The organism is Streptomyces yatensis, from assembly GCF_018069625.1.
Taxonomy (GTDB): Bacteria; Actinomycetota; Actinomycetes; order Streptomycetales; family Streptomycetaceae; genus Streptomyces; species Streptomyces yatensis.
This window is the reverse complement of sequence record NZ_CP072941.1, coordinates 9,621,248-9,678,918: the sequence shown is the minus strand read 5'-3', so window position 1 is coordinate 9,678,918 and position 57,671 is coordinate 9,621,248. Positions and strand designations below refer to the sequence as shown.

Genomic DNA, 57,671 nt, shown 5'->3' with positions numbered 1-57,671 from the left:
ACCAGCAGTACGGCGATCACCGCGAGCCCCAGGGAGGCGCTGTAGTACAGCAGCAGGGCGAGGTTCATCGCGCCCACGGTGCCGGCCTGGAGGACCGTGGGGGCGATCCCGGACAGCACTCTGCGCATGGTGCTGATGCCCATCGCCGCGCTGGCCAGCTCTCCGGTGGAGCGCTGGGCGAAGAAGGTGGTGGGCAGCCGCAGCAGCCGGTCCCACACCGCGGGCTGGAGGGTGGACTCCAGCCGCCCCTCGAGACGCAGCAGGGTCAGGTTCTGCAGCAGCATGAAGGCGGCCGCGACGACGCTGGAGACGATCAGGGCCAGGGAGATCTGGACGATGGGGCTCTTCTCGGCGCGGGGCACGAAGCCGCCCAGCACCTGGCCGGTGGCGAGCGGCACCAGCGCGCCGAGCGCCACCGTCACCAGCCCGGCGATCAGGAGGTTGCGGACGTCCCCCGCGGCGCCGCGCACGCTGAAGCGCATCAGCCGCCACATCGTCATCGGCCGGTCGGGCAGCGGACGGTAGAACATCACGGCCCGCGGCTCGAACTCCTCCGCGTTGCCCCCGCCGACGCGGATCCGCAGGCCGGAGGCGGGGTTGACCGCCTCGTACCGGCCGCGCCGCCACAGCAGCGCCACCGGGGCCCCGGACTTGGCGCGGTAGCCCACCAGCGGTCCGGCGTCCTCCCGCCACCAGCCGTCCTCCAGCCGGACGGCGCGGGTGCGGATCCGGGCGTGGGCGGCGATGCGCTCCACCGGGTCCGTGCGGTCGTCGGTGGTGCGGCCGCGCGGCGGTTCGGGCAGGGTGATCCCGGCGGCCTCGGCCACCCGGCGGCACACCGCGTGCACGGCGTCGTCGGTGCTCTCCTCCGACCGCCGCTCCCGTCGCTGCCCTCCGATGGAGGCGATCAGCGCCTGGTCGGCGCGGGTGCGCACGGCCTCACCGGCCCGGATGCCGGCCGCGGTGCGGTCCGCGTGGGCCCGCTCCATGGTCTCGATCCAGCGGTCCACGGCGGTGCCGAGGCGGTACTGCTGATTGACCATCCGCTGCCACAGCGCGCCGTCGATCAGCAGGTCACCGGCGGCCTGGGCGCTGTACTCGGCGCCGTAGCGCACACTGCCGGGCGGCACCGGCAGCCAGAGCAGGTCCTCGTCGGCCGCCTCCGCCTCGGGCGCGGCCCCGCCGTCCAGCGGGGCCTGGAAGAGGACACCGAGGCTGCGGCTCACCCCGAGCGCCACGGCGTGCTCCAGCGGGGTGGGCGGGGTGTCCTGGAATCCGCCGCCCCCGTACGTGCCGTACGGGTCGTGGCCTTGGGCCGTGCCGTACGTGTCGTACGCCTCCGGGCGGTAGAGCTCGCGCAGCGGGATGCGGCGCACCAGGCAGTCCTGCGAGGGCCGGCCCAGCAGGGTGTGGCGTGGTCCCTCGACCGGGCCCGGGAGCGCGGCGCCCGTCTCCAGCCGGCCGAGGAAGTGCCACTGCCCCTCCTCGGCGGCGTCGACCGCGAACAGGTCCAGGGCACCGCCGACGACGAGCCAGAGCACCTGCGGGCCCTCCAGCGGGAGGCTGCGCAGCCCGGCGCAGTCGACGGGCGCGCCGAGGGCGCCCAGCGCCTGGACCACCGCGTCGCCGCCGTCCGCGGCCACCGCCGCGGCCGGGTGAACGGACGCCATGTCAGTGCTCCTTCATCAGCTCGGCGTACGGGCCTCCGGCGGCGGCGAGGTCCTCGTGCCGTCCGCGTTCGACGACCGTGCCGCGGTTCAGGACGAGGATCTCGTCGCTGTCCCGCACGGTGCTGAGCCGGTGGGCGATCACCACACACGCACAGCCGCGGCGGCGCAGGTTGTCCATGACGATCTGCTCGGTGCGCGCGTCCAGGGCGCTGGTGACCTCGTCCAGGACCAGCACGCTGGGGCGGCGCACCAGGGCGCGGGCGATCTCCAGCCGCTGCCGCTGGCCGCCGGAGAAGTTGCGGCCGTCCTGCTCCACCCGGCAGTGGATCCCCTCGGGGCGCCGGGTGATCACATCGTCGTAGAGCGCCGCGTCCCGCAGGGCTTCGACCACCGCCTCGTCCGGGATGGACGGGTCCCACAGCGCCACGTTGTCCCGCACCGTGCCCTCGAACAGGAAGACGTCCTGGTCGACGAAGGAGACGGAGGCGGCCAGCGCACCGCGGGGGATGTCCTCCAGGCGCTGTCCGTCAATGCGGATGACCCCCTCCCAGGGGGCGTAGAGGCCGGAGACGAGCCGGGAGACGGTGGACTTGCCGCTGCCGGAGGCGCCGACCAGCGCCACCTGGCGGCCGGGGCCGACGGACAGCGAGAAGTCGCGCAGCAGCGGTTCGTCCAGCGGGCTGTAGCCGAAGGTGATGTTCTCCAGGGTCACCTGCCCGGTCAGCCGGCGGGTGTCCTCGCGCGGCTCGTCGCGGGTGTAGAGGGAGTCCACCGGGAAGTTCTCCACGTCCTTGAGCCGGGTCACATCGGCGGAGAAGTCCTGGATGCGTCCGGCCACTCCGTTGAGCCGGGTGATGGGCGCGGTGAAGCGGGTCACCAGCGCCTGGAAGGCCACCAGCAGACCGATGGAGATATGGCCCTCGACGGCCCGCAGCCCGCCGATCCAGAGGATGAGGGCGCTGTTGAGCGTGGCGAGGGTGGGGGCGACGACGGCCAGTACGGCGCTCGGGACACCGAGGCGCTGCTGCTCGTCCAGGGTGATGGCGTGCTGTCCGGCCCAGCGGCGGAAGTAGCCGGCCTCCCCGCCGGTGGCCTTCACCGTCTCGATGAGCTGGAGACCGGTGTACGAGGTGGTGGTCAGCCGCGCGGTGTCGGCCCGCAGCTTCTGGGTCCTGGTGGCCCGCAACCGCACCACCACCCGTATCGCCACCACGTTGAGCAGCGCCAACCCGACGCCGACACCGGTGAGTTGGGGGTCGTAGGTCCACAGCAGAAAGGCGTAGAGCACCACGACGATCCCGTCGACGGCCGCGGCGGCCAGATCGCGGGCGAGGGTTTCGGCGACGGTGTCGTTGGAGCGCAGCCGCTGGACCAGGTCGGCCGGGCTGCGCTGGGCGAAGAAGGTGACGGGCAGCCGCAGCAGATGCCGCAGGAACCGTGCGCTGCTGAGGGTGGAGGAGATGATGCGTCCGCGCAGCAGATTCGCCTGCTGGACGCCGGTCAGTACGGCGGTGAGCACCACCGCCACGGCCATGGACGCGAACAGCGGCTCCAGCGTCGAGTCCTGGCCGCCGATCAGGAAGGTGTCGATGAAGGTGCGGCTGAGCGCCGGGACCGCGGCCCCCACCGCCACCAGCAGCAGGCTGGCCAGCAGCGACGCCAGCAGGGTGCCGGTGGTGCCGCGCATGCGCGGCGGCAGGGCGCCCAGCACCCCGGGACGGCGCCCGCCCCGGCGGAAGGACTCCTCGGGTTCGAGGACCAGGACCACACCGGTGAAGCTGGTGTCGAACTCCTCGACGGGGACGAAACGCCGCCCCTTGTCGGGGTCGTTGATGTGGACGCCGCGTTTGCCGAACCGCCGCCCCATCCCGTCGTAGACGACGTAGTGGTTGAACTCCCAGAACAGGATCGCCGGGGCCTTCACCTCCGCGAGGGCCTCGGGCTCCATCTGCATGCCCTTGGCGCGCAGACCGTAGCTCCGGGCGGCCTTGAGCAGATTGCTGGCGCGCGATCCGTCCCGGGAGACACCGCAGGCGATCCGCAGTTCCTCCAGCGGGACATGGCGCCCGTAGTGGGCAAGCACCATGGCGAGCGACGCCGCACCGCACTCCAGGGCCTCCATCTGGAGCACGGTGGGGGTGCGCACGGTCCGGCGCCGGGTCTTCCTCGGCCCGGCCCCGCCGCGTGGCGCGCGGCGCCGTCCCCGGGCCGGCTGGGGGCGGCGCGCTCCGCTGCTTCCGGCGGGTGCGGGCCGGGGTGGTCCGCCCTGGTTCGTCGCGGTCACGGGAGCAGCCAATCGCTGGGATGTTGGTCGGCCAGGTGGACGGTGCCGCTGGTCAAGGTCATGGAGCCGAGGGCGAACGGCGGGCCCTCGGGGGACGACCAGCGGTAGCCGGAGCGGGTGCCTTTGGTGCGTTGGAGGCTCACCTGGACGGCGACCGGCGGGCCATGCTTGGAGAACTCCTCGCCGAGTTGCCCGCTGCCGAGGTAGGAGCCGATCTGCTGGCTCGACTGGGCGGTCCGGCCGACGGCCCGCACTTCACCGCGGAGCACACCGTAGGTCTGCGTCGGCGCGGACTGCACACTGAGGTCGACCGACGCGCCCGGCCGCACCGAGGCCGCCCGGTCCGAGGGGACGTACAGGGTGGCGACCAGGGGATCGTCGGAGTGGCCGACCCGCTCCACGGAGGCGACGTTGGCGCCGGTGTTCAGCACGGAGCCGATCGAGGCGGTGAGGGTGGTGAGCCGGCCGCCCGCGATGGTGCGCACGACCTCGGTGCCATCGGCGGTGCGGACCTTCAGCAGCGGTGCGCCCGCCCGGAGGGTGCTGCCCTCCTGGGCGAGGACGGAGGTCACCTGGCCGGCGATCGGGCTCTGCAGCACATAGCTGCCCTGGCCGTGGGTGAGGATCCCGTCGGCATCGAGGGTGTTGGAGACGGTGCCGGTGACGGCCCATACGGCGGCACCGGCCATGACCGCCATCGTGACCGCCAGTGCCAGCCATCCCTGGGGACGGGCGTAGCGCACCGGCAGGTCGATGTCCTCTGCCGACTGCAGCTTGGAGAGGGCCTGCTGGCGGAACTGCACGAAAGTCTTTCCTCAGCCGCGAAGGGAGTGATCAAAGGGGGCCGCGGACCGCCGAGTGCCCCGGACCAGGCAGGCCCGGGGCACAGGGGAGCGGTAGATCAGCCTCAGAGGGTGCCGACGACCCCACCGACGATGCCGGTGGTGTTCAGGCCGGTGAGGCCGTCAACCGTGCCGGTGACGGTGCCGAGGGCGCCGGCCACCGGGCCGGCGACGGTGCCGAGGACGTCGCCCACGGGGCTGGCGATCCCGCCCGCCACGTTGTCCAGCTCGGCGTCGGAGATCTCCTGGGTCGCGACCTTGGGCGCGTTGTTCATTGTTGCGTCTCCCTTGGGTGAACGTCTCGTTGAGCTTGCAACAGCGCACGGGAACCGAGGGGAATCAGCTCCCGCGGCATGGACACGGGATACCCGGAGAACACCGGGCTCCGTGAAATGCCTGAGCGCGGAAGGGATGTAACCACGGGGCCCGCCGCGCGGCGAATCAACCACGGTCCGGAATCGGGCATTCCGCCACTTTCCGATCACACGACGGACACACTCACACACAGCAGCGACGCCCTTCCTTCACAGAAAGGCCACCGACCTCACGTGACATCGCATCCCTCGGACGATGCGACGCGCGTCATTTCGGGTCGGACCGCCGGCGCCGGGGCCGAGGTGGCGCATGAGCCGGGCGGCACACATGGCGTCTGTGTAACAGGTGTGCCGATCAGTTGAAGACCGGGCGAACAAGGCCGCATGCGAGGGCGGGATGGCATGGGAATACGACATGTGCGACTTCAGTCCGCCCGGCCCTCCTCCGGCACCACCTCGCCGTCCGGCACCGGTCCGGGCGCGGTGCCGTCGCCGAACGGACGCCCGCCCAGCTCCTCACGGTGATGCGGGGTCAGCCAGCCGGAGAGGTCGGGGCCGAGCGGAACGATGCCGGTGGGGTTGATGTTGGTGTGCACCCGGTAGTAGTGGCGCTTGATGTGGTCGAAGTCGACGGTGTCCCCGAAACCCGGTGTCTGGAAGAGGTCACGGACGTAGGCCCACAGCACCGGATCCTCGCTGAGCTTGTTGCGGTTGCACTTGAAGTGGCCGTGGTAGACGGCGTCGAAGCGGACCAGCGTGGTGAACAGCCGGATATCGGCCTCGGTGATGGTCTCGCCGACCAGATAGCGGCGCGTGGACAGCCGCTCGGACAGCTCGTCGAGGCGGGCGAAGAGACGTCGGTACGCGTCGTCGTAGGTGTCCTGGCGCTCGGCGAAGCCCGCCCGGTACACACCGTTGTTCACATCGCGGTAGACCCCCTCCGCCACCTCGTCGATCTCCTCGCGGTGCTCCTCGGGGTACAGGTCCGGGGCGCCCTCGCGCTGGAGGGCGGTCCATTCGGTGGCGAGGTCCAGGGTGATCCGGTGGAAGTCGTTGGTGACCAGCACTCCACTGGGGACGTCCACGACCGCGGGCACGCTCACCCCGCCCGGATATCCGGTCTCGCGGGCGTCGTACGCCTCACTGAGGAAGCCGATGCCCAGCACCGGGTCCCGGTCCCCCGGGTCCAGGGTGAAGCGCCAGCTGCGCTCGTCCTGGATGGGATCGGTGATGGCCAGCGAGAGGGCCGCCTCCAGACCGAGCAGCCGCCGTGAGATCAGCGCCCGGCTCGCCCACGGGCAGGCCCGGCTGACCACCAGCCGATAGCGCCCGGCCTCCACCGGCCAGCCGTTCCGGCCGTCGGCGGTGATCCGGTCGGCGAAGTGCGGCCCGGATCGGCGGAATTCCTTGCGCTCGCTGCGTGTCTCCTGGTCAGCGGTGTTCAACGGGACCACCTACCACCTTCCGAAGCGGGAACCGTCGTGAACGGTCCGTGTCACGGGTCGTCCTCCGAGGCGTGTGCGCCACGGATGACACCTACTCGGTTCCACGCCCCGGGAAGGGGTATTCCTCACGGATCGGACAGGGTGGCGCTACGGGGGCGCGGGCGCACCAGCGTTCAAGACCGGAAGCCGGGCCACGGGCCAGGGTCGGGGCATGCCTGCGAACAGGGGCTGGAAGAGCCCGTATCTCCTGCTCACCATCACCATGCTGCTGTGGGGCAGCGCCTTCTCCAGCTCCAAGTCGGTGGTCGCCCAGATGCCGCACACCGTGGCGGCGCTGCTGCGCTTCGGCGGCGGGGCCGTCGCCCTGCTGGCGGCCGTGGCGCTCTTCGGCAGATCAGGCGCCCCGGCTTCCGCACGCGGCGGCGGGCGGGCCGCGCTCGCGGGCCTGCTGGGGGTGTTCGCCTACAACGGCTTCTTCTTCTGGGGGCTGTCGCTGGCGCCCTCGCTCGACGCGGGAATCCTCATCCCCGTTCTGAGCCCGGTGCTCACCAGCGCCTTTCTCCTGGTCACCGGCCGTGACCGGCCCACCGGGGGACGGCTGGCGGGGCTCACGCTCGGGCTCGCCGGGGCGGTGGTGTTCTTCTTCGGCGCGGGCGGCAGCGCGCACGGCGGCGCCACCCGGCTGACGGGCGATCTGCTCTATCTGCTCAGCGCGGTGTGCTGGGCCGCGTACACGCTCATCGGGCCGCGGGTGCTGGCCGGTGTCGATCCGCTGCGCGCCACGACCTACGCCACGTGTGCGGGGGCAGTGCTGTTGGGGGCACTCGCCGCACCCGATCTCGGCGAGACGCACTGGAGTGAGCTGCCGGCCGGCCTCTGGCTGAACGTGGTGTTCCTCGCCATCGGTCCGGCCGCCGTCGCCAATCTCCTCTACTACCGGGGAGTGGGCGCGGTGGGTCCGGCGTCCGCGTCCCTGATGATGTTCATGGTCCCGGTGATCAACACCGGGTGCGCCATGCTCTTCCTGGGCGAGTCCTTCGGCTCTCTGCAGGCGGTGGGCGCCCTGGTGCTGCTCTCGGGTGCGGTGCTCGCCGTCACCCGGGGACGTGGTACGGCACGCCCCCGAGTCGGCGCCGCGCCCACCGCGGGAAAGAAGCCCTCGGAGCTGTGAGCACCGTACGGCGCCGGGCTGCATCACTCCCCTCGCGGTGATACAGACCGGCGTCACGCTGGGAGGCGGAGCTCCCGTTCCCGCGCTGCGCGGCAGAAGTGACGGTAAAGCGGACCACCGGGGCGGGCAACGGTGCACGGTGCGCATCGTGCACCCGTGATATGTGCACGGTGCGCAGTCAGTCCACCGGCTGGAGCCCGGTGATGTGCAGGGCGTGCACCAGGTCGTGGATCCCGGAGCCGGTGGTGAGCAGATCACGGCTGAGCAGGTGTTCGGCGGCCCGCAGATGGGCCCTGACGGTGTTCCGGCTGAGACCGAGCCGGCGGGCGGTCCGCTGGGCGTCGGTGTTCGCGTCGATCCAGGCGCACAGGGTGGCGTGCAGATCGCGGCCACGGGTGTTTTCACGGCTGCTTTGGAGGGGGCGGAGGAATTCCCGCGCCCAGGCGTGTGCGGGCTCGGTGCGCAACAGCTCGTCCAGGGTGGGCTCCGGCCGCCCGCGCTCGGTGCCGAGACCGGCGTCCGGCGGCCCGCCGGTCAGGCAGAAGGCCAGGTCGAGGGCGGCTCGGGTGCGTACGTCGCCCAGGTCCAGGCCGAGGGTCGTCTCCACCCGGCCGAGGTGGTGGGAGACGGTGTTGCGGCTGATGTCCAGCAGCCGGGCCACCGCGGACCGGGGGAAGGTGACGGCGAGCCGGGTGATGTCGAGGGTGGCCCTCGGGGTGGACCCCAGTGGCCGCAGCAGGGCACGGGCCCAGGCGCCCGCCTCGGTGCGGGGCAGCAGCGGCACCAGCGGTGTCCGGCCGAGATAGGCGGCCATCCGCTCGGGCGTATGGCGCGCCGCGGCCAGGGCGTGCACGGCCTGCCCGTACGCCTCGGCCGTCGCGCCGAGCGGATACGGGCTGCTGATGCCCAGCGCGTAGTGCGGGTTGTCCCGCACCAGGCGGCGCAGCAGCGTGCCCTGGCCCTCAGCCACTTCGGGGCCGTCGCCGGAATCGTGGATGGCCTCACCATCCGCCTCATCGGCGGACTCGTTGCCGGACCCGTCGGCGACGAGACAGATGAGGTGTTCCTTGAAGGCCGGGCAGTGCACCATCAGACCCGTACCGTGGTAGCCCGATCCGTCCTGATAGGTCTGCGCCAGCCGGTCCCGGTCCTCCGGAGGGCAGTGCAGCAGATAGACGCGCAGCCGTTCGGCGTCCAGCAGCGCGGGGACGGCGCCGGTGGTCATCCGGCGGGCCAGTGTGAGGTCTCCCGCCAGCAGGGCGCTGAACACGGCGAACCGCAGCTGCCGCGCCTTGTACTGATAGCCGCGGAAGGTGGTGTCCGCGTCCTGCGCCCGGTCCAGGAGCGCGATGAGGCTCCCGGCGTGCGAGACCAGCGACGCCGCTTCGCGGCTGGGCGCCAAGGTACCGGCCACCACCAGGACGGGGCGTGGCGCGCGCGGGCCGAGCGCCTCCAAGCGCACCTGAAAGGCGCCGCTCTCGGTGACCGCCGCGGCCATCCGGCCACCGGCCAGCCGGGACAGCGCCGGCTCGAGCGAGGGCAGGATCTGGCGTGGGAAGCGCGCGGTGGCGGTCTCGACCGCGCCCTGGCTCCCGACCAGCGCGACTTCGGCGTCGATCTGCCGGCCCAGCCAGTCGAGGACCGCCCGCGGATCCGCCCCGGTACCCCGGCTCATCTGCCGCCGCACCTCGTGCAGCAATGCGTCCAGCCGCCCGGTGTGCGCCCGTGCCTCCACAGCAGTGCTCCTCCCCACCCCCCGCGATGTCGCCATGCCGCGCGGACCGATCGGCGGTCCGCGCACCCGCCGTACTTTATGACCGGTTCACAGGAGCTCGTGAAGTGCCGTGGACATCGGGCCGGTTCCGCGGCGCGGGGCTGCCGGACGGGGAGGTGTCCACGCAGGCCAGGGCGCTGTACGGGGGGCGTGGCGGGGCTGTTAGGTTGACGTGCCCAATTGAACGGGGAAAGGGAGATCACGTGCGCAAGGCAGTGCACATGGCGATCACTTCGGTCATCGTCGGTCTGGCCGTCAGCGGCTGCGGAGACGGTGACGACGGGAAGAAGGAATCGAAGCCGAGCGGCGAAGCCACCCAGTCCGCCCAGCAGTCACCGAGTTCGGGCCCGGCGGCCCAGGGCACGATCATCGAGCGTTCGGCCGGGTCCTGGAAGTCCATCGTGGCGGCGAAGTCCGACGACGCCCTGGCGACCCTCACCATCGCGGACGGCAAGGTCACGGCGAAGGGGCCGAAGCTCGACTGCACCGGCACGCTGAAGCCCGGCCAGAAGGGCGGCGAGGACGAGCCTTCCCTGACCCTGTCGTGCAAGGGCGGCAGTGACGGAGGACGGGGCGAGGGCACCGTGGGGATGAAGGGCGACGGCGCCCTGGCCATCAACTGGAAGGGCCCCGAGGGCGGCTTCGGCGGTCCGATCGACAGCTTCCGCCGGGCGGGCTGAGCCTCGGGCACGCGCAGGCCACCGCCGGCGGGCGACGACTGCGGTGGCCTCCCCACGGCCGCGGTGGCCAGGCGGAGGACGGCGCGCGTGACGTGGCCGCGGGCTCAGTCCACCGAGCGGAACAGGCCCTCCAGCGCGCTCGCCACCTGGTCGGCCGAGAGCGGATCGTCGACACCGCCCATCGCGTAGATGCCCCGGTCCAGTTTGATGCCCCGTGTCATCGCGCCGAGCAGCGTGGCCAGTTCGGTGCCTCGCAGGGCGGGCCGGTGGCCGGCCCGATCGAACAGCCCGTCCAGCATGGTGCCGATGCGGCGGCTGAATCTCTTCTCGTGATCCACCAGCGCGGCGGCGGCATCGCCGTCCCGGAGCGCCATCAGGCGGAACTCGAGGTGGATGAAGACCCACCGGACGTTCAGATGCTCGCCGTTGAAGATCTCGGCGAAGGTCCGGGCGAGCTGGGGGGCCAGATCCCGTCCGGTGTCCATCTCGGCGATCTGCTCCTGGATGTAGTCGGCGGTGCGGTCGCTGTGCCGCCGGAAGACATCGAGGAAGAGCTTCAGCTTGCTGTCGTAGTTGGAGTAGAAGGCCCCGGTGGTCCTGCCCGCGCACTGGCAGATGTAGCCGATCGAGGCCCCGTGGAAGCCGCGTTCGGAGAACGCCCGCTCCGCCCCGACGATCAGCGCTTCCACGGTCTTTGACCGCTGCGGCGGCATCGGTGTGCCCCTCTCCGCCAGTTGTTCGGAAACCTGGCCAGATCCGTACGGTAGCCGATCCGTCCCCCTGTTCAGTAGGGAACCCTATCGGTAGCGTTCCCTACTGAAAGCCGCGGCCGACGGCTCCGGGACGTTCGCCCCCGGAAAGTTCGAGGAATCACGAAGGAGAGCCATCGTGAACGCTCCGATGCCCACGACCCATGACGACCTCCGAGATCTCCATGACCTCCCTTCGTATCCGAACGAGCGGGACGATTACGTCAACCCGGCACGTGCGCTGCTCACCGGGCCACCGATCAGCCCGCTGAGGTTCGCCGGCGGCAGCGCGGGCTGGCTGGTGACCGGGTATCACGAGGCGCGGGAGGTGCTGCGGGATTCCCGGTTCAGCGCCGAGCGCTGGCGTGGCGACGACACGATGCGGAAGGTCCCCGAGTCGGTCCGCCGGGACCGCAGCAGCGGGGCGGGGTCATTCCTGGCCATGGACGCGCCGGAGCACGGCCGCTACCGGGGTCAGCTCACGCGGTACTTCACGGTGCGGCGGATGCGCGAGCTGGAAGCGCGCGTCGAAGACATCGTTGCCAACCAGCTGGACGCGTTGGAGGCGGCCGGCAAACCGGCCGACCTGGTGCGGCACTTCGCCCTGCCCATTCCCTCGCTGGTGATCTGCGAGATGCTCGGTGTGCCGTACGAGGAGCGGGAGTTCTTCCAGACCGTCGCCGCGCGGCTGCTCCGCCAGGACCGCACCGACGAGGAGTTCGTCGCCGGGAAGACCGCGCTCGACGACTTCCTGCGCACACTGGTCGAGGCCAAGCGCAAGGCGCCGCAGGACGATCTGATCTCCCTGCTGACCGCCGTCGACGAGCTCAATGACGTGGAGATCGGCGGTATCGCGGGGCTGCTGCTGATCGCCGGCCACGAGACCACCACCAATATGCTCAGCCTCGGCACCTTCGCCCTGCTGCGCCGGCCCGAGCAGTTCGAGCGACTGCGGGCCGACGAGTCGCTCCTCCCGACAGCCGTCGAGGAGCTGCTGCGCTACCTCAGCATCGTCAACGCCTTCCCCGTCCGCATCGCGCTGGAGGACGTGGTCGTCGGCGGTGTCACCATCAAGGCGGGCCAGTCCGTGGCCGTCTCGGTCCCGGCGGTCAACCGGGACCCGGCGCTGGTGGACGACCCGGACACGCTCGACGTCGGGCGTCCCCGCAGCAGCCATCTGGCCTTCGGATACGGCATCCATCAGTGTCTCGGGCAGCATCTGGCCAGGATCGAGCTGGTGTCGGGCTACCGCGGACTGATCCGCCGGTTCCCGGGACTGCGGCTCGCCGTGCCCCCGGAGGAGGTCCGGATGCGCAGCGACATGATCATCTACGGAGCGCATGAGCTGCCCGTCACCTGGTGACAACGCCGGGCGGGATCCGGCCTCCCCGCATGACACCGGGCCTGCCCGGCCTCCGCACAGCCGGAATCATCACATGACCTCCACGCACACGGAGTTCATGTGATGATTCGGTGACCCCGGTCCGTCCGGGCCGGGGGTGTGGAGGGGAAATACACGTGAAGTCAACGACCTTCAGATCCGCCGTGGGGGCCGTGCTGACGGCGGCCCTGTCCGCCGTGGTCCTGCCCGCCTCCGCCGCGAGCGCGGCGGAGGGCCCGGCGGCGGCCGGCACCGTGGACACCGCGACCGCGCAGTCCTTCGGGCGCCTGGCCGACGCGGTGCTGACCCAGCGCACGGCGGCGCTGCTGGCCACCAAGCAGTCGGTGCGGCGCGCGGCCCCGCTCGCCGAGAAGAACGTCCGGCTGTCGGCCGGCCAGACCCGGACCGAGGACACCGCGCTGTCCGCGCTGCGCACCCGCAAGGCGCGGCTCGCGTCCCTGGGCGAGGCGTACACATCCGCCGACACCCGGGTGGCGGTGGACCGGGTGCGGGTCGAGGCCGGGCACGCCACCGTCCAGGCCACCGAGACCACGACGCTGGCCTACAAGAAGATACGCGGCGACGAGCCCGCGACGACCGGCTTCCAGGCGCACCACCGGCTGAGCTTCGCCGCCACCGCGGACGGGAAGTGGCAGCTGACCGGCCTCACCTCGACCGACGACGGCCCGGTGGCGGTCAACGAGCCCGCCACGGCGCCGGTGGCGGCGGCCAGGACGACGGCCCTGCCCGATGCGACGCCCGCCGCCACCTCGGTGCCGTCCCGGCCGCAGACGAAGCCCGCGGGAAGCTACGACTACGCGGCGATGGCCTCGTACGCCGAGAAGTACTGGCAGAACTACAACCCCGCCTACCGGAAGTTCAACGAGGCCGGTGGCGACTGCACCAACTTCGTCAGCCAGGCCCTGAAGGCGGGCGGCTGGGCCAACAAGTCCGGTGACGCCGAGGACTACCGCAGCTGGTGGTACGACACCTCGTACCAGTCGACGTCCTGGGTGGGCGCCAACGAGTGGTCGTGGTTCACGCTGGACTCCAAGCGGGCCACCAACCTGGCGAACGTCTACTACATGGGCGTCGGCGACGTCATGCAGATGGACTTCGACAAGGACGGGTCCAAGGACCACACCATGGTCGTCACCTACCGCAGCTCCAGCGGGGTCCCGTATCTGACGTACCACTCGGTCAACACCTACCGGAAGTCCGTGGCCAGCATCATCGCCTCGTACCCGACCTCGGCCTACTACGCCTACCGCACCTGATCGCACCTCCCCGTGACGGTGGACCCCGCCCCTCCCGGGCGGGGTCCACCGCATTTGCCCCCGGCCAGGGGCGGTATGTCACAGTGGACCGCCCCTCCCCTTCTCCTCACCCTTCCGAAAGTGATGCAGTCCACGACGTTCCCTCCCCGCACCGCGGATCTGTTCACCCAGGGCCTGGAGGACCGCCCGGGCTCCGCCCTGCTGCGTTTCGGCGCGGCGCGCCGACGCCCGGCCGGCCGGCTCAGCTGGTCCGGCCCCGGAGCCGTGGCCTGGCTCGATGGCTCCCGGGGCCATGTGTGGAGCGTCGGGAAGCCGGTGGCCGCCGCCGGACTGGTGCTGGGCGCGGCACAGCGCCTTCCCGACGATGTGAAGGAGTTCACGGGCCCCCGCGGCACCGACACCCTGGTCGCCCGCCATCTGCCGATCGCCGACGTGGTCGAGTGGGTCTTCCGCTGGACACCGGACGAGCCGCCCGTCCATCCGGGTGAGGAGCGCGTGGTCGAGCTCGGCGAACGCCACCACGAGGAGCTGCTGACCTTCCTCCGGGAGCACAGCCCGGGCCATTCCACCGGCCCCGGCTCCTCCGGTATCAGCCTGTGGGCCGGGATCCGGGGCGAGGACGGGCGGCTGGTGGCCTGCGGCGCCCTGAGCAGCCTGCGGGACAGCGGCGCCCCGCTGATGGCGTCCGTGGCGACCGACGCCCGGCAGCGCGGCCAGGGGCTCGGCGCGGCGCTGACCTCGTGGCTCACCCGGTACGCCGTACGGCGGCACGGCTTCTGCACACTGTGGCAGCTCGCCGACAACGCCCCCGCCGAACGGCTCTACACCCGCCTCGGCTATCGCGACGAGGACCTCTGCGTGGCCGCGCGGATCGCCGCGCGCTGAGCCCGACACCTCGATCCCGAAACCCGGCGCACACCGGCGAGCGGCCGACCCCGTGATGTGATGTCCGCACGGTGTTCACCCGACGGACACCGAAGCAACGTCAGCACGCCTGCGTACACACACGTCTTCGAGCCGCGAGAGATGGAGTGACGCCATGCCGGGCGCCCTGTCACGACGTTCCGCCCTGTCCTTCCTGGGAGGGGCGATGGCCGTCGCCGCCACCGGTGGAAGCGGATGGCCGGCGGCCGCGGCCGCGCCCGTTTCCGGTCCCGGATCCGCGCCCGGTCCCGCAAGCGGTCCCGCCTCCCGCGTGGACACGCTCATCGGCCGGATGACGCTGGAGGAGAAGGTCTCGCTGCTGCACGGCGCGAAGGATCCCCACAGCCTCGGGCAGGCGGGCTACACCCCCGGTGTCCCCCGGCTCGGCATTCCCCCGCTGCGCCTCGCCGACGGGCCCGCCGGCGTACGGGTCACCCGGCGGGCCACCGCGCTGCCCGCGCCGGTGCTGCTCGCCTCCGCCTTCGACCCGGCCCTGGCGCGGGAGTACGGGCGCACCATCGGGCGCGAGGGCCGCGCGCTCGGCCAGGATGTGCTGCTCTCCCCCATGGTCAACCTCATCCGCACCCCGTACGCCGGGCGCAACTTCGAGACCTTCGGCGAGGACCCCCTGCTCGCCTCCGAGCTGGTGGCCGAGGAGGTGCGTGGCATCCAGGGCGAGGGCCTGATCGCCACCGTCAAACACTTCGCCCTGAACAACCAGGAACACGAGCGGGAGTCGATCGATGTCATCGTCGACGAGCGGACGATGCGGGAGACGGAGCTGCCCGGCTTCGAGGCGGCCGTACGGGCGGGCGCGGGGGCCGTCATGGGCGCCTACAACAAGGTCAACGGGGCCTTCGCCTGTGAGAGCGAGCCGCTGCTGACGGGCGTGCTGCGCGAGGACTGGGGCTTCGACGGCTGGGTGATGACCGACTGGCACGCCGCCCACAGCACCGCGGCGGCCCTCGGCGCCGGGCTGGACATGGAGATGCCCGACGGCAAGTACTTCGGCGCCGCCCTGCTCAGGTCGGTGGCCGACGGAACCGTACCGGAGGCCGAGGTGGACCGCGCGGTCGGCCGCGTCCTGACCCTCATGGACCGCTTCGGCCTGCTGGACGGCAACGCCCCGCCACGGCCGGGCCGGGACCCCGGTGCCGGCGCGCGCATCGCGCTGAAGGTCGCGACGGCGGGCGGTGTCCTGCTGCGCAATGAGCGCGGCACACTGCCGCTGACCGGGCCCGCCGCCCGGTCGATCGCCGTCGTCGGTCCGGCCGGCTCCATCCCCTTCCTCAGTGGCGGCGGCAGCGCCCATGTGGTCCCCGACCATGCCGCGAGCCCGCTGGAGGCGATGCGCGAGCGCGCCGGGAAGGGGGCCCGGGTGGCGTACGCCCTGGGCGAGGACGTGTTCGGCAAGAAGCTCCCCACCGCCGCGCTCTCCCCGGCCACCGGGCTGGAGGAGCGGAAGGTGGCGGCGGGGAAGACTTGGAGCTACGACGGCACCCTCACCGTCACCGAGGCCGATGAGTGGACGTTCGTCCTGCACTTCAGCGGCCCGCCCGCCGGCCGCCCGAAGGTCCTGCTGGACGGCGAGGAACTGTTCCCGTTCCGGCCCGGCCTGGGCGAGTACTTCACCGGTGGCTTCCTCAGCGCCGCCCCGGACGGGCTCGCCGTGCGCCGGGCGGCCGTCGCGCTGACGGCGGGGAAGCACCGGCTGAAGGTCACCGCCAAGGGCGGCGGGGAGGGGCTGACCTTCCGGCTGCGCCGCACCACCTCGGCCACGCGCGCCGCCGATGTCGACAAGGCCGTGCGCGCCGCCCGCGCCGCGCACAGTGTGGTGCTCTTCGCCCACGAGGACGCCACCGAGGGCAGGGACCGCACCACCATCGCCCTCCCCGGCCATCAGAACGCGCTGATCGCCGCCGTCACCCGGGCCAACCCGCGCACCACCGTGGTCCTCAACACCTCCTCGTGCACCTCGATGCCCTGGCTGGACCGCACCGGCGCCGTCCTCCAGATGTACTACCCGGGCCAGGAGGGCGCCGCCGCCACCACCGCCCTGCTCTTCGGCGACGCCAACCCCGGCGGGCGGCTCACCCAGTCCTTCCCCGTCTCCGACGACCGCCACCCGATGGCCGGTTACCCCCGGCGCTACCCCGGGGTGAACGGCCGTGCGGAGTACTCCGAGGGCATCCGGGTCGGCTATCGCTGGTACGACGCCGAGGGCGTGCGGCCGCTCTTCCCCTTCGGCCACGGCCTGTCGTACACCACCTTCGGCTATGCGGGGCTGCGGCTGCGACGCCGCGGAAGCGGGCTGGAGGCGGTCTTCACCGTGCGCAACACCGGGCGGCGGGCCGGGGCGGAGGTGGCGCAGGTGTATGTGGGGCCCTCGCCCGATCTGCCGCTCGACCAGGCCGAGCGGGCGCTGGCGGGCTTCCGGCGGGTCCATCTGCGGCCCGGCCAGGCGCGGAAGGTGACGGTGCGGGTGGCCGCGCGGACGCTGTCCGCATGGGACTCCGAACGCCATGGATGGGTACTGGGCACCGGGCGCCGGACCGTGGAGGTGGGCTCCTCCTCACGCGATCCGAGGCTGCGGGGGCAGATCGAGGTCCGCCATGGGTCCTGAGCGTCGAGGTCCGCCATGGGTCCTGAGCATCGAGGTCCGTCATGGGTCCTGAGCGGCCACGGCCGTCGTCGCAGCGGGCTACGCTAGTATGGCGCGTGTGCAACTAAAGGCGCACGCAAGTAATCAGGCATCGACGAAGGAGCTCCGTGCAGATCGACCTTTCCGGTAAGACCGCCCTGGTCACCGGCTCCACGCAGGGCATCGGATTCGCCATCGCCGCCGGGCTGGCGCGGGCGGGCGCCCGTGTCGCCGTCAACGGGCGCCGGCAGGAGTCCGTCGAGGCCGCCATCCAGAAGCTGGAGGAGGACACGGAGGGCGGCTCGTTCGTCTCCGCCCCCGGCGACATCACGTCCGATGACGGCGCCCGTGAGGTCACCGGCGCCGTGCCGGACGTCGATGTCCTGGTCAACAACCTCGGCATCTTCGGGGCCACTCCGGCGCTGGAGATCAGCGACGACGAGTGGCGGCGCTATTTCGAGGTGAACGTCCTGGCCTCCGTCCGGATGATCCGGAGCCTGCTGCCCGGGATGAAGGACCGCGCATGGGGCCGGATCCTGAACGTGGCCAGCGACTCCGCCGTCGTCATCCCGGCCGAGATGATCCACTACGGGATGTCGAAGACCGCGCTGCTCGCGGTCACCCGTGGCTTCGCCAAGGAGGCCGCCGGTACGGGCGTCACCGTCAACTCGCTGATCGCCGGGCCGACCCACACCGGCGGCGTCGAGGACTTCGTGTACGAGCTGGTGGACCCGGAGCTGCCCTGGGAGCAGGCCCAGCGGGAGTTCATGGCCAAGTACCGGCCGCAGTCGCTCATCCAGCGGCTGATCGAGCCCGAGGAGATCGCCAACATGGCGGTCTACCTGAGCTCCACCTTCGCCTCGGCGACCACCGGCGGAGCCGTGCGCGCCGACGGCGGCTACGTCGACTCGATCCTCCCCTGACGCCCACCGCGGCGCCTTCCCGACGCCTGCTCCGGCGCCCCTGATCCCCGCTTCCGCGCGCCCTTCCGGTGGGAACCGTTCCGCGTGGACCCGGGGTCCCTAGGGAGCGAAGAAGCAGACGACCTGGGGGGTTCTGTTGAGCAATGACGCACTCGCGCATCCCGACCGCATCAGAGCGAGCCACTGGATCACCGTCCTGATACGGCAGTTCCCCGAGCTCCAGGCGGAGTTGACGCCCTCCCCGCACCGCCCCGGCCTCGGCCGGCCGCGGGGAGGCACCGACCGCCGCGGGCCCTCGGAGCCGTTGCGCCTGCGGGTCTCCGACACCGTACGCGACATCACCGACGGCGTCGTGGAACTGGAGGAGGCCGTCCACGACCGGCTCGGGCTGCCGCCCACGGGCAGGGGCACGGTCGAGGTCAGACTGGCCCGTCTCGCGGGGCTGCTGGAACGGGTCGAGGCCGACCCGTTGCTGATGCGCCATCTGCTGGGCGAGATCAGCGGAATGGCGCGGCGCTGCGCGGGCGCGCTCGGGGACGCCGAGCCCGTGGTCCGGCTGAGCGGCCGGTGCCCGCTGTGCGCCTCGGTCTCGCTGCGGGCCTTTCCGCTGCGCCGGGCGGTGCTGTGCATCAACCCCGGCTGCCGCTGCCCGCACACCGCGTGCGGCTGCCACGCGGACCGGGCGCATCGGCACTCCTGGCCGGAGGGCGAGTGGGCGGAGCTGGCCGCCGGCGGCGCGCTCACCCTGGAGGAGATCACCGCCGCCCTGGACGAGGGTTCCACCGTCGTGGCGGTGAGCCGATGAGGACCACACCGGCGCCCGAGTATCCGTTGCTGACCGCCGCCGTGGCCGCCGTGGAGGTGGGTGTCACCCCGGCCACCATCCGCAAGTGGGTGCAGTTGAAGCATATGCGGCCCGCGGGGCGCCAGGGCAAGGCGTTCCTCTATCGACTGGAGGATGTGTTCGCGGCCGAGCGGGCCACACGACGACGTACGTGACCTGCGGGGCCCATGGTCATCTCGGCATAAGTGACGACAAGTGGTTGTCAATGGGCTTCCGGTGCATCACACTTGGTGCCAGCGGCGGAGCTGTGCCCCCTGGAGGGCCACGGCCCCGCCGCTTTTCGCTGTGCGCAGCCCCTGACCACAGCAAGGAGTGCGCGCATGACCGAGCCCTTGGTGATCTTTCCCGACGTCGAACGCCTCGTCGTCGAGCATCTGAAGAACCGCCCCGAACTGGCCGGGGTACTCGTGGACAACCGGACCCCGCCGGACTTCGACGGAACGCAGAAGGCCGTGCTGGTCTCCCGGGCGGGTGGCGTCTGGGTCGAGGACATCCATCTGGACCAGCCGCTGGTCGACCTCGAGGTATACGGCCCGGACAAGCCCACGGCCCACACCGTCGCCACGGCCGCCCGGACCGCGCTGTTCACCGTGCGCGGCACCACGTTCGGCACCGCCTGTGTCACCGATGTCTCCGAAGTGGACGGCCCCCGGTGGCTGCCCGACTACCAGCACGCCGCGGCCAGCCGCTATCTGTCCACGGCCCGGCTCTCCATCCGCCCGGCGTAGGCCACCCACCAGCCGACCGTCCGCCCTCATCACCACGCCACAAGGAGCTATCGCATGCCCGGAATGAACCCCAATGAGATCCGTGTCGCGGGGACCGGCCGCATCCTGACCGCCCCGCTCGGCACCGCCGTCCCGGCCGATGTCTCCACAGCCTGGGCGACGGGCTGGAAGGACCTCGGGTACACCACCACCGACGGCATCAAGTTCAACAAGAAGGACAAGATCGACCCGGTGGACACCTGGCAGTCGGTCAGCCCGGCCCGCTTCGTCTACTCCGACCGCGACCTCACCGTGAAGTTCCAGCTGCTCCAGCTCAACGAGGACACCCTGCCGTTCTTCTTCGGCGGCGCCGTGGTGACGGAGACGGAGGCCGAGTCCAAGGTGTACCGCTACGAACTCGCCGCCGAGCCGAAGAAGGACGAGCGGATGCTGGGCGTGGAGTTCGCGGACGGCGATGTCATCAAGTACCGGTTCATCCTGCGCCGCGGCCAGGTCACCGAGACCGAGGAGCTCCAGCTCACCCGCACGGCCGCGGTCCGGCTCGGGGTCACCTTCACGGCACTGGCCGTCGACAACGACACCCCGCTGGCCACCTGGCTGATGAACGACCCGGCGTTCGCCGGATCCTGACCCCCTCCCCGCCACGCCGATCGCGAAGGAGCCGCCGCCATGCCTGCGTTCAACGTCAACGCCGCCCGCGCCCAGCGCCTGGAGGCGCTGGGCCTGACCTGGGACTTCGAGGTGGACGGGGAGACGTTCTCCCTGCCCACCGAGATCCCCCGCCGCTCGGCGCACGCACTGGCCGAGCTGAAGGACAACGACCTGGACGGGCTGCTCGCCCTCCTCATGGGCGAGGAGAGCTACCAGCGGCTGTGCCAACACGAGGTGAGCGTGCAGGACATCGCCGCCATCCTCGAGGCGTACGGCCAGGACACCGGGCTCGGCGTGGGGGAAGGCTGAGCCTCGGCGCGCTCGTTGAGGAGCACGCCGAGGCGCTGGAGGCCGATCTGCTGCGGTACTACGGCGTCGACCTGCTCGACTGGCACCACGAGACGCTGTCCTCGCGGCGCCTGGCGGTCCTGGTACGCCACCTTCCGCCGGACTCGGCGTTCGTACGGGCGCGGGAGGGCGAGGCCGCGGAGTGGGGGCTGACGGCCCATCTGCTGGCGGCGGTCGTGGACCACTTGGCGATCGCCAACTGGATGTTCGCGTCGGCCAACCGGGACGAATACGCGGACCCACCGGAGGCACCGCTACCGGTACCCCGCCCGGGGGCAACCGATATGTCCGACGGCCCGCCCGCCGACCGAGCCACCGACGGCCATGCGCCGACGGCGGCGGAGTTGGCGCGGTTCTTCGGATAAGGCGTTCTCGGGCTGAGAGGAGGGCAAGTGGCCGGACCCGACGAACCGCTGCACTGGCTGAATCAAGAGATCGACCGCAAGGTACACGCGGTCATTCAGGGAGCCGCACAGAAGATCGTCAAGGACGCTACACAGGCTGCGAAAGACTTCGTCCAAACAGCCGCCGCGAAGGGGGAGACCAGCCTCGTCAAAGCCGAGGGAGTGGGGGCCTCCTTTGGCTTCAAGCTGTTCAACGCCGAAAAGACCGTGTTCGACTTGCAGGAAATCCTCGACAAGAGACGCGGTCTGAACCCGGAGACCCTCAAGGCATCCATCACCGCCGTGGAGCAGCGGGTGGCGGCGACGCGTACCTCACTGGCCCGTACGATCCTCCGCGTCCGGACGGAGTTCACCGCCGCCAAGTCCGCCACCGAGACAGCCGTGACCGGTGCGAAGCAAGCCGCGGAACGTGCCGGTAGCAAGGCCGAGGCCGCCGCCGATGAGGCCCGCGCCGCGGCCCAGAAAGCCAGGCACGCCGAGGAGAAGGCGGAACACGCCGAATCGCAAGCCCAACGTTCCCGGGGGAGCCAGCGCAACGCCGCGGCGGCGGCAGGGAGACCAACCGGCCAGGAGAGAGCCGTGGATGTGCGCAACATCCGCGAGGCCGAACAGGCTATCCGGGCGTTGGAAGGACGAATCAGCCGACTCGCACAGGCTCTTGAATGACGGAGCCGGGAAGGTGACCGATGTCGCTGTTGCAAGCGCTCAACCGATCCGTCTCCGGCTTCCGCGGCCTGCGCAGCTCCGTGGGCCAGACCGATACCAGCGTCTCCAAGTTCGCCCGTACCGCGACGCAGGCGGGCTCAGCCGTCGGCCGTATCAAGGGCGACGTGGACAAGTCGGCCAACTCGATGCGCACCCTCCAGCGGGAAGCCAACGCCGCCGAACGCAGCGTGGCCAAGAGCGGCCGCTCCATGACCACCGCCGGCCGCAGCGCGGCGACCGGGGGTGGTCTGATGGGGCGGATGAGGACGGGGCTCCAGGGGGTGACCACGGCCCAGAAGGGCCTGAACACCGCCATGAAGTCAAACGTGTTCGGTGCCATCATGGCGCTGCTCATGCCGCTGATCATGAAGCTCGTCGACATGGCCATGCAGTCCAAGACCGTCCAGCGCATCGTCCAGGCCGCCTTCAGGATCATCGGCCAGGTCATCGGCTCCACCATGCGCGTGGCGAAACAAGTGGTGCAGACGACCTGGAACGGCATCAAGACGGCGTTCACGGTCGTGCTGAAGGTCATCTGGACCGTGGTGAAGACGTACTTCAACATCTACAAGGCCATCATCACCACGGTCATCCACGCCATCATGGCCGTGGTCCGGCCCCTGCTGTCCTTCTTCTCGGAGCGGATCCCGGGCGCCTTCCGCTCCGCCCGCAACGGCATCCAGCGCGCCTTCAACGGGCTGGCCGGCATCGTCCGGGGCGCCTTCAGCGCCGTACTCGGGGCCGTGCGCGGGCCGCTCAACGGGGTGATCGGGCTGGTCAACCGGGCGATCGGCGCGCTGAACCGGGTCAAGGTCTCGGTGCCCTCATGGGTGCCCGGGATCGGCGGCCAGTCGTTCGGGGTGAACATCCCCACCATTCCCACGCTCGCCCAGGGCGGCATCGTGCTGCCGCGCCCCGGCGGCACGCTCGCGCTGCTCGCCGAGGGCGGGCAGGCGGAGGCCGTGCTGCCGCTGAACCGGCTGAGCACCCTGCTCACCCGCACCGGGCCCACGGCCGCCCTCGCGGGATCCGGCGGGCCGGGTGGCGGATTCGTCATCGAGCACTACCACGAAGCCCCGGGCGGCAGCGCCCGGCAGACCGCCGAGGATCTGATGTTCCTGATGAAGGCGAGGGGGTGACATGGCGGACGAGACCACCGCCACCGAGCCGGGGCCGCTCATCACCACCGATGGACAGGTGCAGTGGGCCGGGCTGCTGATGGGCCCCGGCACCGACTACTGGATCGCCGCCGAAGGGCTCACCGGCTGGGAGGAGTTGCCCGCGCTGGACACCTCCGACGCGGACCGCCCCGTCGGGCACGGCGGCTGGCCCGGCTCACAGTGGGCGCAGGCCCGTACGGTCACCGCGCAGGTGTGGTTCGCCCCCGACCCGGACGCCGGGCCGGAGGGCGTGCGGAACGCGCTGCGCACGCTGCGTGCCGCCACCGCCGTACGCGACGAGGAGGAGTGGCTGGCCGTACGCCTGCACGGCGAGACGCTGGCCGTACGGGCCCGGGTCACCCAGCGCGTGGTCCCCACCGACCGGCAGTTCGCCGCGAGCCGCCTCGCCAAGATGACGCTCCAGTGGAAGGCGAGCGATCCACGCCGCTACGAGGCGGTGGGGCGGCGGGACACCGCCGGGCTCCCGCAGCCGGAGGCGGGGCTGACCTGGCCGCTCAGCTGGCCGCTGGCCTGGGGCGCGCCCGGTTCCACCGGCGATCTCGCGGTGGAGAACAACGGCAGCGCACCCGCCCATCCGGTGATCACCTTCACCGGCCCGTGCACCCGGCCGCGGCTGGCCAACCGGACCAGCGGCGACTGGCTGGAGTACGCGATCACCCTCGCTCCGGACGACGAAATGGTCGTCGACACCGCCGAGGGGACCGTGATGTTCAACGGCACCGCGTCGCGCCGCCACACCGCCACACCGGGCAGCGCCCCGGAGGAGTCGTTCACCCTGCCGTCCGGGACCTCGCAGCTGTCCTTCCGCGCGGCGTCGGGAGGGGAGGGAGCCACCGCCACCATCGCCTGGCGCCGCGCCGAGTGGTGAGGCGCCGCGCCGCCCCATCATCCGCTCCGATCCGCAAACCCCGTACGACCACAAGGAGTTCTCCGATGACCGTGGGAGCCGTCCTATGACCGTCCGTTCCGCCTGGCATCTGCCCACCGGCCAGACCCGTGAGGACACCCGGCTGGCCGTCAGCCTCGGCATGGCGTCCGCCGGACCGCTGCTGACCCGGGCCGGATGCGTGTTCGGCGGGCTCCAGCTCACCGGCACCGCCGCCACCGGTATGCAGGCCAAGCTCTCCCCGGGCCAGGTGTGGATCCCGGGAACCTCCACGGGATCACAGGGCGGCTATCCGGTCACCGTCGACTCCGACACCCTGCTGACCGTCGCCGACGGGCACTCCAGCCTGCCCCGGGTGGACGCGCTGGTGGTGCGGGTCTACGACACCGACTACGACGGCTCCGGCAAGTACGAGGCCACCCTGGAACTCCTCCAGGGCACCCCGGCCGGCTCCCCCACCGCCCCGGCCGTGCCCAAGAACGCGGAGCTTCTCTACGAGATCGCCGTCCCCGCCGGGGCGTCCGCGGCCAAGGGCATCACCTGGGCCTCCGCCATCACCGACCGCCGCCGCTACACCGCGGCGCTCGGCGGTATCGTCCCCGCCGCGGGCGGCGCGCCGCACAACGGGGCGTATGCCGGGCAGTACCGCGACGGGGGCGGGCGGCTGGAGCGCTGGGACGGCGCCCAGTGGGCGAAGTACATTCCGGACACCATCCTGCGGCACACCGCGGACTGGGGAGCCACCACCTCCGCCACCTACCAGGAGATGCTCACCGACACCGTCGCCACGCTCACCGCCACCTTCACCGCACCGTACTCGCGCTGGACGTCCCTCACCTTCGGCGCCTTCACGGCCGCCGACGGGAACGCCACCGCGTACATCTCCTTCCGGCTCAGGACGCAGAGCGGCACCGAGGTGCTCGCCCCGTCCGACGACCGCGCGGCGATCCTCGACGGTGCCGGGCGGGCCTCGATCTCCACCTGTTTCCCGGTGGGGGGCCTCACCCCGGGCGCCGTCTACACGGCGACCGCCGCCTACCGTTCCTCGATCGCGGGGACGCGTGTGCACTTCGACAACCGCTTCGTCCGCGTGGACCCGGTGGCGTGAGGCGCCGTGGACGCCCGCTACCGCGCCGTCTTCACCGATCTGCGCACCGACCAGGCCATCGATGTACTGCCCCTGCGGGAGGTGGAGTACGACGACTACCTCGGAAAGCCGGGATCCCTGACCGCGACCCTTCCGGTGCCCGACGCCCGGATGGCCCGGCGGGTGCGGGAGCTGGTGGAGGGGCGCACCGCCGTCTATCTGGAGCGGGGCGACGAGGTCTGCTGGGGTGGCATCGTCTGGACCCTGACCCCGGCCACGGACGACCGGGGCCTCACCACGGTCGGGCTTCAGGCGGCCACGTTCGACTCCTACGCGGGCCGTCGCTACATCCGCGCCAATCTGAGCTTCACCGCGCTCGACCATCTGGAGATCGTCCGTCGGCTGTGGGACTACATGCAGGGGTCCGAGGGCGGCCACATCGGTGTGGAGTACGCGCCGACGGCCCCCACCGCGGCCCGTACGGTGGCCTACAGCGACGGTGACGAGACCCTGGTGGAGGAGGCGATCGGGCAACTCGCGGCGATGGAACCGGGTTTCGAGCACCGGATCGCGGTGTACCGGGATCCGGTGACCGGGCGCCGGGTGAGGCAGCTCCAGCTGGGCTCTCCGACGATCCGGGTGGGCAGCCAGCCGGTGATGCTGGATCTGCCGGGCGATGTGCTGTCGTACTCCTTCCCCCGCGACGCCACGCGCGGCGGGACGACCGCGCGGGCCAGGGGCGGCACCCCGGAGGGCGGGGCGGGCGGCCCGGTGATGTCCGGGGAACAGGTGGCCGAGGATCTCCTCGCGGCCGGGTTCCCCCGCCTGGACACCTCGTCCGACCACAGCAATGTCACCGACAAGGCGACGCTCGACGCGTTCGCCCGGTCCGAACTCGCCGCCCTGCGCGGCACGGTGGTCATCCCCTCGGTGCGGATCCGCCTCGGCTCGGGCACCACGCCCGCGCTGCTCGGCACGACCGTGCGGCTGCGCATCAAGGACGTGTGGTTCTCCGAGGGGCTGGACGCCCGCTACCGCGTCGTCGGCATCAAGGTCACCGCCCCGGAGCGGGGACGTCCGGAGACCGCCGATCTGTATCTGGAGGAGGCAGACTGATGGCGAACCTGCCCGAGGACATCGTGGACCGGATCAGGGCCCTGGAACGTCAGGTGCACCGGCTCACCACCTACGTCAACAGCAAGCCGGGCGGAATGCCCGCGGCCCTGGCGGCGACCGAGCCGCCACCGCCGCGGGCCCAGGAAACCTCCGGGGAGGAGCCGCCACCGCCCGGCGGCGCGGCGACGGGCTCCTGACGTCCGGGGCCCGGGGCCACTTCAGCGGGGGGCGGAACGGGCGGAGGCTTCACACCGGGCCACCACCCGATAGGCGTTGGACATCTTGCCGAACCCCGCCAGTGGCTTGAGCAGCAGACGGTCGAGGGCGGTCGCGACCACGAGGGCGGGCACGCCCGCCAGCAGGATCGCGCAGCGCAGCAGCCAGCGGAGCCGGCCGGGCGGCTTGGCGAGGGAGGGGGCGTCATCGGGCGGGGCGATCGCGTTGAGCGCCAGCCAGACGGCGCCGAGCAGATCGACGGTGTCCGACGGCCCGCCGTGCTGTTCGCCGGTCACGGTGAAGCCCAGCGCGGTCAGCTCCTCGCGGAGGTTGGCCACCGGAACGAAGTGCAGATGCTGGGGCTGGAGCCAGGGGAGCCAGAACCGGCCGAAGAGGCGGCCGAACCAGCACTCCGGGTCGGGCACCTCGATCAGCAGATGGCCACCGGGCCGCAGGGCGCGGCGGGCGGCGCGGAGTTCGGCGCGGGGGTCCGTGCTGTGCTCCAGGTAGTGGAACATGCTCACCACGTCGTAGCTCCCGGCCAGCCGCTCCTCGGCCAGTTCGGGGAAGCTGCCGCGGATGGCCCGGTCGATGCGGCCCGTACGCTCGGCCAGTTCGACACCGGCGGTGAAGTCGAGTCCGTCGAAGCGGGTGCCGGGGAAGACGGTACGGGCCACCTCGGGGAAGTGGCCGTGTCCGGTGCCGACGTCGAGCCAGGTCTTGGGGGGCTCGGCGGAGGGCTCCTGGAACATCGCGCGCCGCCGGTACACCTTGTCCCGCCCGGAGAAGACGTTGCCGAGTTCGATCTCCCCCATCCCGTCGTAGAAGTCGCGGTAGTAGAACTCCAGGCCGTCGTCGTTCAGCCGTGGGTTCTGGAAGACATGGCGGCAGTCCCGGCACTTGTCGAGCCGGAAGCGGCCGGGTTTGCTCTGGTACCGGTCCTTCGTGCGCAGCCGCCGCACCAGCCGGGTGGAGCCGCACCACGGGCAGTCCGGGCGGCGGGGTTCGAAGAACCGCTCGGTGCCCCGCGCCAGATCGGCCTGGTAGCGGGGGCGCAGCGCGGCGACGGTCTCGGCGCGGGACGGCTTCTCCGGTATGCGGGGTGGGGCACTCTCGCGGCTCATCGTTCCCCTTCCGGGTGCGCGGTGGGGTGGGTGGCGGCGCCCGTGGTGGCATGGGCGGCGACCGCCGAGGCACGGGTGGCGGCGCCCGCGGTGGCCAGCCGCTCCAGATGGGTGGCGGCCGCGGTGGCACCGCCCGCCGCACGGAAGGACGCGCCCACGCGCTCGGCCGCGGCGCGGTAGCGCGGTTCGTCCAGCACGGCGTCGAGCGCCTCGCCGATGGCCGCCGCCCGCGCCCTGCCGAAGCGCACCCGGATGCCCGCGCCCGCGTCCACCACCTGGGCGGCCACCACCGGCTGGTCGTCCCGGATGGGCGCCACGACGAGCGGTACGCCGTGCCAGAGGGTTTCGCAGACGGTGTTGTGGCCCGCGTGGCAGACGACCGCGTTCACCCGTCGCAGCAGGGGAAGTTGGGGGACGTAGCGGCGCACCATGATGTCGTTGTCATGCGGCGCCTCGGGGGCGAGTACGTCGTCGGGGTCGACGATGACCGACTGGAGGCGACCGGCCCGCGCCCGTACGGCCTCCCGGCACTCGGTGAGGAAGCGCGCCCCGGCGTCGGTGTTCGCGGTGCCGAGCGTGACGAGGACGGCCGGGCGCGTGGGGTCCAGCCACTCCCAGGGGAAGTCCGTCCCGGCCGGTCGCTCGGCGATCGACGGGCCCACATAGTGCATGCGGTCGCCCGCCCGGGCCGGTCGTCCGGCCAGCTCCTCGGTGGTGAAGGCCAGGACGAGATCCGGCGAGAACCGGGGATCGGTGGTGCCGTCCGGGTCGCCGATCCGGCCCCGCACCTCGTGCAGCAGCCCGTCCAGCCAGGTGTCGATCTTGGGCATCCCGTCCAGCGCGCCGGTGAACTCCGCCGAGGTGGTGGCGGACGTGGCCCAGCGCACCCCCAACCGTTCGGCCACCAGTGCGCCCGCCACGGTCTGCTGGTCGGCGATCACCACATCGGGGCGGAACTCCGCGATGGCCTTGGCCACGTCCGGGGCCATGGCCTCGGCGAGCGGCACCAGGAACCGCTCCCACAGGAACTTCAGCGCGGCGGGACCGCGTACGTCCGGTGGCCGGCCCGCCCCGCCCTCGCCCAGCACAGGACCGGCGCAGCGGTGGACCGTCGTCCCCGGCCCGGTCAGCCGCTCGACGACCTCGGGCATCCCGGCCCAGGCCACCTGGTGTCCGCGTGCGGTCAGTTCGGCCGCGACGCCGAGGGTGGGGTTGACGTGGCCGACGAGCGGCGGCACGACGAAGAGAAAGCGGCGGGGTGCGCGGGGTGAGGCCTCCGGATCTCTGCTCGGTTCGCTCATCGGGCACCGGCCTCCTGGATCCAGGACAGCAGCAGTTCGCGTATGCGCGTGGGTGCCTCGGCGAGGACCGAGTGGCCCTGCCCCGGCAGCACGACGGTCCGGGTGCCGGGCAGCACCGACTCCAACCACCGCTCCTGCCCGGCGAGTTCGGAATCGGCGCCGTAGACGGCCAGTACCGGGCAGCGCACCGCGCGGAGCTGCTCCTCGCTCACCACCCGGCTCGACGGTACGTCCTCGGCGATGGTGGTCGTACGCACCAGGCGGGCGGCCGACTTGGCCAGTCGTGCGGTGTGGGCGCCCCGGTGGGCACTCACCCAGGCCAGCGACTCGGCCTCATGGACGACCAGTTCCTCCTCGACGCGCCGGAGGATCCCGCTGATCTCGGTCAGCCAGCTCTCGGTGGCGGGCTTCGCCTCGATCACCGCGATACCGGCCACCCGCTCCGGATGGCGCATGGCGTAGGCGAACGCCACCGTTCCGCCGAAGCAGTTGCCCACGAGGTGGACCGGACTGGTGATGTCCAGTTGGTCGAGCAGCCGCTCCAGATCGGTGACGAAGGTGTCCAGCCGGTAGCCGGAGCCGGGCCGCTCGCTGCGGCCGTGTCCCCGCTGGTCGTACATCACCACCTCGAGACCGGCGGCCGCGAGGTCCGGGGCCACCGTGAAGTACCAGCTGGCGAGGGAGTCGGTGAGCAGACCGTGGATGAGCACGGCGGTGGCGGTGGGCGGACGGCCGTCGGGCGGGGACAGCCGCTGGACATGCAGTCGGACGCCGTCCGTCCCGGTATGCGGGCCCTCGTGGTCGGTGGCGTGGTTGGTGTCGATCATCGCCATGGGTCAGCGCTCCCGGGCGGCTCTGAGGCACCGGACGACATACTCGACGAGCCGGCCCACGGTGAGGTCGATGATCTCGTCGAGCTCGAGATCGGCCACGAACTCCGCGAAGTTGACCTGTCTGCCGTACCGGGCCTCCAGGCTGCCGGCCAGTGTCACCAGGTCGATGCTCTCCAGCTCCAGATCCTCGGTGAAGCGGGTCTCCATGGTGATCTCGATATCGTCGAGGCCGTATTCGTCGAGCATCGTCCGGAGCATCCCGGATATCTCCGCGAGCACGGCCGGTGCGTCGGCTTCCGGCGCGCTGACCGGTGCCTCAACCGGTGCGTCCGCGGTGGCTGACGGGGCGGTCTGATTGACGGTGGTCACTGGTCGCTCTCCTCGTCCTGTTCCTGGTGGTCCGGGCCGGTCGTCCAGGCCACGGCGTAGTCCCGGTCCGGCAGTCCGGGCGGGTTGGCGACGGTGATGGTGTGGACTTCGTAGCGGCGCGGAGGCTGTCCGGGGGTGGTGGCCGCCACCTCGACGACGAGCCGGGCGGGTGGCGCGTCGGGGCGGCCCGTTCCCGGCCGTACCTCGGCGATGGTCAGGTCCCGTGGCCGGTCGCGGGGCCCCGTCCCCTCCGCCGTGGCGACCGCCTCCTTCGCGGCCCGGAAGGCGGTGGCCCAGCGGGCGGGTGATCCACCGGTCCGGGCCGTCACGGCCGCGAGGAGTTCCCGCTCCGGTCGGGCGAGGGCGACGGCCACGTCATCGTGGTCGGTGACCTCTTCGAGGGCGATACCGGGGCCCGTGGCGCCGTTCGCGTGGCGCGGCACCACGAGGGCGACCCCGGTCTCGGCCCGGTGTGCCAGCGAGAGCGCCAGTTCGGGCAGGGTCCGGCCGTGCACGCCGATGGCGTACGGGCGCCCCCGGGCGTCCTCGCGGATCCCGATCTCGGCGGGGAAGACCGGGCCTTCGCCATGGTCCCAGAGCCATCGGCGCACGGCGTCCTTGGCCGCGATCCTGCCCAGCAGCCACTGTCTGCGGCCGCGTGGCGGCTGGTGTGCATAGGCGGTGCGCTCGTCACTGCCCAGGTGGTTACGCATGATCAGGTCGCGGGAGGCCAGGTCGGGCCAGCGCTCATGGAGCAGCACCCAGCCGCCCGGCTGGGGCCGCGACAGCGTGTTGCGCTGCGGGAAGCGCTCCACCGGGCGGGTGTCGGGGTGGTTGTCGAATCGGCGGTCCTGCCAGCCGGACAGCTCCGCCCACACCTGGCCGCCGATCAGCAGCTGTGCGTCGGCCTCCAGGGTGGTATCGGTCAGCGAGGTGATCCTGATCAGGCACTCCACCGGAGTGCCGGGGGCCGGATGCGGGCCGAAGAAGCGCATCAGACGCATGCCGACCGGGAAGACCACGGTCCGTTCGGTGCGGGTCGCCATGATCCAGTAGCCGAGGAGCTGTCCGACGTTGTCCAGCAGCGCTCCGGGCGCGGGGGGTGTGGTGAGCGTGCCGCGTATGTGCGAAGCACCGATCGCGGTGAGTTCGGTGAGCCCTTGGAAGCCCGGGCCGTGGAACATCCAGCGCTCGGTGTAGATGAGTTGTGCGGTGTGGTCGGGGGTGCGCTCGGTGGCGGGGTCGCTGGGCCAGGGGGTGGGGCGGGGCGCGGGGTGGCGGGGAGCGACTTCCACGGTGGCGCGGGCGCTGCGGCCGAAGGTGACGGTGTAGTGGCCCGCCGAGGTGGGGGTCGCGGTGACGGGGACAGTGCTGGGGGGCGACGCGGTCACCCACTGGTCGAAGCGGGCGCCGTGGACGGCGACGGCCACGGGCCCTCCGGCCGTATGCTCCGCCACCGTGTGTTCAGCGGCTGTGTGCTTCGCCGCCGTGTGCTCCGCCGCGTCCATGAGGTGCTGGACGATCGTGGTGGCCGGGACCACGGGCCAGCGGTCCGACTCATCGGGCCAGCCAGGGCGTTGAGGGAAGAAACAATGGTCATGGAGGTAGGGCATGGTCTCGGTGGAGACCCGCAGATCGTGGGTGCGCGCGGTCGGTGGGCGACTTGCCGCGATGACCGCTGTCGCGGTGGTGGCGGTCTCGTCGAGCAGGGCGAGTAGTTCGGCGGTCCAAGGAGCGTGCGGGTGCGGGGGCGCGCCCTGGGGTGTACTCGCCGTTGCCGAGTGCGGGTGGGGTGGTGCCCACCCGCACCGCCCAGGGGGCACGTCCCGGCGGTAGCCGAGGGAGGAACGATTGCCCACCACATTGCGGAGTTCGCTCAGCCTCGGTTCGCTGAGCGAGACGAGCGAACCGTTCAGGTCCAGCCGTACCGGGGGAAGCGTGGGTTTCGCCCGCGAGGCTGCAGCCTCGCTTCGCAGTGCCGGATCCACCTCCACTCCCTCCGTCCACAGGGCCGTGGCCACGCGGCGGAGCTGGGAGACGCCGTCGCGGTGGGGGGAGTTGGCGGCCACCACCAGGTGGTCGCGGCCGTGCAGCGTATCGGTGATGAGCGACCCCAGTTGGCCCGTGCCCACCTGGACGAACGCGCGGAACCCCGCCTCGTACAGGGCCTCGGTCAACAGCCGGAAACGCACCGGCTCCAGCAAGTGGCGGATGAACAGCTCGCGCACCTCCGCCGCGGTCGCCGGATACGGTGCGGCGGTCGTTCCGGACCAGACGGGGATCCTGGGCGGCAGGAGCAACTCGAAGCGTTCCGACACGGCGCGGATGGGGTCGAGGTAGGGCGCCAGCATCGGGGTGTGGAAACCGGACTGGAAGGGCAGGAGCTGCGCGATCACGCCCTCCGCGCGCATGGCCCGGACGAACTCCTCGACATCGTCGCGCGGCCCGCACACCATCGACTGGCTGGGCGCGTTGTCGTGCGAGAGCACGATCCGGCCGTCCGTCCGCGCCGCCAACTCGGCGAGCACCCGTGGCGCACCGGCGCCGAGGACGGCGAAGGCCAGGCCGGGCACCCGCAGCGCATCGGGGTCGAACGAGTCGAGGAAGGCGTCGACCTCCTCGCCCGCGTAGAGGCCGCCCACGGCCAGCGCGGTCCACTCCCCCACGCTGTGCCCGGCCACCGCGTCCGGTACGACCCCCATCCGCCGCAGCGCCGCGTCCAGCAGCCGGCCCACGCCGAAGACACCGACGCCATGGCGACCGATATCGCCCACGCGGGCCGCTTCGCCGAAGCGGTCCCCGGCGGGACGGGAGAGCCCGAAGTGCTCGGCGACGCCGCCCACGCGGGGGACGAACTCGGCTTCGAGGCCGGGGAAGACGAAGACGAGCTTTCCCGTGGCCACCTTCCCCGTGGCCACCTTCCCCGCGGCCGTCTTCCCCGTGGCCGCCGAGCCAGCGCCGAGCAGCGGCGCGGGGGTGAACCAGATGTCGTTGCGGCCACGCCAGGGGCGGCCCCTGGCCACCATGCGCCGGGCGAGCGCGAGCCGTTTGGCGGTGGGGGCGACGATGCCCAGCCGGGTACGGGCGTCCCGCCCCGTCACCGTCGTCCGTACGGTCGCGTCGTCCGCCGCCAGCAGCTCGGCCAGCCGCTCCGGGGTGTCCGCGGCCAGCGCCAGCACCCGCTCCGGTTCGATGACGACGGTCGCAGCGCGCGACGCCACCGGCACCGGCACCGGCACCGGCGGCTGCTCCAGCACCACATGGGCGTTGATCCCGCCGAACCCGAAGGCGTTCACGGCGGCGCGCCGTACCGGCACCTCCCACGGCTCCGCCGCGCCGAGCACCGAGAAGCGGGTGGCCGCCAGTGCCGGATGGGGGTCGTCGCAGTGCAGGGTGGGCAACAGCCGGCCGTAGTGGACCGCGAGGGCGGCCTTCACCAGACCGGCGACCCCGGCGGCGGGCATGGTGTGGCCGATCATCGACTTCACCGAGCCGATGACGGCCATCTCACCCGGCGTGCCACCGGGGCCGAACACCTCTGCCAGCGTGGCGAGTTCGGCCGTGTCCCCGGCGGGCGTCGCGGTGCCGTGTGCCTCCAGCAGTCCGATGGCGCCCGGCTCGCGCGGATCGAGGCCCGCGGCCCGCCACGCCTGTCGTACGGCCCGGGTCTGACCTCCCGGGTCCGGGTTGACCAGACCGGTGGCGCGGCCGTCGGAGGCCACACCGGTGCCGCGGATCACCGCGTAGACGCGGTCGCCGTCGCGGAGTGCGTCGGCGAGCCGCTTGAGGACGACCACACCGGTGCCCTCGCCGATCAGCAGGCCATCGGCCGCGCGGTGGAAGGGCCGGATCCGCTGGCTCGGCGAGAGCGCGCGCAGCTGCGAGAACACGCTCCACAGGGTGATGTCGTGGCAGTGGTGCACCCCGCCCGCGAGCATCACATCGCACCGGCCCGAGGCCAGCTCCCCCACCGCCTGGTCGACGGCGACGAGCGAGGAGGCGCAGGCGGCGTCCACGGTGTACGCGGGGCCGCGCAGATCGAGCCGGTTGGCGATGCGCGAGGCGGCGAGGTTGGGCACCAGGCCGATGGCCGCCTCGGGCCGGTCCGGGCCGAGGCGCTCGGTGAACGCGGCCCGTACGAGGTCGAGTTGGCCGGGTTCGAGGTCGGGAAGCAGCTCGCCGAGGGTCCGTACGAGCTGATGGGCGGTGCGCACCCGCTGGTCGAGCCGGACCAGCCCGGGGGTGAGATAGCCGCCCCGGCCCAGCACCACGCCCACCCGCTGCCGGTCGGGGAGCCGGTCCTCACCACCCGCGTCGGAGATGGCCGCCGCCGCGACGCCCAGAGCGATCAGCTGGTCGGGTTCGGTGCCGGCCACCGAGTTCGGCATGATCCCGAACCGGGCCGCCTCGATCCGGGCGAACTCGTCCACGAACCCGCCCCGTCGGCAGTACACCCGATCGGGCGCCGCGGGCGTGTCGCCACCGCCGTCCGGGGCGTAGAACCCGGCGTCCCACCGCCCGGCCGGGACGTCGCTGATGGCGTCCACGCCGCCGACCAGATTGCGCCAGTAGGTGTCCAGGTCCGGTGAGCCGGGCAGCAGCACGGACATGCCGACGATGGCCACCGGCGGCTGCCGGTGCGCCTGCTCGTCCGTCACGCTCACCAGCCCGAGGCGGTGTAGACGACGGACCCCGCGGACTCCTCGCCCCAGGCCAGCTCGCGCAGCAGCGCCAGCGTGCCCTCCTCGGGGTCGATGAGCGAGATGCCGCGCCGGGCGTACTCGCGACCCAGCTCCGGTGTGACCATCCCGCCATGGGGGCCAGTCGGTGCCCAGGGGCCCCAGTGCACGGTCAGCGCCCGGCGGCCGGTGCGGTCCCGCCAGCGCGCGCCGAGGGTCTCCAGCGTGTCGTTGGCCGCCGCGTAGTCAACCTGGCCGCGGTTGCCGAGGGCGGCGGCGATGCTGCCGAACAACACGGCGAACGACGGGGGTTCGGGCAGCTCCGCCAGGGCGTCCAGCAGCGTCCTGGCCCCCTCCACCTTGGTGCCGTACACCCGCTGGAAGGACTCGGCGGACTTCTCCGCGATCAGCCGGTCCTCGATCACACCGGCCCCGTAGACGACACCGTCCAGCCGCCCGTGGTCGGCGTGGATCTGCTTCACCGCCTGGAGCACGGCTTCGGCGTCGCGGAAGTCCACCGAGCGGTAGCGGACCCGGCCGCCCAGGGCGGTCAGCTCCTCGATGGTCGCAGCGACCTCCCGGCGCGCCAGGATCCGGGCGGCCTCCTGCTGGATCTCGGCGGGCCCCAGCCCGCCCCGGGCCGCGAGCGCCGCGCGCAGGGCCGTCTCGTCGCGGGCCCCGGCGGTGGCCGGGTCCTCGGGGCCGACGGGCTCCGGCGTACGGCCGAGCAACTCGATCCGGCAGCGGGCGGCGGACGCGAAGGTGGCGGCGCACCGCGCGGTGATGCCCCGCGCCCCGCCGACCAGGACCACCACCGCGTCCCGGTCCAGGCCGAGCGCGGCCACCTCCGCCGCACCGTCCCCGGCGGGCCCGGCCCCCGAACCGGCGAGCGCGCCCAGCGGGGTCTCCACGAGGTCCAGCCGGTGGCGCCCCCCTTCCGCGGTGCGCAGCACGACGGGCGTACGGTCCGGGGCGAGCAGTTCGTCCAGCAGCCCGTGGGCCACGGTGTCGGCGAACGTGGGTTCGTCGGGGGATTCGGGCGCGCCGGGGCAGTCCGGTGCGTCGGGGAAGCCGGACTCGTCGGGGGAACCGGGCGCGTTGGCGGAATCGGCCACGTGTGCGGGCCCGGCCGCGTCTCCGAACCCGGCCGCGTCGGCCGACGCGGCCACCTTGGCGGGATCGGCCACGTCAGCGGGGCTGGCCACCTCGGCGGACTCGGTGACGTCGGCGGACCCAGCCACCTCGGCAGACCCGGCCACGTCAGCGGACCCGAGCACCCCGGCAGGCCCAACCACCTCGGCGGGCCCAGCCACCTGAGCGGATCCGACCACCTCTCCGGATCCGACCACCTCTGCGGGCCCAGCCGCGTCGGCAGACCCGGCCACCTCTGCGGACCCCGTGACGTCGGCGGACCCAGCCACCTCGGCGGACCCGGCCACGTCGGCAGGCCCAGCCACGTCGGCGGACCCGGCCAGGTCCGCGGGGAACTCGACCAGCCTGGTGACGATGTCCGGGTACTCCCTCGCCACCGTACGGAACACCCCGCGCAGCCCGGCCGTGCGCGTGGCGAGCGGGTCGGCGCGGCGGAGCGCCAGCAGCCAGTGCGGGGCGCGCCGCAGGGCCGCCTGGAGGGCCGTGAACGCATCCGGCAGCACCGGTGCGCCGGAGGTGGCCAGCGGGTCGAGCAGCAGCACACCGTCCACCCGGCCGTCCTCCTCGGTGAGCGGATGCCCGGCGGCGAGGCGGACGGTCTCGGCGCCGTGCTCGCCCAGTCGGGCGGCCACCGCATCGGCCACCCCGTCACCTTCCCCGCCGAGCAGGGCGAAGCGCCGGCCGGTCAGCTCGGGCGGCGCGGTGGCACCGTCCTCGGGTGCGCCGAGGGGCACGGGCACCAGCCGCAGCCGTTTGGGCGCCACACCGGACACGGCCAAGGGCTCGGACACGGGCTCGGACACGGGCTCGGGCTCGACCACGCCCACGGGTCCGGCCTCCACGCCCGCCGCAACCGGCTCCGGTGCGCGGGTCGCCGTCGCGGAGGCAACCGGGGCGGGCGGCGCGAGACGGGCGGTGAGCCAGTCGGTGACGGCGGCGGTGGTACGGGCCTTGGCCAGTTCCTCCAGCTCCTCATCACCCAGGGCGGCGGTGTCCGCGCCCGCGGCACCGAGTCGCCGTGCCAACTCGCCCGCGATCTCGGCGCGTTTGATGGAGTCGATGCTGAGATCGGCTTCGAGATCGAGGTCGGGTTCGATCATGTCGACCGGATAGCCGGTGCGTTCGCTGATGATCTCGGAGACCGCGCGCAGCACATCGGGCCCGGTGGCGGGTGCGGGCGGGGCGGATACGGGAGCTACGGCGGCGACCGGCACCGAGGCGCCAGACGTGGCGGCCACCGGAACAGCAGCCACCGGGCCGAACTCGGCGGGCAAGGGCGCGGCCGCGACGACCGGGGCGGGTGGCGAGGCGTGCCGTTCGCCCGGCGCGCCACCGAAGTAGGTGAGAAGCACATCGCGCTGGGCGGCGATCATCTCCCGGCTGGTCCTCAGGAACTCCGAGATCAGGGCGTCCCTGCCCCCGTCCTCGCCGCCTCCCGTCCGCTCGGTCTGGCTCACCGTCGCCTCCATGACACGTCGGGCCGGTGCCAGCGCACCGGGAAGGAGCTCACCGTCCGCGGTGCGGACCAGGTGTCCGTCGACCGTCCAGCCGGGCCGTTTCGGTGGCGGGGCGGAGCCCGCCGCCACCGCGTCCCGGCCGTGGAACAGCCAGGCCGTACGCACCGGAACACCGGCGACGGCCAGCCGGGCGAGGGTGTCGAGAAACCCCCGCGGACCGGCGGAGCCGGTACGCCGGCCCTCGCAGGCGAGGGCGAGGTGCGGACGGCCGTCGAGGATCTCCCCCACCAGCCGGGTGAGCACCGTCCCCGGACCGGCCTCCACGAAGATCCGCGCGCCCGCCTCGTACATGGCCTCGATCTGCGCCACGAAGCGGACGGGCGCGCCGATCTGGGCGGCGAGTTCGGCGCGGATGGCGGCCGGCTCCGCACCGTGCGGGGCGGCGGTGCGGTTCGCCCAGACGGGGAACTCGGCCGCCCGCACCGGATGGCGGGCCAGCGCCTCGGCGAATCGCGCACCGGCCCCGGCCACCAGCGGGCTGTGGAAGGCGCAGGCCACCGGGATCCGTTTGGCCGAGTGCCCGGCCGCCCGCAGCAGCCGCACCGCCTCCTGGACGTCCCGCTCGGGCCCGGAGATCACGGTCTGCCGTGGCGCGTTGTGATTGGCGGTCACCACGCGCTCGGCGAGCCCGGCCGCCCCCAGCACCGGCTCGACCTCGCCGGGGGCCGCGGTCACGGCCGCCATGGTGCCGGGCTCCTCCCCGGCGGCCTCGGCGGCGCCGAGGATGGCGGCCGCCCGCTCGGCGCTCAGCCCCGGCAGCGTACGGGGGTCGAGGGCACCCGCGGCGCACAGGGCGACCAGTTCGCCGTAGCTGTGTCCGGCCGCCATGTCGGGCCGGACCCCGGCGGAGGTGAGCAGGGTGTACGCGGCGAGCCCGACCATGCCCAGTGCGGGCTGGGCCACCCGGGTGTCGGTGATGGCGGTGCGCTGTGCCGCCTGCCCGGCCTCGTCGAAGGCGGCCGGGGGATACAGCGCGTCGGCGTAGGCGCGTCCGTGACGCAACTGGCGCTGGAGTCCGGGGAAGGTGACGAAGGCGTCGGCGAACATCCCGGGCCGCTGGCTGCCCTGCCCGGGGAAGAGAAAGGCCACCTTGCCGCGCTTCGGCTCGGCCCCCGCCTCTCCAGTCCTCGCCTCTTCGGCCCCCGCCTCTCCGGTCCCCGCCTCTTCGGCCGCCTCCGGGGCGATGTGCAGCCCATCCGCTCCGCGTGGCCCCGGGCCCGGCGGATCGCCCGCGAGCACCTGGCGTAATCGTGCGGCCAGATCGTCCAGGTCCGCGGCCACCACGGCCACCCGGACCGGTTCGTGGCCGGCGTCGGCGCGCCGGGAGGCGGTCAGCGCGAGGTCGCGCAGCCGCCATGGCCGTCCGGCCGTGTCATTGGCCACGAGCTGGTCGAGTGTCTCGCGGACCACCCGCAGCGCCGCCGCCCGGTCGGCCCCGCGGAAGAGGAACAGCTCGGCGGGCCAGGCGTCCAGGCCCTGTGCGGGTGGCGCTCCGCGGCCGTGTGCCGCCAGCACCACATGGAAGTTGGTCCCGCCGAAGCCGAACGCGCTGACCCCCGCCACCCGTTCGGCGGACGCGGCGGCCCATGGCCGGGCCCGGGTGTGGAAGGCGAAGGGGCTGCGGTCCGCGTCCCATGCCGTGTTCGGCCGGGTCAGATGCAGGGTCGGCGGTGTGATGCCGGTGTACAGCGCCATCGCGGCCTTCACCAGTCCGGCGAGCCCCGCGGCGCATTTGGTGTGCCCGATCTGGGACTTCACCGAGCCCAGCGCACACGCCCCCGGTGCGGCCCCGGCGTCGGTGAACACCTCGCCCAGGACGGTGAGTTCGGTGCGGTCGCCGACGACCGTGCCGGTGCCGTGCGCCTCGATCAGGCCGACGTCGGCGGGCGAGAGGCGGGCGTTGGCGTACGCACGCTCCAGGGCGGCCCGCTGTCCCTCGGGGCGCGGGGCGGTCAGCCCGAGCGAGCGGCCGTCGCTGGAGGAGCCGACGCCCTTGATGACACCGTAGACGCGGTCGCCGTCCCGTTCGGCGTCGGCCAGCCGCTTGAGGACGACACAGGCGACGCCCTCGCCGAGCGCGATTCCGTCGGCAGAGCTGTCGAAGGTGCGCGAGCGGCCCGTCGGGGAGAGGGCGTGCACCGAGGAGAAGAGCACATAGTCGTTGATGCCGTTGTGCAGATCGGCGCCGCCGCACAGTACGAGGTCGCTGGTGCCGGCGGTCAGCTCCTTGCAGGCCACGTCCACGGCGGCCAGCGATGACGCGCATGCCGCGTCCACGGTGTAGTTGGCGCCGCCGAGGTCGAGCCGGTTGGCGATCCGCCCGGAGATGACGTTGGCGAGCATGCCGGGGAAGGAGTCCTCGGTGAGCCGGGGCAACTGATCCGCCAGGCCCTCCGGCACCTCGCGGACATAACGCGGCAGGACGGCACGCAGCGTCTGGGCGTTGGACAGATCGCTTCCCGCCTCGGCGCCGAACACCACGGAGGTGTGGGCGCGGTCGAAGGTCCGGCCACCGTCACCGGGGTCGCCGTAGCCGGCGTCGTCCAGGGCCCGGCGGGCGGCCTCCAGGGCCAGCAGCTGAACGGGTTCGATGCTGCCGAGCGAGGCCGGGGGGATGCCGTAGCGCAGCGGGTCGAAGGGGATGGGTGGCAGGAAGCCGCCCCATTTGGAGGCGGAGGCGCCGTCCTTGTCGCCCGTGTAGTGGACGGCCGGGTCCCAGCGCTCGGCGGGCACTTCGGTGACGGCGTCCACACCGCCCACGACATTGGCCCAGAACGCGGCGAGGTCGGGAGCCTGCGGAAACATGCACGCCATGCCGACCACGGCCACGTCCAGCGGCGCGGGCGCCTCGGCCGCCGCCGGGGCCGAGGCCACGCCCAGCCCCTCGCACACGACCTCGGCGCGTGCGGTGAGGAAGTCGGCGGCGCCGGTGCCCACCGCATGGTGCAGGGCGGCGATGGTGGTGGTGGCCGAGCGCAGCACGGCGACCTGTCCGGCCATGAACATCCCGCCGCTGAGCTGGTGTTCCTCGTCCACCGAAGTCAACGCGCCATCGGGCCCGCGGTCCATGCCCTTGCTGGCGATCCTCAGCCGTCCCACATTCAGCCGCTCCAGCCGCTCCCAGACCTCCCGGTCCGGCAGGCCCTGGTTCCGCAGCCGCTCCTTGACGGTGTCGAAGCTCTCGGTGAAGGGGCTGGGCACGCAGCGTGTGGCATGGCCGGGGGCGGTCTCCAGGAGCACGGTGTGCTCGGCGGCCACCACCTGGCGCTGGAAGAGCGGCTGTACGGCGCCGTGTGCCACCGCCTCCTCGGTGAAGAGATAGGCGGTGCCCATCAGCGAGCCGACGGCGACGCCGCGCCGGGTGAGCGGGGCGGCGAGCGCGGCCACCATCGCGGCGGAGCGTTCGTCGTGCACTCCCCCGGCGAAGAAGATCTCTATACCCGCGCCGTCGGTGTCATCGGCCCCGGCGGTGCCTTGGGTGCCTTGGGCATTCGCCGTATGACGCGCGTCGTGCGCGGTGTCGTCGAGGAAGTCCTCGACGACGGCGATCTGGGCCTCCCATAGCGGGAAGCTGTTGCGCGGCCCCACGTGGCCGCCGCATTCGGAGCCCTCGAAGACGAACCGCCGGGCCCCGGCCTGGAGGAACTGGCGCAGCAGTCCCGGCGAGGGCACATGCAGATAGGTGGCGATGCCGTCCCGCTCCAGCGCCTTCGCCTGGGACGGCCGTCCGCCCGCGACGATGGCGTGGCTGGGGCGGATCTCCCGTACGGCCTCGAGCTGGGCGTTCCTGATCTCCTCGGGCGCGAAGCCGAGGACACCGACACCCCAGGGGCGTCCGTCCAGCGCGGTCGCGGCCTCCTCCAGCATGGCGCGCGCCTGCTCGCGTCCGGCCAGGGCGAGGGCGATGAACGGCAGCGCTCCCCCGGCGGCCACGACGGAGGCGAACGCGCCCTGGTCGCTGACCCTGGTCATCGGGCCCTGTGCGAGAGGCAGCCGGGTGCCGAGGCGGGTGCTCAGCGGGGCGCCGGGGCGCAGCGCCGAGACGGCGGAGCCGTTCCGTACGGCCTCGTGCGCGGCCTCCCGGACGGCGTCGGTGATGCCCCGGACGGTACGGCCCGCATCTCGCCACCGCTCGGCGAACTGGGCTGCCAGGAAACCGTCCTGACCCACCGTCAGGTTTGGCTCGATATGCTGCGTGCCGCGCCCCCGGCGGCGCAGGACGCGGTGCCCGTCGACGACGGTGGTCTCGGAGCCGTCCATGGAGCGGATGGCGGCGGCCCGGTCCTCCGGGAGCCCCGATTCGGCGAGGAGGGCCAGCTGGGTGTCGAGGACGACCCCGGCCGCGCCGCCGAGTACGGACGCCGCGGCGGTGCGCGGGCCGATGCCGCCGCAGGCCCACACCGGCAAGGACACCCGGGGGTCGGCGAGAAGCCGCTGCAGCAGGACGAAGGTGCTGAGCGCCCCGATCCGCCCGCCGCTCTCACTGCCCCGGGCGATCAGCCCGTGCGCTCCGGCCCGGATGGCCGCGAGCGCCTCGTCCGGGTCGGTGACCTCGGCCAGCACTCGGCAGCGGTCGGAGACGGCCTCCACCGGCCAGGGCGCATCCACCCCGAGCACCACCGTGTGGGGACCGGGCGCGCCACCCGGTGGGCCGCCGGTGGCCGTGCCGTCCGGCAGGTCCACGGGGGTGAGGCGACAGCCCGCCGCGACCCGCACGCCGTACCGCCCGTCGGCCGCCCACTCGCCGATGTCCTCCCACGCCTGGAGGGCCTCGCGGCCCGTTGTTCCCAGGTCGAGAACACCGAGACCGCCCGCGCGGCTGACCGCTGCGGCGAGTCTGGCGTCCGGTTCCCCTAAGGGAGTGATGCCGATGACAAGATCGCCGGCGTCCACGGCGGATGACATGTTTTCTCCGAAAATCGCTAGCGCAGCAGGAAAGGGAGATAATTCGGGCAACGCATGTCGAACGTATGGCACGGGAATCTCGCGAAACGGCGCGGGGCTGAAATTAGCCACTTCATTACTGAAGAGTCAACAAGCAGTCGCAAGCCCGCGCCGCGACGGGCTGATTCTCGCCAGACGCGACGACATCGGTGGCGTTGCCACCTCCTCCCCCTCTGTTAAATGTTCATATATCCCTGGTGAAAGAGATCGCTTCCGAAGGTATGCCGGGGCGCATGAGTGAACCTTGATTGCGCCTTAACCTGCGCGGACACGGGATCCTGATTTCGCTGTCGCGCATTTCGGCTACCGGCAGGAGAGACGTGGCGGCCCGCCGGCCACGCCTCCCGTGATGGGCTCCCCAAGGTGCACCCTGGAAGAAGGAGGCCGGACCACATCGTTCGACCTGTTCGCAGCGTACGCACCTGGTCGAAGGAGGAGGACTGGGGATGTCCGAGCGTCTGTTCCGCGATCGGCGGGACGCCGGCCGGGTCCTGGCCGGCCGTCTGGAACACTACCGAGGCCGCCCCGATGTGCTGGTGCTCGCGTTGCCCCGGGGCGGCGTTCCGGTGGCGTACGAGGTGGCCACCGCACTGGACGCGGAACTCGATGTCCTGCTCGTGCGCAAGCTGGGTGTCCCGGGCCGGGACGAAGTGGCGATGGGGGCGATCGCCACTGGCGGGGTGGTCGTGCTCAACGAGGACATCATCCGCGGACTGGACATCTCACCGGAAGCGATCCGGCAGGTGGCGGAGCGGGAAGGCCGGGAACTGCTGCGTCGGCAGCGGATGTACCGCGGCGACCGCCCCATGCCGGATATCGAGGGCAGGACGGTCATCCTCGTCGACGACGGCCTCGCCACGGGCGCGAGCGTCCGCGCCGCCATCCAGGCGCTGCGGCGCATGCGGCCCGGCAGGATCGTGGTGGCGGTGCCCGCCGCGCCCGAGTCCACCTGCCAGGAGCTGTCGACGATGGTCGACGAGGTGATCTGCGCGACCACCCCCACCCCGTTCTACGCGGTCGGCGCCTCCTACTGGGACTTCACCCAGACCACCGACGAGGAGGTCCGCGACCTGCTGCGCGCGGCCTCGCGGCTCCCGCCGGTCCCGCCCGCCGCGGAGGCCGCTACGGACGCGGTCCTCATCCGGGGCGAGGCCCTCGCCGTCGAGGACGGCGTACCTCAGGGCGACGCGCTGCTGAACCTGGTGGGGGACGCGCACTTCGTGCTCATCGGCGAGGCGTCGCACGGCACCCACGAGTTCTACGCCGCGCGGGCGCGGATGACCCGGCGGCTCATCGAGGAGAAGGGCTTCTGCGCCGTGGCCGCGGAGGCGGACTGGCCCGATGCCTACCGTGTGAACCGCTACGTCCGCGGGCGCGGTGACGACGCCACAGCCGAGGAGTCCCTGCGGGGCTTCGAGCGTTTCCCGACCTGGATGTGGCGCAACACGGCCGTGCTCGAGTTCGTCGGGTGGCTGCGTGACCACAACGACCCGCTCAGCGACCGGTCGAAGGCCGGGTTCTACGGGCTGGACGTCTACAGCATGTACCGGTCGATCGATGAGGTGATCGGCTATCTGGAGCGGGTCGACCCGGCCGCGGCGGCGCGCGCCCGCGAACGCTATGCGTGTCTGGAGCGGCACGACGGGGACGACGGTCAGGTCTACGGTTTCCAGGCGGCGTTCGGCGCGGGCCCGACCTGCGAGGACGAGATCGTGGAGCAGCTGCGGGACATGCAGCGCCATGCCCTGGAGTACGCGCGGCGGGACGGGCTGCTGGCCGAGGACGACCTGTTCTACGCCCAGCGGAACGCGACCGTCGTACGGAACGCCGCCGAGTACTACCGCTCGATGTTCGGCGGACGGGTTTCCTCGTGGAATCTGCGGGACCGGCACATGGTGGACACCCTCGACGCGCTCGCCGAGCACCTGGGCAAGCAACGTGGGGAACCGGCGAAGATCGTGGTCTGGGAGCACAACTCCCATCTGGGCGACGCCCGCGCCACCGAGTCCGCCATGCGCGGCGAGCTCAACGTCGGCCAGCTGGTGCGCGAAGGCCACGCCGACGACTGCCGGCTGTTCGGCTTCACCACCTACACGGGCACCGTGACGGCGGCTGACGACTGGGGATCGCCCGCGGCACGGAAGCGGGTGCGCCCCGCCCTCGAGGAGAGCATCGAAGAGCTCTTCCACGAGGCCGGGGAGAAGGAGTTCCTGCTCGACTTCGGCCATGCTCCACTCGCCCGGGAGCGGCTGACGTCGGCGCTGCTGGAGCGCGCGATCGGAGTGATCTACCGCCCGGACACCGAGCGGCAGAGCCACTACTTCCTCGCACGGGTGGCGGACCAGTTCGACGCGGTCATCCACATCGATGAGACACGCGCCCTCGAACCGCTGGAGCGCACCGCCGGCTGGGAGCGGGGCGAGGCTCCCGAAACCTACCCGTTCGCCGTATGACGTCCGCCGTGTGACGTTCGCCGTGTGACGTCCGCGGTCCGACGTTCCGCCGTGTGGCATTCACCGTGTGATGCCGCGGGTGAGGTCCCGGCTCGTCTCAGTTCCTCTCAGCGACTCCCTCGGCCGCGGACGACGCCTCGAGCAGATCCTTGACCTCGTCGGCGCCGGTCTCCCGCAGCTCCTCGCCGACCAGCAGCCACCGGGTGATGCCGATCGATTCCAGGAACGGCAGATCGTGGCTGGAGACCACGAGCGCGCCCTCGTAGGAGTCCAGCGCGCTCGTCAGCTGCCGCGCACTGGCCACGTCGAGGTTGTTGGTCGGCTCGTCGAGCAGCAGCAGCTGCGGGGCCGGTGCGGCGAGCATGGTGGCCGCGAGGGCGGCCCGGAAACGTTCGCCACCCGAGAGGGTGCCCGCCGGCTGTTCCGCCCGCGCCCCCTTGAACAGGAAGCGCGCGAGCTGGGAGCGGATCTGGTTGTCGGTGATCCCGGGCGCCCGGCGCGCCACGTTCGCCGCCACGCTCAGCTCGTCGTCCAGCACATCCAGCCGCTGGGGGAGGAACCGCAGCGGCACAAACGCCGTGGCCTCCCCGGACAGCGGGGCGAGCTGGCCGGTGAGGGTGCGCAGCAGGGTGGTCTTGCCCGCCCCGTTGCGCCCCACCAGCGCGATGCGTTCGGGCCCCTGCACATGGAGGGTGGCCTCGCGCAACGCGCCGTACCGGGGGCGCAGTTCACTCAGGCTGAGCACGGTGCGGCCCGCGGGCACGGCGGTGTGCGGCAGGCTCACCCGGATCTCGGCGTCGTCGCGGACCGCCTCGGCGGCCTCCTCTCGCCGCTCGCGCGCCTCGTGGAGCCGGTCTTCCTGCAGGTCGCGGAGTTTTCCGGCCGACTCCTGCGCGGAGCGCTTGCGGGCACCGGCAACGATTCTCGGAGCCCGCCGCTCGACGTCCATCTTCTTGCTGTTCCGCTGACGGCGAGCCAGTTTGATGTGGGTCTCCTCCAGTTCGCGTTTTTGCCGACGCACATCCGCCTCGGCGACCCGCAGCATCCGCGCGGCCGCCTCCTGCTGGGTGGCCAGCGCCTCCCGGTAGGCGGACCAGCCACCGCCGTACCAGGTCACCGACCCGGACCGCAGTTCGGCGATGCGGTCCACCCGCTCCAGCAGCTCACGGTCGTGGCTGACCACGACCAGCACACCGGAGCGCCAGGAGTCGACGGCGTCGTAGAGCCGCCGCCGCGCGAACAGGTCGAGATTGTTGGTGGGTTCGTCGAGCAGCAGGACGTCGGGACGCTCCAGGAGCAGGGCGGCCAGGCGCAGCAGTACGGTCTCCCCGCCGGAGAGATGGCCGACGGTGCGGTCCAATTCGACACCGCCGAGTCCGAGTGAGCCCAGTGTCGCCAGGGCCCGCTCCTCGACGTCCCAGTCGTCACCGATGGTCTCGAAGTGGGCCTCGTCGACGTCTCCCGCCTCGATGGCGCTCAGGGCGGCGCGCCGCTCGGCGATGCCCAGGGCCTGGTCGACGCGGAGGGTGGTGTCGAGGGTGATGTTCTGCGGAAGGTAGGCGAGGCTGCCGCCGACGGTCACCGACCCCTGAGCGGGACGCAACCGGCCCGCGATCAGCCGCAGCAGGGTGGACTTGCCACTGCCATTGGTGCCGACGAGGCCGGTGCGGCCCCGTCCGATGCCGAGCGAGAGCCCGTCGAAGACGGTGGTGCCGTCCGGCCACTGGAAGGACACGGCCGAGCAGGTCACGGAGGCGCTGGGGGTGGGGGATGCTGCCATGGTGTTCTCGCATTCGCAAGCGCTGTGAAAAGGGGCTACGTATGCGAGCACCACGCGGCGACCAAGCCGGGAAAACGGGTGCGGCCCTCCGAAGGGTGAGGGACGGCTGATGCACCGAGGTCGCATTCACGCGGGTCACGGGCGGCGAGAAGGCCGGCTACGACGTGACGGGCTACGGCTTGTGCCGTACCGCGCGATGATCGCGAACCTCAGATACGCAACGTCCACCTCTATCGGAGACAACAGGACCCGGGAAGTGTAGCGCAGCCGTAGTGGGTGATGTCGGGTGCGCGGCCGGGCGGGGTCGCGCTGCCACCTTCCTGCCAACCTTTCCCGCGCCCCCGTTTCCGCGGACGACCGCCGTTACGATCACCCGCGTGACCTGGCGGCGCACCCTATGGAGGCGCGCCGCCCGTTTCGGATCGCATCGGATCAAAGGGCGTGAGAAGTGAAGAGCCGGTTGAGCATCGCGGCCGTGTCGGCCGTCTCCCTGGTGGCGTTCCTGGGTGGTACGACGGTGGCCACGGCCCAGGAGTCCGATCCGGCGCCGAAGTCCTGTGACGGTGTCCGGCTGACCGGCGAGCTTCCCGTTCCGGCGCCCGGCCAGGCCGTCTCGGGACAGATCACCATAGGCGCCGACTGCAAGCCGGAACCGGTCTCCGTCCAGCACGGCCCGGCATCGACCCGCTCGGTCCGCACCGCCACCGCCGCGACCGCCGCCGGGCATCAGCTGCGTGGCTGGAACGAGATGTACGACTGCTGCAACATCCGCATGACGGGCCTGTACACCGCCTCCTCGTGGGACACGGCGAACGGCCGCGTCACCACGGCCACCCAGGAGTGGAACCGCGAGCCGTGGGACGCCGGCTGGTCGCTCGCCTCGCAGACCGCGAAGGACGACTGTGCCACCGACTGCGCCGAGGTCAACTCCGAGGCGCACGCCGACTTCGCCTACCAGGGTGTCTTCGATCCGACCGGCGACTGGTACGACAACACCCACCACTCCTTCGTCCAGTTGAAGGCCGACGGAACGGCGAGCTGCCGCTTCGATGTGGAGCTGCGGCACACCTTCGTGGGGTGGAACTGGCGGTACGGCTGCGAGTGACCGCACCGGCGGCGCGGCAGCACACACGACGCGGCCCCCGCCCCGCACGACGCGGGTGACCGGGCCCCGGGCGAACACCGCCCGGGGCCCGGTCAGACGTAGTGCCGCGTCACGATGCCCCAGCACACCGGAGCAGTATCCGGGCCAGCTCGCGCGGCTGGGAGAACATCGGCCAATGGCCGGTGTCCATCTCGACCAGCCGCCAGTGCTCGCTCTTCAGCAGCTCGGCCACGTCGTCGGCCGGCGCGGCGCCGTCGAGCAGACACTTGAGGTACGTGGCCGACAGCCCGCCCAGCGGACGCGCCAGGACGGCCGGCTCCGACAGCGTGGCGCCCGGATGCGGCGTGGCGCCGCCCACGAGCCGCCCGACCTGCTCCTCGGTGAGCCCCTGGCCGTGGCAATCGGCCTCGGTCAGGGGCGCCCAGAACCCGCCGTTCGCGGCCATCGACGCCTCCACCATGGCCCGCCCACCGGGCCATGCCGACAGGAACGACTCACCGTCCGCCGGAACGTTGGAGTCCACGAACACCACATGGGCCAGCCGGTCGCCGATGCGCTCGGCGGCCTGACCGACCGGGATGCCCGAATAGCTGTGCCCCACCAGGACCACATCGCGCAGCTCGAGGCGCTCGACCTCGCCGACGATGTCCTGGACGTGGGTCTGCTGCCCGGCCTGTACACCCTGCTTCTCGGCGAGCCCGGACAGCGTGAGCGCATGGACGCCGTGTCCGGCGGCACGCAGCTCCGGCACCACCCCGTCCCATGCCCACGACCCCAGCCACGCACCCGCCACCAGTACGAATTCCGTCATGGCGGCAAGGTAGCGCGGGGGTCCGACAAGGGACCGCCGGATCACTCTCCTCCCGGCGGTGTGAGGTCGCTGGTTGCGGTCAGTGGCGGGGGCGGGGGTCGATCGGGGGTATGGGCGACCGGTTTCATCCGGTCCGAGAGGGAAACCCGCTCGTGTCGGGCCGCCCCGTCAGGTCGCCCGACAAGGTACGGAGCGCATATGAAGTTGTCGTTTCTCGACCCGCTCTACGCGCGGCCCGGCCCATGGGCCGCCGTCTACCTGGACACCTCCCGCGACATCGAGGATCCGGAGAAGGCGATCGAGCTGCGCTGGCGGCACCTGCGCGACGCGCTGTCCGGCCAGGGCGTGGACAGCGCCACCCTCTCCGCCCTGCACACCGCCGTGGGCAGCGACCGGGAGGTGTCCGGACGGCACGGAAAGGCCCTGTTCGCCGCCCATGGACGGCTCGGCCTGGCCGAGGAGCTCCCCGAGCCGCCTGCGGCCGATTCGGCCCGCTTCACCTCGATCCCCGATGTGCTGCCCCTGGTGCTGCAACACGCCCCGGACATCCCCTACGTGGCCGTGGCCCTCTCCCGGGCTTTCGCGGAGACCGACCTGGAAGAGGATGTGGTGGTGCACTACCAAGCCGGGCGGTGGCCCATGAGCCGGGTGGCACCGGAGCCCCGCTACAACCACATCGGCGCGGCCCGGGACTGGCCGGCGAACGCCTTCGCGGTCGCCCACGAGCTGGAGAATCTGCGCCGCTGGACCGATGCCGAGACGATCGTGTTGCGGTGCGCGGCGGAGGACGTGTGGTTGCGCGGCGTGCTGGTCAACCATCTGCCCGAGTCCACCCAGCAGCGCGTCGTCACCGTGCCCGACAGCGGACGACCGGTGGCCGGACCCGGCCGGGCCCTGTTGGAGGCGGAGCTGAACGACACGCTGCGTGCCACGGTGAACGAACACGACCGGACCTTGACCCACCGCTACATGGCACAGCGCGCGCGGCACCCGGACACCTCCGAAGGGCTGTCCGCCGCCCTCACCGCCCTGCAGCGTGGCCAGGCCCACTGCCTGCTGCTCACCCGCCCTGTGAACCTTCCGGAGTCGCTGTGGGCGGGGCCCGAGCCCACCCACGTCACGCTGACGGAGCCGGACCTCCACACCTTCGGCGTGCACACCGGACGGCAGGAGCCCGCCGGGGCCGTGGTGGTACGGGCCCTGGTGGGCACCGGCGCCGAGCTGATCACGGTCCCGCGTGAGGAGCTGTCGCTGGAGGACGGGGTCGGGGTGCTGCTGCGCTACCACGACCCGTATACGTGAGGTCCGCCGCGCCCGCACCACGGCCCGGACGCGTACGACCCGCGACCCGTGTATGTGGAGCCGGTGCGCCCAAAGCCTCCGAGGCCCCCGGGCTCAAAGGACCTCGAGGGGCACGGGCCCCGTGGGCGGAGGGAAGGCGCGGTCCAGAGCGTCCAGGTCCTCCGGGGTGAGCTCCAGATCCAGTGCGGCGTGATTCTCCTCGACATGGTCGACCCGCCCGGCCTTGGGGATCGCCGCCACCCCCTGCCTGAGCACCCACGCCAGCGCCACCTGCGCGGGCGTCGCGCCATGGGCCCGTGCGACCTCCCCCAGCGCACGGGAGCGCGGCAGGCGTCCCTGCTCGATGGGCGAATAGGCCATCAGGGGGATGTCGCGCCGGTGGCACCAGGGCATGAGGTCGTACTCGACACCGCGCCTGGTGAGGTTGTAGAGCACCTGGTCGAGGGCGACACCGTCGCCACCGGGGGTGGAGACGAGGTCCGTCATATCGGAGACGTCGAAGTTGCTCACACCCCAGTGGCGGATCTTGCCGCTGTCGGTCAGTTCGGCGAAGGCTTCGAGGGTCTCCTCCAGCGGGATCCGCCCCCGCCAGTGCAGCAGGTACAGATCAAGCCGGTCCGTGCCGAGCCGCCGCAGGCTGTCCTCACAGGCCGCAATGGTTCCGCTGCGGTCGGCGTGGCCGGGGAGCACCTTGCTGACCAGGAAGACCTCGTCACGGCGGTCGGCGATCGCCTCTCCGACGAGTTCCTCGGAAGCGCCGCTGCCGTACATCTCGGCCGTGTCCACGAGCGTCATCCCGAGGTCGAGCCCATGCCGCAGCGCCGCGATCTCGTCGGCGCGGCGCCGAGGGTCGTCACCGATGTGCCAGGTGCCCTGGCCGAGCGGCGGGATCCGCTCCCCCGAGGGCAGCGGGACGGTGTCCGGTGTGCTGGTCATCATGCCCGCCTTCCTGGTTCTCCGGCCGCCTCCAACGGTAGGCGACGCCCACGCCATCCGACCTCCGCACCGGGTGGCCCGGCGCTCGCGTCACCACCCGGAAGGCGGAGTCCACCGCGAGCCGGAGCGGCGTCGAGTCCATGCTGGAAACAGCCGTGGACCGACGGTCCCCCACGGGCCCGGTGCATTGTCTCCGGGCCGCCTTCGACCTGCGATGAGGCGTTGTATGAGTGCGATCAGAGCGACCGAGGACCCTGGTATAGCCATTCAGTTCCTGCACGACGAGATTCAGGAGATCAGGGAATCCGATGACGCCGCGGCCACCATCCACGACCTGATCTTGCCGTCCGCGCTCAACGTCCCGCTCGCCGGCCCCATCATGACCGAGTCCGCCGAGGCGATCGCGGAGGCCATCGCCGACCGGAAGACGGACCTCGTGGAGACCGACGAGGGGGAGGGCGTCGAGGTCGTGTTCCCCCCGTCCGCGCTGTCCGACGGCGTCTGGGAGGTGGAGGACGTCAGGCCCCTTCCCAGCACGGTGCGGTCCGCCTCCATGGCGGAGACGTTCTCCATGCGCAGCCCGACCGCTCCGACGGGGGCGGCTGTCGGGGACGACCTCTATGTGTTCGCCAGGGACGACGACGGCCGTGTCCTGTACAACCGGAGCGGCGCCGACGAGGGGTTCTCCGGCTGGGAAGAGGTGCCCGGTGAGCTCGTGAGCGGCACCCAGCCCTCGGCGGTCAGCAGCGGAGACGAGGTGCTGGTGTTCGCCACCGACACCGAAGGACGCGTGCACTCCAACCGGGTCGGCGCGAACGGGGCGTTCACCGGTTGGGAGGGGGTGCCCGGCGACATCACGACCGACGGCGCCGTGGGGGTGGCTTCCCAGGCCGATTCGGTGTTCGTGTTCGCACGGCTCGACGACAACCGCATCGCGTTCAACCGGCTGCTGCCGGACGGCACCTACACGGGATGGCTGGACAAGAGCATCGCGTGGCGCGGTGAGTGAGAGCGGCGCTGAGGGGCGGATCGCGGCAGCGGTACCAGCGTGGTCGCCCCGCCGGACCACTTCGCCCCCGAGCCGCACCTGACCGCCGGGCGACTGACGGCGGAGGCGCGCTTTCACCGCCGCCTTCCCTCTGTGCCGCAGCGGGGGTACTCGGGCGCGAACTCGCCGGACGCTTCACCACGGACCGTAATTAATTGTCGTCTCAAGGCAGTTCCTGCCGAATGGCTTTACCGGCACCCACGCGCTCCACCACTATGGGCACTCGTCTCACTGCCGGTGACGCGAGGAGTCGCGAGGGTGACCGACCAGCACGGAACCGAGCCCGATGCCACCGCCGGGCAGCGGCCGTACGCCCAGCTGTCCGACGCGGAACTCACCGAGCGCATCCGCTCCGGGGCGCCCACCGCACTCCCCGCCACCCAGCAGCTGCGGGAGCGCCACCTGCCGGCGGTGCTGTCCTACGCCCGGCTCTGCGCCAGGACCCGGGCCGACGCCGACCAGCTCGCCGATCTGTCCTTCGGCCTCGCCGCGCAGGAGACCTGTCGCGGTATCGACCCCTGGGGACCGTGGCGGCACCATCTGCTGCTGCTCGTCCAGCGGGTGGCCGCCACCTGGGCGGAGGGCAACCGGGCGGAGAGGCTCGATCCCCCGTTCGCCGAGTGGCTCGGCCGCTCCGGTATCACCGCGGACGGCGAGGCCGGACGCCGGAGGCCGCAAGAGCGTTCGGCCATCCTCGGTGGCTTCCTCAGCCTCTCGGCACGCACCCGTGATGTCCTGTGGTACAGCGTGGTGGACGAGGATCCCGACACGGCGGTGGCCACCTTCGCGGGGCTGGCGCCGCACACCGTCCCCACCCTCCGGGAGACGGCACGGGACGCCCTGCGCGAGGCGTGGCTGCGGACCCATCTGGAGCGTGGCGGCGAGCAGACCTGCCAGGGCTTTCGGGGCCTCATCGAGGCGGCGGTACGGCCGGACAACCCCCGGCGCTGCGACGACCTGGACCGCCATCTGTCCGCCTGCCCCTCTTGCGCCGGGGTGTACGGCGACCTGATCCGGCTGGACGAGGATCCCCGGACCGTGATCGCCGACGGCCTCCTGGGGTGGGGCGGGGCGGCCTATGTCACGGCGGGACCCGTCGACGGTCTGCCCTCGGTGGGATCGGCGACACCGTCGCATGCGGGGCCGCGGCAGCCGGACCCGCCCCTGGCCCCCGCTCCCCCGACGCCGCATCCCCCCGCCGAGACCGCGGGGGATGCGATGGCCGCGGGAGTGGCTGGGGGCGCCGGCATCGCGCCGAACGCGGCGAACGCGCCGATGGACGGTGGATCCGCGGGGCGGTGGCGCCGGCCGGCCTGGACGGGCTCCCGGCCGCCCGCGACCACGGCGCTGATCGCGGTGGCGGCCGTGGCGGCGGTGGCCGCCACGGTGGCCGTCCTGGTGTCCGGCGGAGACGACATGACCCCGGCCGGTGGCACGAACACACCTCCGCCCGTGTCCGCCACCGCCACCCCTTCGGCTCAGCCGACGACGGAACCGCCGGCTCCGACGAAGCGGCCACAGCGCCCGCCGAACCCCGGTGGCATGACCGAACCGCCCACGACCGCCCCCACCACACCTCCCCCGAGCACCGCCCCGCCGTCCGGCGCCCCGATTCCGGGTGGCACCTACACGTTGGTGATCAACGCCGATTCCGGGCTCTGTCTGGACATCCGCGACCAGCGGCTGGAGAAGCGCACGGACGCCGTCCTGGCCCCGTGCGCCGGGACCGACACCCAGCGGTGGCGGCTGGACTCCGAGGGGCTGCTGCACACGGAGGCCGACCCCGACTTCTGCCTGGACTCGCGCGGGGACACCGACCGGGGCGTCGGCATCTGGCCGTGCTCCTCCGCCGACGGCGACAACGGCGAGAACCTGCGGTTCGCGGTCGACCGCCAGGGGTTGATACGCCCTCATATCGCACCGGACTTCGCCATCACCCCGGACGACGACGAGGCCGACAGCCAGGTCGAGCTGCGCTCGGCCGAGGACCGGAACGACCAGCGGTGGAACGCCGGCTACACCGGCACCTCCTCGGCCGATGTGTCAGTGTCCGGGCCCGCGGCGCGGTGACCGTCATCGCGTTGCCGTCCCGCCAACGAGCCCGACCATCCCTCGGACCACGGCGCTTCGGCCTCAGTGGCGCGGCGGAAGAGGGCCGCCCACAGGAACGGCTCCCCGAAGAGCGGGGAGTGGGACGGTTCGTCGTGCATGCGGCGCAGCTCGATCTCGGTCAGCTCGGAGAAGATCCAGCGCAGCGACTCGGGTGTGTAGGCGAGGCCACCGTGGAGCGCGGACCGGCGGTAGAAGGCCGCGTCGGGGAGTTCGGAGCCCATCGCGCCCGCCGCGAAGCAACTGAGGGCGAGATGGCCACCGGGGGCCAGGGCACGCGCGATGAGGGCGAGGTAGCTGACCCGGCGGTGCGGTGGCAGATGGTGGAAACAGCCGGAGTCGCAGATCAGGTCGTACGGCCCGGCAAGCTCATCCGCGGTGAGCGCGAAGGCGTCGCCGCAGTGGAACCGGATCCCGGCTCCGGCGTCGCGGGCGCGTTCCGTGGCCCAGGCGATGGCCGTGGGCGAGAGGTCCACGGCGTCCACCGTGAAGCCCCGGGAGGCGAGGTGGAGGGCGTTGCGGCCGGGGCCGCACCCCAGGTCGAGCGCCCGGCCCGGGGCCACCAGGCCACGGTCCAGATACGACACCAGATGCTCGTCGGGCTTCGCCACGAAGAACGGAACGGGCTTGGAGCGGTCCGCGTAGAAACCGTCCCACCACGAGGCACCGTCGGCCGTCCAGCGGTCGGCCTCCGGTGCGAAGAGGCCGTCCAGGAGTCTCATGACGTCGTCCATCGTGCGGATGTTCCGGTCCACGCGCTCCCCTTCCCGAGGGGGAAAACATAGGCGCGGACCCGGCACAGCACCAGCTCAGGCTCCACACCGCGAGGGCACCGGCGGCCGCCGGAGGGACGGTGGGCGAAGGGGCGGAGTGTGGCTTCGCGGCCGCGGGCACCGGCCGTTCACGCATCCGCCGAAGGCCGCCAAGGGGCCGGTTTCGCCGACCCCTTGGCGCCTTTCTCATCGTTTCTCCCGGCCGGTCAGCCGGCGTCCAGTCCGAAGAAGGTGATGGCCCGTGCGGCCATACCGGCGGCGGGGAGGGAGTGTCCCGTGCCCTGAACGCTGATCGCCTCGACGGGGGCCCGGTTGCCCGTGGCGCCGTAGCGGGTGCGGGTCCAGGTGGGCTGCGGACGGTCCGTGAGGACGGGGGTCTGGCTCACCCCGAGCACGTTGGTCCACTGCTTGATCTCCTCGCCGAAGTTCGGATAGCGCAGGGTGCCGTCCTCGGTGCCGTGCCACAGCTGCATCCTCGGCCGGGCGCCCTGGTAACCGGGGTAGGCCCCGCGCGCGAGATCGCCCCACGCCTGCGGTGTCTTGGTGATGGTGCCGTTGGCGCAGGCGCTGTTCCAGCCGGATCCGTCGGTGGTGGCGAAGCAGCCGAAGGGCACGCCCGCGAACGCCGCGCCCGCCTTGAACACATCCGGGTAGTCGCCCAGCAGGACGTTGGTCATCATGGCACCCGATGAGGCGCCGGTGACATAGACGCGGTTGGGGTCGGCGTTGTGGCGCTGCTGGGCGTAACGCACCATCGACACGATGCCCACCGGGTCGCTGCCGCCGTCGTGGCGCAGTGCCTGCGGGGAGGAGACGTCGAAGCAGGCGCCGCTTCTGGTGGCGGAGGGATAGATGACGATGAAGCCGTAACGGTCCGCCAGGGAGGCGAACTCGGTGCCGGAGTAGAACGCGGGCCCCGAGCCCGTGCAGTAGTGCACCGCCACGAGGACGGCGGGCCGTGCCGCGACGTTGTTGGGCACGTATTCGTACATGCGGAGGTTGCTGGGGTTGGTGCCGAAGCCGGTGACCTCGGTGAGCGAGGCCGCGGCCGCGGGGGTCGGGGCCAGCAGGAACAGTGAGGCGAGCAGCGGCAGTACGCCGCCGAGTAACGCCGCGGCCATCGACCTCGGTGTCCTTCGGCGGCGTCCGGGTATGTGCGTGGTTCCCGCGGACACGGGGGCGTGGTTCATGCGACTGTCCTTCCTGGACTGTGACGGTGGAGGGGGCGGCTCACGGCTCATGCCGCCCGTGCGGCCGACCCCGTTGCCATACGCCGTGGAGCCGGGAGCCAATGGGAGCGCTCCCATATCGGGTGTAGGGCACCACTCCCCCACCGTCAACCCCTCTCGTCCGTCCAGCCCCCGCGTCCGCTACGGCCGCACGGCGATCCGCCGGTGGAAGCAGACCCGGTGCTGCCCGGGGCCGTCGTAGTCGCTGTGCACGGGAACGCCGCCGACCTCCTGGTCGCCCGGTTCGACGGTGAACCCCATGGCCCGGTGGAAGGCCACGGACCCGGTGTTCGCGGGCGAGGTGATGGCGCGCACCTCCCGGCGGCCCGCCTCGGCGGCGCGCTGGAAGAAGGCCGTGTAGAGCCTGGCGCCCACACCCTGTCCGCGCAGTTGGGGGTCGACTCCGACGAAGTGGATGTACGCCTCGTGGTCGTTGTCCGCGGCGTGGAAGCCCACGAGGAACGCCCTGAGCCCGGCCCTGTCCTCCAGCGCCAGGCTGGTGCCGGCGAAGAACTGCAGAAACAGCCTGGGCACCAGCAGGGACAGCTCGCGCGCCTGCTCGGGGGTGCGGGAGTCGCCCCACCAGCTCCGCACGCACTCGACGATGGTGCCGTGGTCGGAGACATGGGCCCGGCGCAGTGTCATCTCGCTCATATCGCACAGGCTAGCCGGGCCGGTCGTGCCGACCACCCGGGTGTGAACGAGCCGTCGCGGAAGCCTCGTTCGGCCCGCTCGGGGCTCGGCCGCCTTCCCCTCGTCACCGCGCCGGAACCGTGCGGCGCGGTGGCGCGGTGATGAGGGCCGGAGGAGCGGCGAACGTCAGAGGGCCGTCATGACGTGCTTGACGCGGGTGTAGTCCTCGAAGCCGTAGGCGGAGAGGTCCTTGCCGTAGCCGGACTTCTTGTAGCCGCCGTGCGGCATCTCGGCGGCGAGGATCATATGGGTGTTGATCCATACGCAGCCGAAGTCCAGGGCCTTGGACATCCGCATCGCGCGGGCGTGGTCCTTGGTCCACACCGAGGAGGCCAGCGCGTAATCCACGCCATTGGCGTACGCGACGGCCTGGGCCTCGTCGCGGAAGGGCTGGACGGTGATGACCGGGCCGAAGACCTCGTTCTGGATGATCTCGTCGTCCTGCTCGAGCCCGGAGACCACGGTGGGCGCGTAGAAGAAGCCCTTGTCGCCGACCCGGTGGCCGCCCGTCTCGACGGTGGCGTGGGCGGGGAGCCGCTCGATGAAGCCGGAGACCTGGGCGAGTTGGCCCGCGTTGTTCAACGGCCCGTACAGCACCTCCTCGTCGTCGATGGACCCGCCCGTCCTGGTCGCGGCGGCGGCCTTGGCGAGCGCGCTCACGAACGCGTCGTGGACCGACTCGTGGACCAGCACCCGGGTGGCCGCGGTGCAGTCCTGTCCGGCGTTGAAGAATCCGGCGAGGGAGATGCCCTCCACGGCCTCCGCGATATCGGCGTCCTCGAAGACCACCGCCGGGGCCTTGCCGCCCAGTTCCAGATGGACCCGCTTGATGTCCTTGGAGGCCGACGCGGCGACCTGCATGCCCGCGCGCACCGAGCCGGTGATGGCCGCCATCGCCGGGGTGGGATGCTCGACCATCAGCCGGCCGGTCTCGCGGTCGCCGCACACCACGTTGAAGATACCGGCCGGAAGGCCCATCTCCTTCAGGATGTCGCCGATGACGCCCGCGAGCAGCACGGTCGAGGCGGGGGTGGTGTCCGACGGCTTGAGGACGACGGTGTTGCCCGCGGCGAGGGCCGGGGCGAACTTCCACACGCCCATCATCAGCGGGTAGTTCCACGGCGCGACCTGCGCGCACACCCCGATCGGCTCGCGCCGGACGATCGAGGTCAGGCCCTCCATGTACTCGCCCGCCGACCGGCCCTCCAGCATCCGGGCGGCACCGGCGAAGAACCGGATCTGGTCGACGATCGGGGCGATCTCCTCGGTGAG

The 57,671-nt window shown here is 72.1% G+C and carries 42 protein-coding genes and 2 pseudogenes (2 of these 44 running past the window's edge); 24 read left to right on the top strand and 20 right to left on the bottom strand.

Annotated elements, in window-relative coordinates; genetic code table 11:
* The 5 genes from J8403_RS40395 to J8403_RS40375 form a co-directional block, all read right to left on the bottom strand.
* A protein-coding gene (locus tag J8403_RS40395; protein WP_211127513.1) for an NHLP bacteriocin export ABC transporter permease/ATPase subunit crosses the window boundary here: on the bottom strand, positions 1-1,670 show its 5' portion. It extends 1,201 nt beyond the left edge of the window; only the first 1,670 of its 2,871 coding nucleotides appear in the window; it begins with the start codon at positions 1,668-1,670; its stop codon lies off the left edge, out of view.
* A 1-nt stretch (position 1,671) separates the two neighbouring features.
* Positions 1,672-3,954, bottom strand: coding sequence for an NHLP family bacteriocin export ABC transporter peptidase/permease/ATPase subunit (locus J8403_RS40390; RefSeq protein ID WP_425519871.1), 2,283 nt, complete (start codon positions 3,952-3,954; stop codon positions 1,672-1,674).
* On the bottom strand, positions 3,951-4,757 hold the full coding sequence (locus J8403_RS40385) for an HlyD family efflux transporter periplasmic adaptor subunit (RefSeq protein ID WP_211127512.1): 807 nt from the start codon (positions 4,755-4,757) through the stop codon (positions 3,951-3,953). The genes J8403_RS40390 and J8403_RS40385 overlap by 4 nt, the downstream gene beginning before the upstream one ends.
* 104 nt (positions 4,758-4,861) lie before the next feature.
* Positions 4,862-5,071, bottom strand: coding sequence for a type A2 lantipeptide (locus J8403_RS40380; protein ID WP_211127511.1), 210 nt, complete (start codon positions 5,069-5,071; stop codon positions 4,862-4,864).
* A 464-nt stretch (positions 5,072-5,535) separates the two neighbouring features.
* On the bottom strand, positions 5,536-6,555 hold the full coding sequence (locus J8403_RS40375) for a glutathione S-transferase family protein (RefSeq protein WP_211127510.1): 1,020 nt from the start codon (positions 6,553-6,555) through the stop codon (positions 5,536-5,538).
* Positions 6,556-6,766: 211 nt separating this feature from the next.
* On the opposite strand from J8403_RS40375, the gene J8403_RS40370 reads away from it, so the two are divergent.
* Positions 6,767-7,726, top strand: a complete 960-nt coding sequence (locus tag J8403_RS40370) for a DMT family transporter (protein WP_211127509.1) — start codon at positions 6,767-6,769, stop codon at positions 7,724-7,726.
* A gap of 178 nt (positions 7,727-7,904) precedes the next feature.
* On the opposite strand, the gene J8403_RS40365 is transcribed toward J8403_RS40370, so the two are convergent.
* A complete protein-coding gene (locus J8403_RS40365; RefSeq protein WP_246586224.1) occupies positions 7,905-9,461 on the bottom strand; it encodes a helix-turn-helix domain-containing protein in 1,557 nt (518 codons plus the stop codon).
* Positions 9,462-9,703: 242 nt separating this feature from the next.
* On the opposite strand from J8403_RS40365, the gene J8403_RS40360 reads away from it, so the two are divergent.
* Positions 9,704-10,180 carry a hypothetical protein gene (locus tag J8403_RS40360; protein ID WP_211127508.1) on the top strand — a complete coding sequence of 159 codons (477 nt, stop codon included), beginning with the start codon at positions 9,704-9,706 and terminating at the stop codon, positions 10,178-10,180.
* Positions 10,181-10,284: 104 nt separating this feature from the next.
* On the opposite strand, the gene J8403_RS40355 is transcribed toward J8403_RS40360, so the two are convergent.
* Positions 10,285-10,893 (bottom strand): TetR/AcrR family transcriptional regulator, encoded by a 609-nt coding sequence (locus J8403_RS40355; protein WP_211127507.1) that lies wholly within the window; start codon positions 10,891-10,893, stop codon positions 10,285-10,287.
* A gap of 175 nt (positions 10,894-11,068) precedes the next feature.
* On the opposite strand from J8403_RS40355, the gene J8403_RS40350 reads away from it, so the two are divergent.
* The 17 genes from J8403_RS40350 (at position 11,069) to J8403_RS40270 (ending at position 26,222) form a co-directional block, all read left to right on the top strand.
* Positions 11,069-12,292 (top strand): cytochrome P450, encoded by a 1,224-nt coding sequence (locus tag J8403_RS40350; protein WP_211127506.1) that lies wholly within the window; start codon positions 11,069-11,071, stop codon positions 12,290-12,292.
* Positions 12,293-12,447: 155 nt separating this feature from the next.
* A complete protein-coding gene (locus J8403_RS40345; protein WP_211127505.1) occupies positions 12,448-13,587 on the top strand; it encodes an amidase domain-containing protein in 1,140 nt (379 codons plus the stop codon).
* Positions 13,588-13,710: 123 nt separating this feature from the next.
* The gene (locus J8403_RS40340; RefSeq protein ID WP_211127504.1) at positions 13,711-14,472 is read left to right on the top strand and encodes a GNAT family N-acetyltransferase; all 762 of its coding nucleotides are present in this window, start codon (positions 13,711-13,713) and stop codon (positions 14,470-14,472) included.
* Positions 14,473-14,626: 154 nt separating this feature from the next.
* Positions 14,627-17,134, top strand: coding sequence for a beta-glucosidase family protein (locus tag J8403_RS40335; RefSeq protein ID WP_211127503.1), 2,508 nt, complete (start codon positions 14,627-14,629; stop codon positions 17,132-17,134).
* Positions 17,135-17,280: 146 nt separating this feature from the next.
* Positions 17,281-18,075 carry an SDR family NAD(P)-dependent oxidoreductase gene (locus tag J8403_RS40330; protein ID WP_211127502.1) on the top strand — a complete coding sequence of 265 codons (795 nt, stop codon included), beginning with the start codon at positions 17,281-17,283 and terminating at the stop codon, positions 18,073-18,075.
* Between the two features lie 136 nt (positions 18,076-18,211).
* On the top strand, positions 18,212-18,880 hold the full coding sequence (locus J8403_RS40325; RefSeq protein WP_211127501.1) for a hypothetical protein: 669 nt from the start codon (positions 18,212-18,214) through the stop codon (positions 18,878-18,880).
* Entirely contained in the window at positions 18,877-19,074 is a 198-nt protein-coding gene (locus tag J8403_RS40320; RefSeq protein WP_211127500.1) for a hypothetical protein, read from the top strand. The genes J8403_RS40325 and J8403_RS40320 overlap by 4 nt, the downstream gene beginning before the upstream one ends.
* A gap of 165 nt (positions 19,075-19,239) precedes the next feature.
* Positions 19,240-19,647, top strand: a complete 408-nt coding sequence (locus tag J8403_RS40315; protein ID WP_086881881.1) for a hypothetical protein — start codon at positions 19,240-19,242, stop codon at positions 19,645-19,647.
* Between the two features lie 54 nt (positions 19,648-19,701).
* Positions 19,702-20,277 carry a phage tail tube protein gene (locus J8403_RS40310; RefSeq protein ID WP_164423265.1) on the top strand — a complete coding sequence of 192 codons (576 nt, stop codon included), beginning with the start codon at positions 19,702-19,704 and terminating at the stop codon, positions 20,275-20,277.
* A 39-nt stretch (positions 20,278-20,316) separates the two neighbouring features.
* Complete coding sequence (locus J8403_RS40305) at positions 20,317-20,607, top strand: hypothetical protein (RefSeq protein ID WP_037953889.1); 291 nt, start codon at positions 20,317-20,319, stop codon at positions 20,605-20,607.
* A gap of 47 nt (positions 20,608-20,654) precedes the next feature.
* Entirely contained in the window at positions 20,655-21,011 is a 357-nt protein-coding gene (locus tag J8403_RS40300; protein ID WP_246586442.1) for a DUF5361 domain-containing protein, read from the top strand.
* Positions 21,012-21,038: 27 nt separating this feature from the next.
* Positions 21,039-21,716: a hypothetical protein gene (locus J8403_RS40295; RefSeq protein ID WP_211127499.1), complete on the top strand. Its 678-nt coding sequence runs from the start codon at positions 21,039-21,041 to the stop codon at positions 21,714-21,716.
* Between the two features lie 20 nt (positions 21,717-21,736).
* Positions 21,737-22,894, top strand: coding sequence for a phage tail family protein (locus J8403_RS40290; RefSeq protein ID WP_211127498.1), 1,158 nt, complete (start codon positions 21,737-21,739; stop codon positions 22,892-22,894).
* A gap of 1 nt (position 22,895) precedes the next feature.
* Entirely contained in the window at positions 22,896-23,804 is a 909-nt protein-coding gene (locus J8403_RS40285) for a phage distal tail protein (protein WP_211127497.1), read from the top strand.
* An 85-nt stretch (positions 23,805-23,889) separates the two neighbouring features.
* A complete protein-coding gene (locus J8403_RS40280; protein WP_211127496.1) occupies positions 23,890-24,930 on the top strand; it encodes a hypothetical protein in 1,041 nt (346 codons plus the stop codon).
* Positions 24,931-24,936: 6 nt separating this feature from the next.
* Positions 24,937-26,025, top strand: coding sequence for a hypothetical protein (locus tag J8403_RS40275; RefSeq protein ID WP_211127495.1), 1,089 nt, complete (start codon positions 24,937-24,939; stop codon positions 26,023-26,025).
* Complete coding sequence (locus tag J8403_RS40270) at positions 26,025-26,222, top strand: hypothetical protein (protein ID WP_211127494.1); 198 nt, start codon at positions 26,025-26,027, stop codon at positions 26,220-26,222. The genes J8403_RS40275 and J8403_RS40270 overlap by 1 nt, the downstream gene beginning before the upstream one ends.
* 21 nt (positions 26,223-26,243) lie before the next feature.
* On the opposite strand, the gene J8403_RS40265 is transcribed toward J8403_RS40270, so the two are convergent.
* The 6 genes from J8403_RS40265 to J8403_RS40240 are packed head-to-tail and all read right to left on the bottom strand — an operon-like array spanning position 26,244 to position 42,121.
* Positions 26,244-27,365 carry a class I SAM-dependent methyltransferase gene (locus tag J8403_RS40265; RefSeq protein WP_211127493.1) on the bottom strand — a complete coding sequence of 374 codons (1,122 nt, stop codon included), beginning with the start codon at positions 27,363-27,365 and terminating at the stop codon, positions 26,244-26,246.
* Positions 27,362-28,666: a glycosyltransferase gene (locus tag J8403_RS40260; RefSeq protein WP_211127492.1), complete on the bottom strand. Its 1,305-nt coding sequence runs from the start codon at positions 28,664-28,666 to the stop codon at positions 27,362-27,364. Before J8403_RS40260 ends, J8403_RS40265 begins: the two co-directional genes overlap by 4 nt.
* The gene (locus J8403_RS40255) at positions 28,663-29,499 is read right to left on the bottom strand and encodes an alpha/beta fold hydrolase (protein WP_425519870.1); all 837 of its coding nucleotides are present in this window, start codon (positions 29,497-29,499) and stop codon (positions 28,663-28,665) included. Before J8403_RS40255 ends, J8403_RS40260 begins: the two co-directional genes overlap by 4 nt.
* 3 nt (positions 29,500-29,502) lie before the next feature.
* The gene (locus J8403_RS40250) at positions 29,503-29,868 is read right to left on the bottom strand and encodes an acyl carrier protein (RefSeq protein WP_425519869.1); all 366 of its coding nucleotides are present in this window, start codon (positions 29,866-29,868) and stop codon (positions 29,503-29,505) included.
* A complete protein-coding gene (locus J8403_RS40245) occupies positions 29,865-34,532 on the bottom strand; it encodes a type I polyketide synthase (RefSeq protein ID WP_211127491.1) in 4,668 nt (1,555 codons plus the stop codon). The genes J8403_RS40250 and J8403_RS40245 overlap by 4 nt, the downstream gene beginning before the upstream one ends.
* Positions 34,529-42,121: a type I polyketide synthase gene (locus J8403_RS40240; RefSeq protein ID WP_211127490.1), complete on the bottom strand. Its 7,593-nt coding sequence runs from the start codon at positions 42,119-42,121 to the stop codon at positions 34,529-34,531. Before J8403_RS40240 ends, J8403_RS40245 begins: the two co-directional genes overlap by 4 nt.
* Before the next feature lie 485 nt (positions 42,122-42,606).
* Here J8403_RS40240 and J8403_RS40235 point away from each other — a divergent pair, with 485 nt between their 5' ends.
* On the top strand, positions 42,607-44,613 hold the full coding sequence (locus J8403_RS40235; protein WP_211127489.1) for an erythromycin esterase family protein: 2,007 nt from the start codon (positions 42,607-42,609) through the stop codon (positions 44,611-44,613).
* Between the two features lie 97 nt (positions 44,614-44,710).
* Here the strand turns inward: J8403_RS40235 and J8403_RS40230 are convergent, their stop codons facing one another.
* Complete coding sequence (locus J8403_RS40230; protein WP_211127488.1) at positions 44,711-46,393, bottom strand: ABC-F family ATP-binding cassette domain-containing protein; 1,683 nt, start codon at positions 46,391-46,393, stop codon at positions 44,711-44,713.
* A 460-nt stretch (positions 46,394-46,853) separates the two neighbouring features.
* On the opposite strand from J8403_RS40230, the gene J8403_RS40225 reads away from it, so the two are divergent.
* Positions 46,854-47,498, top strand: coding sequence for a hypothetical protein (locus J8403_RS40225; RefSeq protein WP_246586223.1), 645 nt, complete (start codon positions 46,854-46,856; stop codon positions 47,496-47,498).
* 109 nt (positions 47,499-47,607) lie between these two features.
* Here the strand turns inward: J8403_RS40225 and J8403_RS40220 are convergent, their stop codons facing one another.
* On the bottom strand, positions 47,608-48,309 hold the full coding sequence (locus tag J8403_RS40220) for an alpha/beta fold hydrolase (protein ID WP_211127486.1): 702 nt from the start codon (positions 48,307-48,309) through the stop codon (positions 47,608-47,610).
* Positions 48,310-48,507: 198 nt separating this feature from the next.
* Here J8403_RS40220 and J8403_RS40215 point away from each other — a divergent pair, with 198 nt between their 5' ends.
* Positions 48,508-49,611: a baeRF2 domain-containing protein gene (locus tag J8403_RS40215; RefSeq protein WP_211127485.1), complete on the top strand. Its 1,104-nt coding sequence runs from the start codon at positions 48,508-48,510 to the stop codon at positions 49,609-49,611.
* Between the two features lie 93 nt (positions 49,612-49,704).
* Here the strand turns inward: J8403_RS40215 and J8403_RS40210 are convergent, their stop codons facing one another.
* Positions 49,705-50,550, bottom strand: a complete 846-nt coding sequence (locus J8403_RS40210) for an aldo/keto reductase (RefSeq protein WP_211127484.1) — start codon at positions 50,548-50,550, stop codon at positions 49,705-49,707.
* 223 nt (positions 50,551-50,773) lie between these two features.
* On the opposite strand from J8403_RS40210, the gene J8403_RS40205 reads away from it, so the two are divergent.
* The gene (locus J8403_RS40205) at positions 50,774-51,556 is read left to right on the top strand and encodes a PLL family lectin (RefSeq protein WP_211127483.1); all 783 of its coding nucleotides are present in this window, start codon (positions 50,774-50,776) and stop codon (positions 51,554-51,556) included.
* A 297-nt stretch (positions 51,557-51,853) separates the two neighbouring features.
* The gene (locus J8403_RS40200; protein ID WP_211127482.1) at positions 51,854-53,665 is read left to right on the top strand and encodes a ricin-type beta-trefoil lectin domain protein; all 1,812 of its coding nucleotides are present in this window, start codon (positions 51,854-51,856) and stop codon (positions 53,663-53,665) included.
* 71 nt (positions 53,666-53,736) lie between these two features.
* Here J8403_RS40200 and J8403_RS40195 read toward each other — a convergent pair.
* The 4 genes and pseudogenes from J8403_RS40195 to J8403_RS40180 form a co-directional block, all read right to left on the bottom strand.
* Positions 53,737-54,459 (bottom strand): annotated as a pseudogene (locus J8403_RS40195) (class I SAM-dependent methyltransferase); the annotation flags it as partial.
* Positions 54,460-54,686: 227 nt separating this feature from the next.
* Positions 54,687-55,598, bottom strand: a pseudogene (locus J8403_RS40190) (extracellular catalytic domain type 1 short-chain-length polyhydroxyalkanoate depolymerase); the annotation flags it as partial.
* A 249-nt stretch (positions 55,599-55,847) separates the two neighbouring features.
* Entirely contained in the window at positions 55,848-56,360 is a 513-nt protein-coding gene (locus tag J8403_RS40185) for a GNAT family N-acetyltransferase (RefSeq protein WP_211127480.1), read from the bottom strand.
* Between the two features lie 165 nt (positions 56,361-56,525).
* Positions 56,526-57,671, bottom strand: partial view of a gamma-aminobutyraldehyde dehydrogenase gene (locus J8403_RS40180; protein ID WP_211127479.1) — the 3' portion only. 303 nt of this gene lie beyond the right edge of the window; the window shows 1,146 of its 1,449 coding nt (coding positions 304-1,449); its start codon lies beyond the right edge, outside the window; the stop codon is at positions 56,526-56,528.

What these genes read in the sequence shown, in the direction of transcription:
- J8403_RS40380 (WP_211127511.1), bottom strand. Translation starts at nt 5,071, where the DNA reads ATGAACAACGCGCCCAAGGTCGCGACCCAGGAGATCTCCGACGCCGAG.
- J8403_RS40370 (WP_211127509.1), top strand. Translation starts at nt 6,767, where the DNA reads ATGCCTGCGAACAGGGGCTGGAAGAGCCCGTATCTCCTGCTCACCATC.
- J8403_RS40355 (WP_211127507.1), bottom strand. Translation starts at nt 10,893, where the DNA reads ATGCCGCCGCAGCGGTCAAAGACCGTGGAAGCGCTGATCGTCGGGGCG.
- J8403_RS40340 (WP_211127504.1), top strand. Translation starts at nt 13,711, where the DNA reads ATGCAGTCCACGACGTTCCCTCCCCGCACCGCGGATCTGTTCACCCAG.
- J8403_RS40335 (WP_211127503.1), top strand. Translation starts at nt 14,627, where the DNA reads ATGCCGGGCGCCCTGTCACGACGTTCCGCCCTGTCCTTCCTGGGAGGG.
- J8403_RS40320 (WP_211127500.1), top strand. Translation starts at nt 18,877, where the DNA reads ATGAGGACCACACCGGCGCCCGAGTATCCGTTGCTGACCGCCGCCGTG.
- J8403_RS40315 (WP_086881881.1), top strand. Translation starts at nt 19,240, where the DNA reads ATGACCGAGCCCTTGGTGATCTTTCCCGACGTCGAACGCCTCGTCGTC.
- J8403_RS40310 (WP_164423265.1), top strand. Translation starts at nt 19,702, where the DNA reads ATGCCCGGAATGAACCCCAATGAGATCCGTGTCGCGGGGACCGGCCGC.
- J8403_RS40305 (WP_037953889.1), top strand. Translation starts at nt 20,317, where the DNA reads ATGCCTGCGTTCAACGTCAACGCCGCCCGCGCCCAGCGCCTGGAGGCG.
- J8403_RS40290 (WP_211127498.1), top strand. Translation starts at nt 21,737, where the DNA reads ATGTCGCTGTTGCAAGCGCTCAACCGATCCGTCTCCGGCTTCCGCGGC.
- J8403_RS40285 (WP_211127497.1), top strand. Translation starts at nt 22,896, where the DNA reads ATGGCGGACGAGACCACCGCCACCGAGCCGGGGCCGCTCATCACCACC.
- J8403_RS40280 (WP_211127496.1), top strand. Translation starts at nt 23,890, where the DNA reads ATGACCGTCCGTTCCGCCTGGCATCTGCCCACCGGCCAGACCCGTGAG.
- J8403_RS40270 (WP_211127494.1), top strand. Translation starts at nt 26,025, where the DNA reads ATGGCGAACCTGCCCGAGGACATCGTGGACCGGATCAGGGCCCTGGAA.
- J8403_RS40265 (WP_211127493.1), bottom strand. Translation starts at nt 27,365, where the DNA reads ATGAGCCGCGAGAGTGCCCCACCCCGCATACCGGAGAAGCCGTCCCGC.
- J8403_RS40260 (WP_211127492.1), bottom strand. Translation starts at nt 28,666, where the DNA reads ATGAGCGAACCGAGCAGAGATCCGGAGGCCTCACCCCGCGCACCCCGC.
- J8403_RS40255 (WP_425519870.1), bottom strand. Translation starts at nt 29,499, where the DNA reads ATGGCGATGATCGACACCAACCACGCCACCGACCACGAGGGCCCGCAT.
- J8403_RS40240 (WP_211127490.1), bottom strand. Translation starts at nt 42,121, where the DNA reads ATGTCATCCGCCGTGGACGCCGGCGATCTTGTCATCGGCATCACTCCC.
- J8403_RS40235 (WP_211127489.1), top strand. Translation starts at nt 42,607, where the DNA reads ATGTCCGAGCGTCTGTTCCGCGATCGGCGGGACGCCGGCCGGGTCCTG.
- J8403_RS40230 (WP_211127488.1), bottom strand. Translation starts at nt 46,393, where the DNA reads ATGGCAGCATCCCCCACCCCCAGCGCCTCCGTGACCTGCTCGGCCGTG.
- J8403_RS40220 (WP_211127486.1), bottom strand. Translation starts at nt 48,309, where the DNA reads ATGACGGAATTCGTACTGGTGGCGGGTGCGTGGCTGGGGTCGTGGGCA.
- J8403_RS40215 (WP_211127485.1), top strand. Translation starts at nt 48,508, where the DNA reads ATGAAGTTGTCGTTTCTCGACCCGCTCTACGCGCGGCCCGGCCCATGG.
- J8403_RS40210 (WP_211127484.1), bottom strand. Translation starts at nt 50,550, where the DNA reads ATGATGACCAGCACACCGGACACCGTCCCGCTGCCCTCGGGGGAGCGG.
- J8403_RS40205 (WP_211127483.1), top strand. Translation starts at nt 50,774, where the DNA reads ATGAGTGCGATCAGAGCGACCGAGGACCCTGGTATAGCCATTCAGTTC.
- J8403_RS40185 (WP_211127480.1), bottom strand. Translation starts at nt 56,360, where the DNA reads ATGAGCGAGATGACACTGCGCCGGGCCCATGTCTCCGACCACGGCACC.